The sequence below is a fragment of the Teichococcus aestuarii genome (genome assembly GCF_003116135.1).
Taxonomy (GTDB): Bacteria; Pseudomonadota; Alphaproteobacteria; order Acetobacterales; family Acetobacteraceae; genus Pseudoroseomonas; species Pseudoroseomonas aestuarii.
Window position 1 is genome coordinate 501,137 of the sequence record NZ_PDOA01000002.1, and the last position, 41,090, is coordinate 542,226.

The following is a 41,090-nucleotide window of genomic DNA, read 5'->3' on the forward strand; positions in this document are numbered from 1 at the left end:
GCTTAGAAGGGAAGGGTTCTTTTTTGTAAAAAGAGCCAAAAAACTTTTTCGAGTTGGTGTTGCGCTTTGAGTGAGAGCGCAACGCCAGACTCGAAAAGTCTTTTTGCTTCTTTTTCTTCAGAAAAAGAAGATGGCTTTTACAATCCCAGCTTCCCCGCCAGATCCTCCAGGCTTTCCGCCACCACCTCCCAATCCTGCTCCGGGCGCAGGTCGGTCGTCTGCCCCGGCCCGTGCTCGGTGGGGCGCGGGATGAAGGCGGTGCGCAGCCCGCAGCGCCGGGCGGCGGCGAGATCCCCATTGTGCGCGGCGACGAGCGCGATCTGCGCCGGCCGCAGCCCCAGCACCTCGGCGGTGCGGAGATAGGCCTCGGGCGAGGGCTTGTAGGCCTGCGCCACCTCGGCGCCGAGGATGGCGTCCCAGGGCAGGCCGGCGCGCTTGGCCATGTCCAGCATCAGCGCGATGTTGCCGTTGGAGAGGGGCGCGATGATGTAGCCCGCCTTCAGCCGGGTGAGGCCCGCCACCGAATCCGGCCAGGGGTCCAGCCGGTGCCAGGCGAGGTTGAGTTCGGCCAGCTCCGCTTCCGGCACGCGGGCCGGGTCGATGCCGAATTCCGGCAGCACCTGCTCCAGGTTCTCGCGGTGCAGCACGTCGAGCCGGGTGAAGGGGCGCCGGCCGCTGCGCACCTCCTCCATGGCGGGAGAGTAGCGGCGGCGCCAGGCATCGGCGAAGGCCGCCGGGTCGGCCCCCGCCGCGCCGTGGCGCGCGAGGAAGGGCGCGGCCTCCCGCGCCACGCCCTGGCGCCAGTCCACCACCGTGCCGAACACGTCGAACACCAGGGCGCGCACATCCTGCAGCATCGTCTCTCTCCCTTGTCGTTGGCGGCCGCCGGCTAGGCCGGCATGCCGAGCTCGTCCTGCCGGCGCTTGCCCAGCTCCTCGCTGTAGCGGCGGAGCAGGTAGGAGGCCTTCAGCAGCCCCAGCACGCGGGAGGTGTCCTTCTGCTCCACCACCGCCAGCGCCTCGGCATCGGTGGCGTCGAACAGCGCCATGGCCTGCTTGGCGTTCAGCGCCGGCAGCAGCACCTGGTCCTTCAGGTGCACGAGGCCGGCCACGGTGTCGCTCTCGGCCAGCTCCGGCGCGTGCGCCTCGGCCACCAGGATCAGCCCGGCGTAGCGCTCCGCGCTGTCGAGGGCGACGACATGCGTCACCGAGCCGAGCGGGAATTCGCGGCGGAAGGAGGAGATGCGGGTGTCGTCCCGCACCGTGCGCACCTCGCGCCGCATCAGCTTGCCCACCGTCAGGTCGCGCAGCCAGCCGATGTCATGCGCGCTGCGGATCGCCTCGCCGCGCAGATGGAAGCGCCAGGTGGCGAAGGAGTAGCCGAACAGCCGCCGCACCGTGGTGGCCGAGACGATGACGGCCACCACCACCACCCCCGCCACGGCGAAGCTCTGCGTCGTCTCCAGCGCGATGAAGGTCATGGCGAGCGGCGCGCCGATGACGGCGGCGCCGAAGGCGCTCATGCCGATGATGGCGGCCAGCAGCGGGTCGATGGTGATGCCGAGCCAGGCGGCGGGCACCACCGCCAGCTTGCCCACCAGCGCCCCCAGCAGCAGCGAGGCGAAGAACAGCCCGCCGCGGAAGCCGGCGCCGATGGAGATGGCCGAGGCCAGCGCCTTCAGCAGCAGCAGCACGAGCAGCGGCAGGGCCGAGCCCTCCACCACGAAGGTGAGGTGCAGCGCGCCATGCCCGGCCGAGAGCACCCCCGGTGTGACCTGCGCCAGCCCCCCCACCGCCAGCCCGCCGATGGCCGGCCGCAGCCAGGCCCAGGGCACGGCGCGGCGCAGCCCGCCTTCCACCAGCGTGACGCCGCGCATCAGCGCGATGGCCGCCAGCCCGCAGAGCAGGCCGATGGCCAGCGCGAGGCCGCCATCGCCCCAGTCCGGCGCGCCGAGGCCGGCGGCGGAGAGCACCGGCGTGCCGCCGCCGATCAGCGCCCCCGCCGCCGTGCCGGCCACCGCCGCGCCCAGCACGGGCGCCAGATGCGCGATGGCGTAGCTGCCGATCACCAGCTCGAAGGCATAGAAGGCGCCGGTGAGCGGCGCGTTGAAGGAGGCGGCGATGGCCCCCGCCGCGCCGCAGCCCACCAGCAGCCGCAGATCGCCCCGCCGCAGGCCGAAGGCGCGGCCGAGGCGCGAGGCGACGCCGCCGCCGGCCTGGGTGTAGGCCGCCTCCAGCCCGACCGAGGCGCCGAAGCCGTTGGAGAGCAGGTTCTGCGCCCCCACCACCACCCCGTCCCACAGCGACATGCGGCCGCCATGCAGGGCATTGGCCTCGATCGGGTCGATCGGCTGGCGCGGCCGCCAGCGGGCCAGCCCCAGCCCCAGCAGGCCCAGCAGCAGCCCGCCCGTGGCCGGCGCCAGCAGAAATACGAGAGGCTCGGCGCCCTGCAGCACGCTGAGGCCGTGCGCGCTCTCCGGGCCGAACAGCAGCCAGTGCAGCCCGCGCGCCGCCAGCCCCAGCAGCGCCGCCAGCACGCCGCTGAACAGCCCCGCCAGCACGCCGAGGCCGATGATGCCGATCTCGCTCTGCCGGACGGCGTCGCGCAGGCTGGAGGTGGCGTGGCGGGATTGCAGCCAGCGGCGCAGCGGCATCAGCCGGCGTTGTCCATCTCGGGGGTCCAGCCGCAGGCGGCGAAGGCGGGGCGCAGGGCGGGGGGCACGGGGGCGGTGGCCTCCAGGGGCGGGATGAGGGGCAGGGCAATGGCGCGGGCCAGCAGGTGCAGCCCGCCCGGCGCCGCGGTGCCATAGAAGGGGTCGCCCAGCATCGGCCAGCCCCGGGCGGCGCAATGCACGCGAAGCTGATGGGTGCGGCCGGTCTCGGGGCGCAGCTCCAGCCAGGCGAGGCCGCCTGCTGGACCTGGGGCCCGGCCCTTCACCCGCCAGCGGGTCAGCGCCGGCTGGCCCTCGGGGTGCGGCTCCATCCGCCAGCCGGCGGCGGCGCTGCTCACCTTGCGCAGCGGCAGGTCGATGCGGCCCGATTGCGCCGCCGGGCCGCCCAGCACGATGGCCCAGTAGGTTTTCCGCGCGCGGCCCCCGGCGAAGAGGGCGCCCAGCTCGGCCAAAGCCGGTTTGGTGCGGCCGAGCACGAGGCAGCCGGCGGTGTCGGTGTCCAGGCGGTGCGCGGGCTGGGGGGGGCGCTTCTTGCCCAGCGCCAGGGCGGGCAGGAAATCCTCCAGGCTCGGCCCGCCGCGCGGGCCGGCATGGACGGGCAGGCCGGCGGGCTTGTCGATCACCAGCACCGCATCGGTCTGCGCCAGCAGTCTGAGAGGGGCGCCGCCCCTCTCAGACTCTCCCCGCCAAGAACCTGAGGTTCTTGGATCTCCCATCAGGCGGCGTGGGCGGGAACCCGCTGCGTGCTCTCGGCCCAGGCGAAGTACAGCGCGCGCGCCTTCTGCGCGACGGGGCCGATCGGCAGGGCGCGGCCCTCGAAATTGGTGCAGTACTGCACCTTGCCGAAATTGCCGGTGGCGAAGATCTCGTCCGCCTCGCGCAGCATCTGCGGCGTGATGATGCACTCGCGCGCCTCGATGCCGGCCTCGCGCAGCAGCCCCAGCACGCGGGAGCGGGTGATGCCGGCGAGGTAGGTGCCGTTGGCGATGGCGGTCATCACCACGCCATCCTTCACCATCATCAGGTTGGAGGTGGCGAACTCAGCCACATTGCCCTCGTGGTCGCACACCACGGCGTTCTCGAAGCCCTTCTGGCGCGCGTAGTTCGCGGCGCGGGAGGAGTTCGGGTAGAGGCAGGAGGCCTTGGCGTCGGTCGGCGCCATGTCGGCGGCGGCGCGGCGGAAGGGCGCCATGCAGGCGGAGAAGCCGCGGCTCGCATCCGGCATCGGCGCGTCATAGATCGCCAGTATGAACTCGGTGCTCTCCGGGTCCGGCTGCGCGGCGCCGATGCCGCGGCGGATGAAGAATTGCGGGCGGATGTAGAGCTCCGCGTCGGCCGGCATCATCGCCACGCCCTCGCGGCACAGCGCCTCGATCTGCTGCGCCGTCATGGTCGGCTTCATCAGCATCGCCTCGGCGCTGCGGATGACGCGCTGGCAGTGCAGGTCGAGATCCGGCACCAGGCCGCGAATCGCCCGCGCGCCGTCGAACACCACCGAGCCCAGCCAGAAGGCATGGTCCATCGGGCCGAGCACCTTCGGCTCCTCGGTCATCCACTTGCCGTCGTGCCAAAAGACGCCCGCCATGGAACTGGTCCTTGTTGCTTGCAGGAAGAGGCCGGGAAGACTGCCACGGGCGGCACGCCAGGAGAAGGGCGCCAGAACGCCGGACAAACACCGGAGAAACGCCGGACGGACGCTGGACGGGGCGCGGCCGCCATGCTGCAACCGCGCCCTCACAGCCGAGAACGTTCTCAGATGCCGCGCCTGACCCTCGCCGAAGCCCATGCCCTCGCCACCGCCGCGCTGCGTGGCGCGGGGGCCAGCCCGGGCATGGCCGCCAGCACCGCCCGCGCCCTGGTGGCGGCCGAGGCGGCGGGGCAGGGCGGGCACGGCCTCTCCCGCGTGCCGCACTATGCCGGCTTCCTGCGCCAGGGCCGGGCCGATGGCGCGGCGGAGCCGGTGCTGCGCGCGGCGCGCGGCGGCGCGGCGCTGATCGACGCGCGGGACGGCCTCGCCTTCCCGGCGCTGGAGCTGGCGGTGGCCGAGGGCGCGGCGCGCGCCCGGGCGCAGGGCGTGGCCTGCATCGGCATCACCAACAGCCACCATTCCGGCGCCATGGGGCTGCCGGTGCGGGCGCTGGCGGCGGAAGGGCTGGTGGCGCTGGCCTTCACCAACTCCCCGGCGGCCATGCCGGTGGCGGGCGGGCGCCGCCCGCTGCTCGGCACCAACCCGGTGGCCGCCGCCTTCCCGCGCCGCGGCGCGCCGCCGCTGGTGATCGACCTCGCCCTCTCCGCCGTGGCGCGCGGGCGCATCGCCCAGGCCGCCCAGGCCGGCGCGCCGATCCCCGAGGGCTGGGCGCTGGACGCGGCGGGCCGCCCCACCACCGATGCCCGCGCCGCCCTGGACGGCGCCATGCTGCCCCTGGGCGGCCCCAAGGGCGCGCTGCTGGCGATGGTGGTGGAGCTGCTCTGCGTCGCCCTCACCGGCGCCGCCTTCGGCTTCGAGGCGGACAGCTTCTTCGCGCCCGAGGGCAACCGGCCGCGGCTGGGGCAGGCGCTGCTGGTGGTGGACCCGGGCGCCCTGGCCGGCCAGGCGGCGTTCCTGGAGCGGGTGGAGGCGCTGGTCTCGGCCATGCTGGCCGAGGACGGGGTGCGCCTGCCGGGGGCGCGGCGCGACGACCTGGCGGCGCGCGCCGCGCGGGAGGGGATCGAGCTGCCCGCGGCGCTGCTGGAGGCGCTGCGGGCGCTGGCGGGCGAGCTGCGCGCCGCCGCCTGAGGCAGGGGCGGGGGAGGCGTGCCGGCCTCCCCCGCGATCGGTTGTCAGTCGGCGCTCACGCCGAAGGCGTCGGGGTAGCCGAACAGGCCGACGGCGCCGCCGGTGTGCAGGAACACCACGTTCTCGTCCTTGCCGAAATGGCCCTTGCGGACCAGGTCGATCAGCCCGGCCATGCCCTTCCCGGAATAGACGGGGTCGAGCAGGATGCCCTCCTGCTCGGCCAGCAGCTTCACCGCCGCCACCATGCCCTCGGTGGGGATGCCGTAGCCCTGGCCGACATAGTCGCAATTCGCCACCACGTGCTCGGGCTTGACGATGCCCTCCAGCCCGAGATGCGCGGCGGTGCGCTGGGCCAGCGCCAGCACGTTGGCCTCCTGCTTCTCGCGCGGCGCCCGGACGCCGATGCCGAGCACGGGAATGCCGGCGTTCAGCGCCACCAGCCCGGCCACCAGCCCCGCCTGGGTGCCGGCGCTGCCCGTGGCGTGCACCACATGGTCGATCCGCAGCCCCATCTCGGCCGCCTGGTTCACCAGCTCCAGCGCGGCGTTGACATAGCCCAGCGCCCCCACCGGGTTGGAGCCGCCGCCGGGGATGACATAGGGCTTGCGGCCCTGGGCGCGCAGCTCGGCGGCCAGCGCCTCCATCTCGGCCGCCATGTCCGTGCCGCCGGGGCGGCGGGAGACGGTGGCGCCGTGCAGCTTGTCCATCAGCACGTTGGCCGACTGGGTGTAGGCGGCATCGGTGTAGCCGGTGCGGTCCTCGAGCAGGATGTGGCAGGCGAAGCCGAGCTTGGCCGCCGCCGCCGCCGTCTGCCGCGCGTGGTTGGACTGGGTGGCGCCCTGGGTGATGACCGTGTCGGCGCCCTGGGCGCGCGCCTCGGCCATCAGGAATTCCAGCTTGCGGGTCTTGTTGCCGCCGGTGGAGAGGCCGGTGCAGTCGTCGCGCTTGATCCAGAGCTTCGGGCCGCCCCCGGGGCCGGACAGGTGGCGGGTGAGGTTCTCCATCGGCTCCAGCGGCGTCGGCATGTGGCCGAGGCGGATGCGCGGGAAGCGGGCCAGGTTCATGGGCGGTCTCCTCTGTCGGCCGGATGGCCGGGCTTGATTGGCGCGCAGCCTAGGCCGCTCTGCCGCGCCCTGCCAAACCGGCGCCGCCGGTGCTATGCCCGGCCCGGCCATGAAGCCCCCCCGCCCCCCCTCCTTCCCCGCCCGGCCCCCGCAGCCCCGCCCCGCCGCGCCCCTGCCGCCGGCGGCGCCCGCCCGCCCGCCGCGTCCGGCCCTGCCGGAGCCGGACCGGCTCTGCGGCCCGGTGGCGGTGGCGGCGGCCTTCGCGCACCGGCCCGACGCGGTGCTGCGGCTGTTCTACGCCCCTTCCCGCAGGGCCGAGGCCGGCCCCCTCTGCGCCCGCCTCGCCCGCGCCCGGAAGCCTTATCGCGAGGTGCCGCCGGAGGAACTGGCGAAGATCGCCGGCACCACCCACCATGGCGGCATCGTCGCCATCGCCGCGCCGCGCCCGGTGCCGCCGCTGCCGCACCCCGAGGCGCTGCCGGCGGGGCTGCTGCCGGTGCTCGATGGCGTGGGCAACCCGCACAACCTCGGCGCCATCGCCCGCTCGGCCGCCTTCTTCGGCTGCCGCGCCCTGCTGCTCTCGGGCGATCCGCGCCAGGCCGGGCTGTCGGACGCCGCCTGGCGCACCAGCGAGGGGGGGCTGGAGGCGCTCGCCCTCTACCGCGCGCCGGACCTGCCGGCGGCGCTGCGCGCGCTCGCACCGCGATACCTCACCGTGGCCGCCGTGGCGCGCGGCGGAGTCGCGCCGGCCGATCTGCCACGCGGCCGGCCCGTCGCCCTGGTGCTGGGCAATGAGGAGCAGGGGCTGGCGGAAGAGACCGTCTCCGCCTGCGCCGCCAGGGTGACCCTGCCCGGCTCGGGGCTGGTGGAGAGCCTGAACGTTTCGGTGGCGGCGGCGGTGCTGATGCACGCCCTGGTTGAGGGCGATAACATTCGCGCCATTTAAACCCTTGTCGTCTGGACAGGAAGAAGCCAGAAACCGCCCCCGGAACCATCCGGAGGCTCCCAAGACCATGACCATCCGCCGCCGTGCCCTGCTGGGCGCCGCCGCCACCTTCCCCGCCGCCTCGGCTCTTGTCGCGCCGCATGTGGCGCGGGCCCAGTCGGCCTTCCCCTCGCGCACCATGCGCATCGTGGTGCCCTTCGCCGCCGGCGGCTCGGTCGACATGACCGGGCGCCTGATGGCGCAGATGCTGCAGCCCGTGCTGGGCCAGTCCGTCGTCGTCGACAACCGCGGCGGTGCCGGCGGCAATCTCGGCGCCGCCGAGGTGGCGCGCTCGGAGAAGGACGGGCACACCATGCTGCTCGGCTCCGCCTCCATCCTGGCGGCCAACAAGTTCCTGTATGCCAAGTCCATGCCGATCGACCCGCTGGCCGACCTGGCGCCGGTGACGCGCGTCACCACCGGCACGGTGTACATGACGGTCAACGCCAACAGCCCCTACAAGACCTTCCAGGACGTCATCGCGGCGGCCAAGAAGGACCCGGGCAAGCTGACCATGGGCTCCTCGGGCACCGGCACCATCAGCCACCTGACCATCAGCAAGGTGGCCAAGGCGACCGGCGCCGAGATCACCCACGTGCCCTACCGCGGCGGCGCGCCGGCCCTGCAGGACCTGCTGGCCGGCAACATCGACATGATGTTCGACGTCATCCCGCTCTCCATGGCGCATGTGCGCGAGGGGCGGCTGCGCGTTCTGGCCGCCGCCAGCGCCGAGCGCACCACCTTCTCCGACGACCTGAAGAACGTGCCGTCGATGAAGGAGCTGCTGCCCGGCTCCGGCATCGACATGCAGTCCTGGTACGGCATCAACGTGCCGGCCGGCGTGGCGCCCGACCGCATCGCGGCGCTGCACAAGGCGATCGTCGGCGTGGTGGACACCGCCGAGTTCCGCTCCAAGATGGAGCCGAACGGCTTCACCACCATCGTCGACAAGAGCCCGGCCGAGTACGGCGCCTACATCAAGGCGCAGGAAGCGGTGTGGAAGGGCCTCGTCGAGGAATCGGGCGCCAGCCTCGACTGAGGCGCCAGCCCGGGGGCGCGGCCCCCGGGCGACCGCCGGGGGAACCACGTTCCCCTGGCTCCCCCGCCGGGGTCAGGCCCAGAGAGGGTCGCTCTCCAGGGGTGTCGAGGCTGCCGCCGTCGCCTGGCGCGCGGCGCTCAGCAGGTAGCTGCCGGTGCCGTAGCCATCCGCCCGCGCCACCAGGTAGTGGATGCCGCTGGCCGTGGCCGTGAAGTCGAGATGCGCGTTGTCGTTGGCGCCGTCATCATGCATGCGCAGCAGCGTGCCGCTGGCGTCGCGCAGTTCCAGCAGCGGATCGGCCAGGGTGCCGTGATAGGTGGCGGCGCCGCGCAGGTCGAAGCTGTAGCTGCGCCCGGCGGCGAGCTTCACCGCGAAGACATCCGTATCCCCCGCGCTCTCCACCCGCCCGACGCGGGAAAGCCCCATCGCGATGTCGCCCTGCGGCGCGGTGTTGTCCGCCAGGCTGTCGGGGATGGTGTCGAAGAAGCCGCTGCGCAGCGTGTAGCTGCCGGTGCCGGCGCCATCGGCCATGGCGTGCAGGTGGTAGGTGCCGCCCCGGGTGGCGACGAAGTCGATATGCGCGTCGGCGGTGGTGGCGTCATCGTTGCTGGCGAGCAGGGTGCCGGCGGCGTCGCGCAGCTCCAGCCGCGTATCGGCCAGGGTGCCGCCGCCGCTTGGCGCGCCGCGCAGGTCGAAGCTGTAGCCCTGGCCGGCGCGCAGGGTGATGCCGAACACGTCCACGTCGCCCGCGCTCTCCACCCGCCCGACGCGGGAGAGGCCGGCGGTCAGGCTGGCCGCCGGCGCGGAGGTGTCCGCCAGGCTGTCGGGGATGGTGTCGAAGAAGCCGCTGCGCAGCGTGTAGCTGCCGGTGCCGGAATCGGTGGCGCGGGCGTGCAGGTAGTAGGTGCCGTCGCGCGCCGCGGTGAAGGCGAGGGGCGTGTCCGCGCCGCTGGCCAGCAGCGTGCCGGCCACGTCGCGCAGCTCCAGCTCGGCGTGCGCCAGCGTGCCGCCGCGCAGCGTGAAGCTGTAGCCCTGGCCGGCGCGCAGGCTGACGCTGAACACGTCCACATCGCCCGCGCTCTCCACCAGGCCGGCGCGGGAGAGGCCGGCCGTGAGTCGGCCCAGCGGCGTCGTCACGTCGGTGATGGCGTCGCGGTAGTCGTCGGCCGGCAGCAGGCCGGCGGTGCCGAGCGTCTCGCCGGAACCCAGGAAGCGCACGAACTCGATGCCGCGCAGCGTGTCCGTGGCCCCGAGGCCGGCCGCCTGGAGCAGCCCGGCGGTGCCGCTGAACACGTAATCGGCGCGCAGCCCGGCGAGCACCGCCGTGTCGATGCCCGCGCCGCCGTCGAGCAGGTTGGCGGCGACGTTGCCGAACAGCGTGTCGTCGCCCGTGCCGCCGGTGGCGTTCTCGATCAGCGCGCGGGTGTCGCCCGCGTGCAGCAGGGCGTTGGCCACGTTGCCGCGCGCCCTCTGCCCGTCGCCGAGATAGGCGAGCTGGGCGGTGGCGGTGAGGCTCCATTCCCCCGGCCGCAGGTCGATCCGGACGCCGCCGCCATAGGCGGAGAAATCGTAGGTGTCGATGCCGCCGCCATCCCACACCGTCATGAAGACGCGGTTGCCGCCCGGCGCGCCCTGGCCCCTCCCCTGGCCCGCCTCCTCGACCGACAGCTCGCCGCTCAGCGGGTTCCAGCGATAGGTCGTGTCGCCGGCGCGGGTGGCGTAGTTGGCGCCGTACATGTGCTGCAGCGCGGCGATGTCGCCCATCATCAGCGACTGCGCGTAGCCCCAGCTCTCGTTGGTATAGCCGCCGGGGACGGAGCCGACATGGCTCCGGTAGGTCATCACCGAGTATTCCATCGAGTCGCGCGCCGCCGGCAGAGGGCCGAACGCGTCCGTCTCGTGCCCGTGCTTCAGGCCCAGCGCATGGCCGGTCTCGTGCAGGAAGGTGTGGAAGGCGTAGTTGCCGGGGCGCGGCGCGAGGTAGTAGCCGCTGCCCGTGCCGAACCAGGCATCGCCGCCCTCCGGGGAGGCATGCGGGTAGTAGGCCCAGGCCGTGCCGGGCTGCGCGGACTGGGCGAAGCGCAGATCGGCGCCGCCCGCCGCCGCCCCGCCCGCCGCGGTGAAGCGCAGTCCGCTGACGGCGGCGAACATTGCCAGCGCCGCCTGGACGGCGTCCTGCTGCGCCGCGTTGAGCGGCGCGAAGCCCGCCTGCGGCTCGCCCGAGCCATAGCCGCCGCCATACTGGCCGGCCCCGGTGGGAAAGCCGTAGGTGAGGTCGAGGCTGGCCCACCGCTCCCCGGAGAGGAGGCCGTCGGTGTCCTGGTCCCCGGCGGGGCCGACGCTGATGGTGGTCAAGAGGTTGCGTCCTTCGGTCCGGCGGGAAGGATACGGGCGGGAAGGACAAGGGCAAAGCCGGAGCAGGCCGGGCCCCTGGCTTCCGGCGCGGGCGGCGTCCTGGCGCACCGTCCCGCGCATCGGGTTCTGGGGCATCGGGTTCCCGGGCGTCGGGTTCTTGGGCATCGGGGCGGCCCTTGAGAAAAGATGATCGGGTGCGTCCGCCATCCGCGGGCTTGGGCCGGGCCGCGCCGATTGCCGCCCGGCGCGCCGCGCCCTTATCCTCCGCCGACCCTGGCCCGAGGAAACGCCCGAATGACGCGCCGCACCGCCTCCGCCTCGATTCCGCTGCTCCTCGGCGCCACGCTGCTGGCGCCCGCCGGGCTGCGCGCCGCGCCGCCCGAGCCCGGCCCCGGCTGCCCGGATGCCGCCGCCATGCGCGCCATGGCCGCCTCGCTTCTGGCCAAGGCTCCCGTGCAGCCCTTCGGCCGCAGCCTGACGCTGGAGGACGGGCTCTGCGCCCAGTCCCGCCTGGTGCCCGCCATGCGCGAGCACCTGGGCGAGCCGGTGGGCTGGAAGGTGGGGCTGACCAACGCGGCGGCGCAGAAGCGCTTCGGCGTCTCCCACCCGCTGGCCGGCCCGATCTACGCCGCCACGGTGCGCGCCAGGTCGGGCGACACCCTGCCGGCCGACTTCGCCGCCGTGCCGGTGGTGGAGGCCGACCTGATCGTACGGGTGAAGGACGCCGCCATCGCCGAGGCGGGGGAGGACCATGTCGCCATCCTCCGCCAGATCGACCAGGTCATCCCCTTCATCGAGCTGCCCGACCTGGCGCTGGCCGATCTCGGCAAGATGGACGGGCCGAACCTGCTGGCGATCGGCGTCGGCGCCCGGCTCGGCGTGGTGGGGGAGCCGATCGTGCCGGAGGCGACGGAAGCCTTCGCCGCGCGCCTCGGCAGCATGACCGTGCGCTTCGCCCACGACCAGAAGGAGCTGGCCAGCGCGCCGGGCACGGCGCTGCTCGGCCACCCGCTGAACGTCATCCCCTGGCTGGTGCAGGACCTGAAGGCGCGCGGCATGGCGCTGAAGGCGGGAGACCTGATCTCGCTCGGCGGCTTCTCCCCCGCCATGCCGGCGGAGAAGGGGCGCACCTACACCACCACCTACACCGGCCTCGCGGCCGAGCCGGTCTCGGTGCGCGTCACGCTGGAGTAGCGCCGCCCGGCCCGCGGGCGGCCGCCTCCCCGGAGGCCCCTTCTTTTTTTGCAGCCTGGTCGATCTCGCGCTCCAGGAACAGGTTCAGCACGGTGCGCAACGTGGCGATGGCGGCGAGCTGGCCGATATCGTCCCAGCTCGGCGCCACCACGGTGCGCAGGATGTCGGCGGCCAGGGTGAATTCCAGCGCCACCATCAGCCAGCGCGCCAGGTGCAGCCGCGCCGCCTGCTTGGCGGCGTCGCGCCCCTGGCCGGAGCGCAGCCGCAGCAGCGCCAGCACGCGCCACGCCGCCTCGGCCACGGCGCCGGCGATGATCAGCGCCGCCGCCACCTCCACCGCCAGCACCACCCACCCCACACCGCGCAGCACCATCTCTTCCATGCCGGCGCAACGCGTGCCGGCCGCCCGGGTTCAACAGGGAGGTGCATTTCCATGGACACTCTCTTGGCCCTGGCCCTTGACCCTGGCGCCCGGCCGGCGCATCGCCCTATCTCCGCATCCCCGCCCGGAGGTTCCGCCCCGCCATGCTCGCGCTCCGTGTCATTCCCTGTCTGGACGTGAAGGACGGCCGCGTCGTGAAGGGCGTCAACTTCGTCGCGCTGCGCGATGCCGGGGACCCGGTGGAGCAGGCCCGCGCCTATGACGCCGAGGGCGCGGACGAGATCACCTTCCTCGACATCGGCGCCACGCACGAGAACCGCGACACCATGTACGACGTGGTCTCGCGCACCGCGGCGGAGGTGTTCATCCCGCTCACCGTCGGCGGCGGCGTGCGCTCGGTCGAGGATGTGCGCCGCCTGCTGCTCGCCGGCGCCGACAAGGCCAGCATCAACAGCGCCGCCGTGACCGACCCCGAGCTGGTGCGGCGCGCGGCGGAGGCCTTCGGCAGCCAGGCCATCGTCGTCGCCATCGATGCCCGGAAGGTGGGCGAGGGGCGGTGGGAGGTGTTCACCCATGGCGGCCGCCGCGGCACCGGCATCGACGCGCTGGGCTGGGCGGAACAGGTGGCCTCGCTCGGCGCGGGCGAGCTGCTCGTCACCTCCATGGACCGGGACGGCACCAAGTCCGGCTTCGATCTCGAGCTGCTGCGGGCGCTGCGGGGGCGGGTGCGGCTGCCGCTCGTCGCCTCGGGGGGGGTCGGCACGGTGCGGCATTTCGTCGAGGGCGCGCAGGCCGGGGCCACCGGGCTGCTCGCCGCCAGTGTGTTCCACTATGGGGAGATGCGCATCGGCGAGGCCAAGGCGGCGCTCGCCGCCGCCGGCCTGCCGGTGCGCCCGCTTCCCGCCAGCAAGGTCGCCTGAACCGATGGCCAAGGACATGAAGAAGAAGGCCGTGAAGGCCAAGGTCGCGCCGAAGGCCGCGCTGAAGAAGGCGGTGGCGGAGAAGGCGGTGGCGAAGAAGGTGGCGGTGCAGAAGCCGGCGGCCAAGAAGGGCAAGGCGGCGCTGCCGCTGCCGCCCACCATCCCGGCCGTGGCCAAGCCGCGCAAGGCGGCGCTGAAGGCCGAGGCGCGCCACCTCGAGCCGCTCTCCGTGCCGGTGACGGGCGACATCGAAGTGCTGCGCCGGCTGTGGGAGACGGTGGAGGCACGCCGCCTCTCGGGCGACACCACCCTGTCCCACTCCGCCCGGCTGATGGCGCGCGGCACCGCCAAGGTGGCGCAGAAGCTGGGCGAGGAGGCGGTGGAATGCGTCATCGAGGCGACGCAGGGCAACCGCGAGGCCACCATCCTGGAGAGCGCGGACCTGCTCTACCACCTGATCGTCGTCTGGGTGGATGCCGGCATCCGCCCCGAGGAGGTCTGGGGCGAGCTGGTGCGGCGCGAGGGCATCTCCGGCATCGCCGAGAAGGCCGCCCGCCCGAAGGGCATCGTCCGCGCCGCCGAGACCACCAAGCTGCCCTGACGCCAATTTCCTTGAGGCCAGTTTCCCTGAGGCCTCCTTCGCCCACGAACCGAACCCACAGGAGAGAGGAAGACGCCATGCCCGTGTCCGGAATGCCGCCCTATGACGGGGGCAACATCTTCGCCCGCATCCTGCGCGGCGAGATCCCGGCCAACAAGGTGCATGAGGACGAGCATGCCCTGGCCTTCCACGACATCGCGCCGCAGGCGCCGGTGCATGTGCTGGTGATCCCGAAGGGGCGCTACGTCTCGGTGGCGGATTTCTCCGCCGCCGCCAGCCCGGAGGAGATGGCGGGCTTCTGGCGCGCCGTCGGGCTCGTGGCGCGGCAGCTCGGGCTGGAGGGCCAGGGCTACCGCGTGCTGACCAACATGGGCGAGGATGCCGGCCAGGAAGTGCCGCACTTCCATGTGCACATCCTGGGCGGCAAGCCGCTCGGCGCCATGCTGGTGCGCGGCTGAACAGAAAGGGCGGCCCCTTGACCGGGCCGCCCCCCATAGCCATCCCTCAAGGAATGGCCGATCTCACCGCTGAGGCGGAAGCGCGCGCCGCGCTGGACGCCGCTGGAAAACTGCCGGATGCCGAGCTGGATCTCGGCGCCGTCGCCCTGCAATTCGCCCGCATCGACGCCCCTGAGGCGGATTGGCGGGCTGCCGAGCGGCATCTCTCCGACCTGGCCCGCGCCATGGTCGAGGCCGCCATCGCCACGCCGGACGCCGACCGCGGGGACGCTGGCCGCCGCCTGGCCGTGCTGGCCGAGGTGCTGCATGGCCGCTTCGGCTATGCGGGGGACCAGGAGGGCTACGACGCCCCCGCCAACGCCAACCTGATCCATGTGATCGAGCGCCGGCGGGGCCTGCCCGTGGCCCTCGGCATCCTCTGGCTGCATGCCGCCGAGGCCGCCGGCTGGGGCGCGCACGGGCTGGATTTCCCCGGCCATTTCCTGATCGGGCTGGAAGGCACGCCGGGGCAGGGGGTGCTGGACCCGTTCAACGGCGGCGCGCCGCTGCAGGCGCCCGAGCTGCGCGGCCTGCTGAAGCGCATGCAGGGGCCGCAGGCGGAGCTGCGGCCGGACCTGCTGGCGCCGGTCGGCAAGCGGGACGTGCTGCTGCGGCTGCAGAACAACCTCAAGCTCCGCCGCCTGCAGGCCGGCGACATTCCGTCCGCCATGCGCTGCGTGCAGGACATGCTGCGCGTCGCCCCCGCCGCCGCCATGCTGTGGCGCGAGGCGGCGCTGATGCATCAGCGGCTGGACGAGATCGGCGCCGCGCTGCAATGCCTGGACCGCTTCCTGGCGCTGGTGCCGCCCGGCAGCGAGGCGGCGCAGCGGGCGCGCCTGCTGGCGGTGGAGCTGCGCCAACGCCTGCACTGAGGCGCCTGCGCCGGGCCGCCTGCACCGGGCCGTCTGCATCGGGTGGGGCGGCGCCTGTCCGGCCCGCGCCCCTGCCGCCTCAGTTGACGTCCTCGCCCGGGGCGATGCCCCAGATCTGGCTGCGCTTCAGGTAGCCGCGGTGGCTGCCCACCTGCACCTCGCACCAGGCGCCGTCGGCGCGGCAGCTGCGCAGCCGGCCCACCACGCCCGGCATCAGCCGCGCCACCACCGGGCTGGCCTCCGACTCGCTGCCATGCATCTCGTGCGGGCCCTCGCCGCGCGCCAGGAAAGTGCGGCGGCCGGCCAGGGTGGACTGGTGCACCCAGCCTTCCGTGCCCTCCATGTCGCGGATGCGGCGCCACTGGTTGTATTCGCGCAGGATCTCCACCGGCAGGTCGCGCCGCTGGTAGGTCCATTCGATCGGGTAGCGCGTGTCGGGGCCGATGCGCAGGTTCACCTCGTCGCTGCGCAGCGAGACGAAGCGCGGGATCGGCAGGCCGGTGACGCTGCCCACGCTGGGCTGCTGCAGCTCGGTGGGGGTGGGAGCCGGGCTGGCGGGGGGCGGCGCGGCCTGTCCGGCGGCGGCTGCGGCGGCACCGGCTGCGGCCCCTGCGGCGGCACCGGCGGCCGCGGTGCCGGCGCGGGGCCGCTTCACCGGTGTCTGCGGCGCGCTCTGGGTGGGGGGCGTGCTCCCGGCCGCGGCGGGCGGGGTGGACGCGGAAGGCGGCGCCACGCGGACGGCGCCCGGCGGCGCGGTGAGGCGCTGCGCCGGCGGGGCCGCCATGCGGCCGGAGGCCGGCGGGGTGGCGCGGCTTTCCGCGGCCGGCGCGCGCTGGGGCTGGGCCCGCTGCGCCGCGCCGGGCGGCAGCCGCAGCACCTGCCCGGGCGCGGGGGCCGGCGCGGGTGCCGGCGCCGGTGTCGGGGCGGGCGCCGCGCCGCGCGGCACGGGCTGCGGCACCGCCTGCTGCGGCGCGCCGAGGCTGGACTGGGCAGCCGCCGGCGATGCCGCCAGGGCCAGGAACAGGAAGGGGGATGCAAGACGAAGCCGAGCCATGCCCCGATCACGCACGCAATGCGCCGCCATGGTCAAGCGCCCGCCCTGCATCGCAGCATTCTTTCCAGCCCTCACAGCGCCAGCATCTGCCCCTGGCCGACCGCCGCCAGGAAGGTCACGACCCCCGCCACCTCCACCCCCTCGGCCAGGGCCGTGGCGTCCAGCCCCTCGGCGCGCAGGCCGGCCTCGCAGGCGATGCGCCGCACCCCCAGCTCCACCGCGGCCGCCAGCAGCGGCGCGACGCCGGCGACGCCGCGCCCGGCCAGCAGCGTCTCGCGCGGGTCGTGCGGCAGTGGCGTATCGCGGCGCAGCAGGTGGCAGCCGCCATTGGTGGCGAACAGCACGGCCGGCCGGCCGATGGCGGCGGCGCCGGTGGCCAGCACCAGCGCGTAATGCGCCGCCTCGTGCCCGCCGGAGCGGAGCAGGATGCCGAGCGGCAGGCTCATGCGCCGCTCGTGGCGCTGGCGGGCGCGCTGGCGGGCGCGCAGACGGGCGCCGGGGCGGCGGCGTGGCAGGAGAGGTCGCGGATGGCCGGCGCCGGGCCGCAGAGCGGGCAGGCCGGGTCCCGCCGCAGCCGCACGGTGCGGAAGCGCATGTCCAGCGCGTCCCACAGCAGCAGGCGGCCGGCCAGCCCCTCGCCGATGCCGAGGATCTCCTTTAGCACCTCGGTCGATTGCAGCGTGCCCATCACCCCGGTGACGGCGCCGAGCACGCCTGCCTCCGAGCAGCTGGGCACCAGCCCGGGCGGCGGCGGCTCCGGGTGCAGGCAGCGCTGGCAGGGATGCTCGCCGCCGAGATGCGACTTGTAGACGGTGAGCTGCCCCTCGAAGCGCAGCACCGCGGCCGAGACCAGGGTGCGGCCCAGCAGGTGGCAGGCATCGCCCAGCAGGAAGCGCGTGGCGAAATTGTCGGTGCCGTCGCAGACGATGTCGTAGCGCGGGATCAGCGCCCGCGCCGATTCGGCGTCCAGCCGCAGCGCATGCACCTCCACCGCCACCCCGGGGTTCAGGCGGCGGATGGTCTCGGCCGCGCTCTCGGCCTTGTTGCGGCCGATGCGCGGCGTGTCGTGCGCCACCTGCCGCTGCAGGTTGGACAGCTCCAGCCGGTCGTCGTCGACCAGGCCGATCGTGCCGATCCCGGCGGCCGCCAGGTAGAGCGCCAGCGGCGAGCCGAGGCCGCCCGCGCCCACCACCAGCACCCGCGCGGCGCGCAGCCGCGCCTGCCCCACCGCGCCCACTTCCTGCAGCAGGATGTGGCGCGAGTAGCGGTGCAGCTCGGAATCGGAGAAGTCGAGATCCATGTGCCCCATATGGGCGGGGCGGGCGGGCCGGCGCAATGGGCTCCGGCCCGCCCGGGCCGGCCTTGGCATCCGGCCCGGCGGTGTCCGCCGGGCCGGGCTTTCCTCACACCAGGTCGGGCACCGGCTCGAGCACCGTCACGGGCACGGGCAGGCGGCCCTCGGCGATGCCGAACTGCAGGTAGTGCTGCAGCGGGTTGATCCCGTCGGCCGCCACGTCGGCGTTCGCGGCCAGGTAGCCGCTGGTCGAGAAGGCCGCGCTCGGGTCGCGCTGCTCCCGCGCGCCGAACTCCAGGTAGTGCTGGAGCGGGTCGAGGCCAGCCTCGGCCACGTCGCTGTAGGTGGCGAGGTAGTAGTCCACGTCGAAGAAGGCGTTCGGGTCGCGGCCTTCCTCCCAGCCGAACTCGGCGAAGTGGCGCGACGGGTCGATGCCCGAGGCGGCGACGTCGGGGTTGTTCTCGAAGTAGAACTGGGCGTCGACCAGCGGGTTCTGCGGGCCGGTCACCTCCGGGGTGGACTGGAAGGCGGCCCGCTCCTCGGCCATGCCGAAGTAGAGGTAGTGCACCAGCGGGTTGAGGCCGGCCTCGGCCACGTCGGTGTTGTTCTGCAGGTAGAGGTCGCCGCTGAAGGCGTAGCTGGGCTCGCGCCCCTCGCGCCAGCCGAAATCCGTGTAGTGGGCCAGCGGGTCGATCCCCGCCGCGGCGACGTCCTGGTTCTGGTTCAGGTAGTAGGCGACGTCGAACAGGGCGTTCGGGTCGCGCCCCTCGTGCCAGCCGAATTCCATGTAGTGGGCCAGCGGGTCGGCGCCGGCCGCGGCCACGTCCGGATTCATCGCCAGGTAGTACTGGGCGTCGAAGGCCGGGGCGCTGGACGGGAAGCCCGCGGGGTCACGGAAGGCATTGATGGTCAGCGCCAGCGGGTCGGACAGCTCGGAGATGTTGCCCCCCATGTCGCTGGCGATGGCGGTGAGCTGGTAGGTGCCGGCGGCCAGCGCCTGCTCGGGCGTGATTGCCCAGGTGCCGCCCTCGGCCACGGCCGAGCCCAGCACGGTCTCGCCATTGTAGAGGGTGACGGTCAGCCCGTCGGCGGCGGTGCCGGTGATGGTCGGCGTCGCGTCGGTGGTCATGCCGTTGCCGACGGTGCCGCTGTCGCTGCCCGGGTCCAGCGCCAGGGCCGCCGGAGCCTCCAGGGTGCCGCCGGCGGGCAGGTCGATCTCGACCACCGCGGGGGTCGGGCTGGTGGTGGAGATGTTGCCCGCCGCGTCGGTGGCGGTGGCGGTGAAGCTGTAGCTGGCTTCGGGCAGGGAGGGGGTGGTGAAGGTCCAGTTGCCCTCGGCGTCGGCGGCGACCGGCGTGCCCACCGTCTCGTTGCCGTTGAACACGGTGATGGTGCTGAGCGCCTCGGCGGTGCCGGAGAGCGTCAGCACGGGCAGGGCGGAGACACCGTCCGCGACGGCGCCCTCGCTGTTGGCGATGGCGACGATGACGGGCGCATCCGGCGGGGTGGTGTCGGTCTGATCGGTCGGGGTGACGGTGAAGTCGAAGATCTGCGAGGCGGTCAGCGAGGCGTTGCCGGCCGCATCCGCCGCCACGGCGCCGAACAGGTAGTCGCCGGCGACCAGGCCGGGAACCTCGATCCGCCAGGTGCCGTCATTCGCGGCGACCGCCGTGCCGGCATTCGTGTCCTGCCCGCCGAAATTCTGCCGCAGCGTCACCGTGGCGCCGGGCTCGGCCGTGCCGGTGAAGACCAGCGTGTCGACGGTGACGGTGTCGGCGACCGGATTGTTTTGAAGGTCGGTGATGGCGCCGATCACCGGCGCGTCCGGCGGGGTGACGTCGATCGCCGGGTCGGGCGGCACGGAGGCGAGGGTGAACTCGCCCTCGGTGCCCGGGATGCTGCCCACCTGCAGGTAGTAGGTCTGGTCGGCCCGGGCGAAGAACTGCACGGAGGAGGCGCTGCCGCCATTGTTCGTCACGCCGCCGAGGCTGGCGATGGAAGGCGCCGTGCCCGCGGGCGCGGACCAGATGATGAGGCTCTCGGCGGCCGATCCGGGGCCGAAGCTGAAGGCGACCGCGCCGTTCTCGGCCGGGGTGAAGCTGTACCAGACGCTGCTGGTGCCGCCGAAATAGTTGGATTCGCCTTCCTGCGCCGAGGCCTCGACGGTTGTGCCGACCAGGCTGGCACCCGGGTTGATGGCAATGGCGTTGATAATATCGTTGTTGGCTGGCGCTGCCATTTGCTGCTTCCCCGCTGGATTGAACTGGCAAGGGGATTTAGCTGCCTTCCGGAGATTCGCGTCAATCAAGACAGGACCTGCCGGGCAATGAATGCTTATAACGATCCTGTTATTGATGCCGTTGTTGATATGCGGGAAACTATTATTTCGAAAATTTGTTCTTCTGGGCTTGCAACCGTTTCGTTTTTTCTATGTTCGATTGCTGGCGTGCGTCGCCGGCACCGGGAAACCGGCCCCGGGGAGTCGCCGATAAGGAGTGGAGGGCGGATGTGGAAAAGGGAGCCCGCGGCTCCCTTCCCGTGAATCCCGTGCCTGCCCGCCTGCCGGCGTGGTGGCTAGTGGCCGGTGCTGCCGAAGCCGCCGCCGCCGCGCGCCGTCTCCGGCAGCGCCGCCACCTCGGCCCAGGCGGCACGGGTGACGGGCGCCAGCACGCCCTGGGCGATGCGCATGCCGCGCTCCACCGTGAACGGCTCCGTGCCCGCGTTCATCACGATGACCTGCAATTCGCCCCGGTAGTCCTCGTCGATGGTGCCAGGGCTGTTGGGCAGCACGATGCCGTGCTTCAGCGCCAGGCCGGAGCGCGGGCGGATCTGCAACTCGTGCCCCTCGGGCAGCGCCATCACCAGCCCGGTGGGCACCAGGGCGCGGGCGCCGGGGGCGAGGGTCAGCGGCGCGTCCACGGCGGCCAGCAGGTCGAAGCCCGCGGCGCCCGCCGTGGCGTAGGCCGGCAGCGGCAGCCCCTCGGCATGGGGCAGGCGGCGGACGGCGATGGTGGCGGTGCTCATGCGGGGCGGGTCTCCGGTTCGGCAAGCTGGGCGGCGAGGCGCGCGGCGAGGCGTGCCGCCACCTCGGCCTTGGGCAGGCGCGGCCAGTCCTCGACCCCGGCCTCGGTCACCAGGTGCACGGTGTTCTCGGCGCCGCCCATCACGTCGCCCGAGACGTCGTTGGCCACGATCCAGTCGCAGCCCTTGCGCCGGCGCTTGGCGATGGCGTTGGGCACCACGTTTTCCGTCTCGGCGGCGAAGCCCACCACCAGGCCAGGGCGCCGCGCATGGGCGGCGAGCGTGGCCAGGATGTCCGGGTTCAGCGCCAGCGCCAGCGGCGGCGGCGGCGCGCCCGGCACCTTCTTCAGCTTCTGGGTGGCCTCCCCGGCGCTGCGCCAGTCGGCCACGGCGGCGGCGCAGATGGCGGCGTCGGCGGGGAGGGCGGCCTCGCAGGCGGCCAGCATCTCGCGCGCGCTCTCCACATGCACCACCGAGACCCCCGCCGGGTCCGGCAGCGCCACCGGGCCGGAGACGAGGGTGACGCGCGCCCCCAGCGCCGCCAGCGCGGCGGCGATGGCGTGGCCCTGGCGGCCGCTGCTGCGGTTGGCGATGTAGCGCACCGGGTCGATCGGCTCGTGCGTCGGGCCGCTGGTGACCAGCACATGCCGGCCGGCGAGCGGCCCCGCCGCCTGTGGTATTTGCGGCTCGGCTGCGGGCGGCGCCAGCAGCGCGGCGATGGCCTGGAAGATCTCGGCCGGCTCGGCCAGGCGGCCCGGCCCGCTTTCGGCCTCGGCCATGGCGCCGGTGCCCGGCCCCACCACCCGCACGCCGCGCGCTCGCAGCAGGGCCATGTTGGCCCGCGTCGCGGCGTGGCCCCACATCGCCCAGTTCATCGCCGGCGCCACCAGGACCGGCCGCTCCGTCGCCAGCAGCACGGTGGTGGCGAGGTCGTCGGCCAGACCATGCGCCATCTTCGCCAGCAGGTCGGCCGAGGCGGGCACCACGGCCACCATGTCCGGCATCCGCGCCAGGCGGATATGGCCGACATCCGCCTCCCCCTGGAGCGACCAGAGATCCTGGTGCACCGGCTCCCCGGCGATGGCCTGCAGCGCGTGCGGCGTGACGAAGCGGGCGCCGCCGGCCGTCAGCACGGGCGTGACGCGGGCGCCGGCCTTGCGCAGCAGCCGCGTCAGCTCCAGCGCCTTGTAGGCGGAGACGCTGCCCGAGACGACGAGCAGCACATGCTTCCCCGCCGGCATGAGGGGCCTAAAGCTTCCAGCCGGTATGGATGGCGACGATGCCGCCCGAGAGGTTCTGCCACTTCACCCGCTCGAAGCCGGCGCGCTCCATCATGCCCGCCAGCGTCGGCTGGTCGGGGAACATGCGGATGCTCTCGGCGAGATACTGGTAGCTCTCCGAATCCTGGGCGATGCGGCCGCCGATGGCCGGCAGCGCCTTGAACGACCAGGCATCGTAGAGCGGCCGCAGCGCGTCGATCTCCAGGCGGGAGAATTCCAGCACATGCATCCGCCCGCCGACGCGCAGCACGCGGTGCGCCTCGCGCAGCACCGCGTCCTTGTCGGTGCAGTTGCGCAGGCCGAAGGCCATGGAGACCTTCTCGACGCTGGCATCCGGCAGCGGGATGCGCTCGGCGTCGGAGCAGACATAGGTCAGCCCCTCCGCCAGCCCCTTCTGCAGGGCGCGGTTCTGGCCGACATTCAGCATCGCGGCGTTGATGTCGGAGAGGATGACCCGGCCCGCGCCGCGCTTCTTGGCCAGGAAGGCGACATCGCCCGTGCCGGCGGCGAGGTCGAGCAGCGTCTCGCGCGGGCCGGCGGCGATGGCGGCCACGAAGATCTGCTTCCAGGCCCGGTGCAGGCCGAGCGACATCAGGTCGTTCATCACGTCGTATTTGGGCGCGACGCTGTCGAACACCTCCCGCACCATCGACGCCTTGGCGTCCCTGGGCACTTCGCGGAAGCCGAAATCCGTGGTCTGGGTCATGCCTGCCAAGATAGCGCGATCGGCCGGGGCGGGAAGACGGGCGGCGGATGAATTCTCCCCGCGCCCGTCTCGCCCCGGGCCCCGCCCGCGGCCTCAGGCCTTGCGGCCGCGCCGCAGCACCTCGCGCAGCTGGAGCGCGCCCAGCGCCTGGGTGGCGCCGAAATAGACCCCCGCCCCCACCGCCACCAGGGCGGCGAGGATGGCCAGCCGCACCGGCCCGGTGCCGGTGCCGGGCAGCGGGAAGGTGGCCAGCATCAGCCCCCCCACCACCGCCGCCATCAGCGCCGCCGCCAGCAGCAGGCGCCAGAGGTTGCGGCGCAGCCGGCGGTCGGCGACGAAATGGCCCCGCCGTGCCAGGATGCCGGACAGCAGCCCGGCATTCACCCAGGCCGCCAGCGAGGTGGCGAGCGCGATGCCGACATGGCCGAAGAACTGCGTCAGGGTCAGCGACAGGCTGAGGTTCACCGCCACCACGGCGATGCCGATCTTGACCGGGGTGGCGGTGTCGCCGCGGGCGAAGAAGCCGGGGGCGAAGGCCTTGATCAGCACGAAGGCGGGCAGGCCGAGCGCGTAGGCGCGCAGGGCCTCGCCCACCAGCACCGCCTCCTCCGCGCCCAGCGCGCCGCGCTGGAACAGCACGCGCACGATCGGCTCGGCCAGCGCGATGAGGCCGGCGGCGGCGGGCAGGGTGAGGGCGAGGGACAGCTCCACCGCCCGGTTCATGCTGCGGTGCGCCGAGAGCGGCTTGCCGCCGCGCAACTGGCGCGAGAGCACCGGCAGCAGCGCCGTGCCCACCGCCGCCCCCACCACGCCGAGCGGCAGCTGCGCCACGCGGTCCGCATAGGTGAGGAAGCTGATGGCGCCGACCGGCAGCAGCGAGGCGATGAAGATGTCGATGGCCAGGCTGAGCTGGGTGACGCTGGCGCCCAGCACGCCGGGCACCATCCGCTTCAGCACGGCGCGCGTCTCCGCCGTCAGGCGCGGGAAGGAGAGGATGGGGAAGCCCATTCCCACCTTGTGGCAGGCCACCACCACCAGGATGAGCTGCGCCACGCCGGAGACGGTGACGCCCCAGGCCAGCGCATGCGCCGGGCTGGCCACGAAGGGGGTGAGGGCGAACAGCGCGCCGATGGCGAAGAGGTTGAACAGCAGCGGCGCGCCGGCGGCGAGGGCGAACCTGTCCACCGCGTTCAGCACGCCCGAGACCAGCGCGGTGAGGCAGATGAAGACAAGGTAGGGGAAGGTGATGCGCGACAGCTCCACCACCAGCCCGAAGCGCGAGGGGTCGTCCACCAGGCCCGGGGTGAGCACCCGCATCACCTGCGGCATGAACAGCATGCCGAGCCCCACCAGCAGCGACAGCCACAGCGTCATCAGCGTGGACATGCGGGCGGCCAGCTCGCGCGCGCGCTTCGGCCCCTCCAGCGTCAGCGTGCCGGTGAAGGCGGGCACGAAGGCGGCGTTGAAGGCGCCCTCGCCGAACAGGCGGCGGAACAGGTTGGGCAGGCGCAGCGCGATGAAGAAGGCATCGGCCATCGGCCCGGCGCCGAGGGTCGCGGCGATCAGCATGTCGCGGGCGAAGCCCAGGATTCGGCTGGCGAAGGTCCAGCCGCCGATGGTGAGGATATTGCGCAGCATCCGGGCGGGCCTGGGCGGGGCGGCCGGTGCGGCCGGCGTGACGGGAAAGGCGGGATGGCCGGGGCAGGCTGCCCCGGCCGGCTGCGCGGGGCCACGCGGCCCCGCGCCGGCGCCTCAGGCGCTGGCCACCGGCGGCACAGGGGCGCCGCCCTGGAACTGGGCATCGCCCTGGCCGCGGCGGGACTGCCACAGCGCCACGAAGTCGATCGGCGAGAGCATCACGGGCGGGAAGCCGCCATCGCGCGTCACGTCGGCCAGGATGTTGCGGGCGAAGGGGAAGAGCAGGCGCGGGCACTCGACCAGCAGCAGCGGCTCGACCAGGTTGGGCTCCACGTTCAGCGTGAAGATGCCGCAATAGGACAGCTCGGCGATGAAGGCGGGCTGGGTGGTGCCGTTCGGCGCCGGCGCCTGGGCGTCGGCGCGGATCTGCAGCTCCACCTCATAGACGTTGCCGCCCTGCTGGAGCGGGCGGGCCTGCACGTCCAGCGCCAGGTCGATGCGCGGCTGCTCGCGCAGCGTCGCGAAGATCTCCGGCGCGCCCGGCACCTCGAAGGAGAGGTCCTTGGTGTACTGCAGGTTCAGCAGCAGCGGGCCCGGCGGCACGGCGCCGTTCGGGGCGGTGTTGTTGTCGGGCGGAAGCTGGGTGTCGGACATGCGGGCCCCTGATGCGGTTGCCGGAGGGTCGGTGTTCGTTCGGGTGCGGCGGGCGGGGTGCGGCGCTGGGCCGGGCCGGCGCCGCCGGACTCGCGGCGCGGGGTAGCACGCCCCGCCCGCTCTGTCACAGCGCTTCAGGCCCGGGGGCTTCAGGCACGGAGTTCAGGAGGCACGGAGTTCAGGAGGCACGGCGTTCAGGAGGCACGGCGTTCAGGCACGGGCGGGCTTCGGGCGCGGGCGCTTCAGGCGTGGCGGCTTCGGGCACGCGCCCTGGGCGGCCTCCGGCTTCAGCCGTGCCGCCAGCTGATGGTGGCGGGGGCGGGGGCGGTGGGGTCGCAGCGCAGCCACTGGCCGTTCGCCACCGATTCACCGGTCATCGACATGATGAACCCCCAATGGCTGACGACGAGGGTGTGCGCCCAGTCCGCCAGCGCGCCCATCTCGGCGCGAAACAGGCGGGCGCGGTCCTCCACCTGCCTGGCGGGTTCCTCGGTGGCGGGCCACCACACCTCGTCGATGTGGGAGAAGTCCAGTTCCGGCCACTGCATCGCCAGGGCGGCGCAGGGGGAGCCGATGTCGCAGGTGAAGGCATAGCGCTCGCGCACCAGCGGGTGCACCAGCACCGGCAGGCCGAGGCGGCGGGCCAGCGGCGCCGCCGTCTCCAGCGCCCGGGTGTAGGGGCTGGCGATGATGCGGCGGATATCCTCGCCCGCCAGGGCCTCGGCCGCCTGCTCGGCCTGGTGGCGGCCGAGGATGGTCAGCTTCGGGTCCTTGATGCCCGGATCGCGGCGGGTCGCGCTGAAATGCAGGTTGAACTCGCTCTGGCCGTGACGCAGCAGGATCATCGCGGAACTCCGGAGGGGACGGGCTGGCAGTAACGGCAGGCGGGTGGGGCGGCAAGATGTCGGCTTTATGACGTGCGCCGGGCGGGTTGGGCAGGCGGGGGCCGTTGCGGTGGCGCCGCATGACCCCTAAGTGATGCACATGAGGAGAATGCAATGTCCGGCGGATTTCCGGTCGATCTGATCCTGTTCGCCATGGTGGCGGCCTTCCTGGTGCTGCGGCTGCGCAGCGTCCTGGGCCGCCGGCAAGGCTTCGAGCGGCCGCCGCAGGAGCGTCCCGTCCCCGGCCAGGGCATGCCCGGCCCGGCGGAATCGGACGCGCCGCAGATGCCGCCGCCGCCGGTGGCCGGCGCGCCGCGCCTGGCGATTCCGGATGCGCGCTCGCCCGTCGGGCAGGCGCTGCAGCGGATCCGGCAGGCCGATGCCGGCTTCGACCCGGCCGCCTTCTTGGCCGGGGCGGAGGGCGCCTTCCGCATGATCGTCGCCGCCTTCGCCAAGGGCGACCGCGAGACGCTGCGCAACCTGCTCTCCGCCGACACCTATGCCGGCTTCGAGCAGGCGCTGGTGACGCGCGAGACGGCGGGCGAGCGGCAGCGCACCGAGATCCGCGCCGTGCACGACATGGCCATCGAGGCCGCCGATCTGCGCGGCAGCGTGGCCGACATCACCGTGCGCATCATCTCGGACCAGGTGAACGTCACCACCGGCCCGAATGGCGACATCGTCTCGGGCGCCGAGGCGGTGACCGAGCTGACCGACATCTGGACCTTCCAGCGCGACCTGAGTAGCGCCGACCCGACCTGGAAGCTGGTCGGCACCCACGCCGCCTGAGCCGCGTGGCACGCCCGCCGGCCGGCCGGGGCCTCCGCCCCGGCCGCATCGCCGCCTTCGCCCTGCTCTGCCTGCTGGCCGCCTGCGCCGTGCCGCCCCGCCATGTGGCGGAGCTGCCGGGCTGGGGCGAGGACAGTCTGGCCGAGGCCATCCCCGCCTTCATCGCCGGCTGCCGCCCGCCCGCCCTGCCGGAAGCGCTCTGCGCCGAGGCCGCGGCCTTGCCGCGCGGCGACAACGCCGCCGCCCGCGCCTTCTTCGAGCGCCGCTTCACCCTGCGCGCCGCCGGCGAGGGGCTGATGACCGGCTATTACGAGCCGGAGCTGCGCGGCGCCGCCAGCCGCGGCGGCCCCTACACCATCCCCCTGCACGGCCGCCCGTCCGACCTGGTGGAGGTGGATCTCGGCCGCTTCGCGCCCGACCTGCGCGGCCGCCGCACGGCGGGGCGGGTGGAGGCGGGGCGTCTGGTGCCCTACCCGGACCGCGCCGCCATCGAGGCCGGCGCGGTGGAGGCGCCGGTCCTGCTCTGGGTGGACGACGCGGCGGAGAAATTCTTCCTGCAGATCCAGGGCTCCGGCCGCGTGGTGCTGCCGGACGGCTCCGTCCGCCGCATGGGCTATGCCGCGCAGAACGGCCGCGCCTATGTGCCGATCGGCCGGCTGCTGGCCGAGCGCGGCGAGATCCCGCGCGAGCAGGTGTCGATGCAGAGCATCCTCGCCTGGCTGGAGGCGGCCGGGCCGGAGCGCGCCCGTGCCCTGATGGCGGAGAACCCCTCCTACGTCTTCTTCCGCGAGGCCAGCGCGCGGCCCGAGCAGGGGCCTTCCGGCTCGCTCGGCGTGCCGCTGACGCCGCTGCGCTCGATCGCCGTGGACCGTGGCGAGATCCCGCTCGGCAGCCCCGTCTGGATCGTGGCGAAGCACCCGCTGACAGGCGCGCCGATCCGCCGGCTGGTGCTGGCGCAGGACACCGGCGGCGCCATCAAGGGCCCGGCGCGGGCCGATCTGTTCTGGGGCTGGGGCGAGGCGGCGGCCGAGGCCGCCGGGCGGATGAAGGAGACGGCCACGCTCTACGTGCTGGAGCCCGCCGCGCCCTGAGCGCCGGGCGCTTGCATCCGCCCCCGCCGCGGCTATCGTCCCCGCCCATGTCCGAGCCGAAGCCGCGCGTCGCCCTGTTCGTCACCTGCCTGGTCGATCTCTACCGGCCCTCCGTCGGCTTCGCCGCCATCCGCCTGCTGGAGCAGGCCGGCTGCCAGGTGGAGGTGCCCGCCTTGCAGACCTGCTGCGGCCAGCCCGCCTACAACAGCGGCGACCGCGCCACGGCGCGCGACCTGGCCCGGCCCGTCATCGACGCCTTCCTGCCCTACGACTTCGTCGTCGCCCCCTCCGGCTCCTGCGCCGGTATGATCGCGAAGCACTATCCCGGCCTGTTCGACAACGACCCGCACTATCGCGCCCGCGCCGAGGCGCTGGCGGCGAAGACGCATGAGCTGGTCTCCTTCCTGGTGGATGTGCGCGGCCTGGAGCGCGTCGCCGCCCGCCATGCCGGGGTGGCCGCCTACCACGATGCCTGCTCCGGCCTGCGCGAGCTGGGGGTGAAGGCACAGCCGCGCCGCCTGCTGGCGGGGGTCGAGGGGCTGACGGTGAAGGAGCTGGCCGAGCCCGAGCTGTGCTGCGGCTTCGGCGGCACCTTCTGCGTGAAGTACCCCGACATCTCCACCCGCATGGTGTCCGACAAGGTGAAGGACATCGAGGCGACGGGCGCCGACACGCTGCTGGCCGGCGACATGGGCTGCCTGCTGAACATGGCCGGCCGCCTGCACCGCCAGGGCAGCCCGGTGCAGGTGCGCCACGTGGCCGAGGTGCTGGCCGACATGACGCGGGATGTGCCGCCCATCGCGGGGTGAAGACGAAGGGTTCTTTTTTGGAAAAAAGAACCAAAAAACTTCTGTCAGTTTGGCGGTGCGCCAGCCACCAGCGCGCCGCAAAACTCGAAAAGTCTTTTTGCTTCTTTTTCTTCAGAAAAAGAAGAATCTCATCGAAGACCCATGGCCCTGAGCACCGCCCGCGCGAGTGGCGTGTCGGCGCAGAGCTGGAAGACGATGTCGAAATGGTTGGAGCCGGCCGGCGCCGGCACGGCCGTCACGGCGCAGCCCGCCTCGGCGCAGTATTCGGCCTGCGCCCGGGTCTGCGCCTTGAACTCCCCGGTCTCCGTCTCGGCCACGGAGAAGACCAGCGGCGTGCCCGGCGCGGGAGGCGGCAGCAGGGCCGGCGAGTTGCGCACGGCGGCGGCCTCGTCCAGCCGCATCCACTCGTTCACGTGGCAGAGGCGGAGCGGCTCCAGCTCGTAGAGGCCGGAGAGCAGGGTGGCGCCGGCCACCGGGCGCGGCGGCAGGCCGAGGCGCGACGGCCAGTCGCCCCCCGCCGCCAGCATGGCCGCGAGGTGCCCGCCGGCCGAGCTGCCGGCGACATGGATTCGCGCCGGGTCGCCGCCGAAGCGGCCGATGTTGCCGTGCAGCCAGGCCAGCGCCGCGCGGCATTGCCGCACGATCTCGTCGAGCGTCGCGGCGGGGGCGAGGGCGTAGTTCACCGCCACCACGCAGGCCCCGGCGGCGGTGAGGTAGGGCGCCATGAAGCCGGAATCGGCGGCGTCCAGCAGCCGCCAGTAGCCGCCATGGATGAAGACGAAGACCGGCGCCGGGCCGGGGGTGGCGGCGGGGTAGATGTCCAGCCGCTCGGGCTCCGTGGGGCCGTAGGGCAGGCCGATGCGCGCCCCCGGCAGCGCGGCCTTCGCCGCCTCGGTGCGGGCGCGGTACTCGGCCAGGATCGGCATGATGTCCGGCACGGTGGCGCGGGCGTTGTATTCGCGGTCCAGGGCGGCGCGGCCCATGCCGCGATAGGTGTCGGTCACCGGGGCATCTTCCTTCGTCTTCGTGTCGTTCTGGCGTGCCGTTCTGGACGGCAGGGCCTGATCAACAGGCCAGCCCTTCGAGAAGCCGGCGTGCATTGACCAGCGGGTATATGGTTCATATACGGACCATGGGCTTCGCACAGGCTGGATGACCGATGGGACTCGTCAAGATCGATGACCGGCTCCATGAGCAGGCCCGCCGCGCCAGCACGGTCATGTGCCGGTCGATCAACGCGCAGGCCGAGTTCTGGATGAAGATCGGCATGCTGGCCGAGGCAAACCCGGCCATGACTTTCAACGACATCGTCAGGACGCAGCTGCTGCAGGCGGAACATTGTCCCGTGCAGCCCACCAGGGCCTGAGCCGGCCGAAGGCGGGCCACACCGAATTCCAGCCACGCTGAATTTCCAGCCACGCTGAATTTCCAGCCACAGGGCAGTGTCAGAATGACCATTCAGGACGAGATCGGGGCCTTCTTCGCCGGCTACCTCGATGCCTTCGCCCGCGGCGATGCCGATGCCCTGAGCGCATTGTGGGACCCGGTGGGGCTGTTCCCGGCGCCGGGCGGGAACTTCGCCATGGAGCGGCCGGCCTTCCGCGACCACTGCGTCAGGCTGATGGCGTTCTACCGCCAGCAGGGCGTGGTGCGGCCCGTGGGGCGGCTGCTGGCCTCCGCCGAGCTGTTCCCCGGCGTCGCGGAGGCGCGCATGGCCTACCGCATGCTGGGCGAGGGCGACGCGCTGATCGCCGAGTGGGAGCATGTCTACATCCTCCGCCGCGCGGATCGCTGGCGGGTGTCGCTGACGATCGCCGATGGCGAAATGGCGGCTTGGGCGGCGCGCGGCGCGGGGCTCTGAGGCCGCGCAGCCCTTGCAGGAACGTCCCCTGCCTACAGCCCGATCCACCCGCGCACCCGCGCCGCCTCCCGCGCCAGCGCGGCGCCGTCGCCGGTCCAGACGGTGCGGCCCTTCTCCAGCACGTGGTGCCGGTCTGCCAGCCGCGAGAGGGCGCCGAGATTCTTGTCGATCACCAGGATGGATAGGCCGCGCGCCTTCAGCGCCGCCAGCGTGGCCCAGATCTCGGCGCGGATGACCGGGGCCAGCCCCTCGGTGGCCTCGTCCAGCACCAGCAGGCGGGGGTTGGTCATCAGCGCGCGGCCGATCGCCAGCATCTGCTGCTCGCCGCCCGAGAGGGTGCGGGCATACTGCCCCGCCCGCTCTGCCAGGCGCGGGAACAGCGCGTAGATGCGCGCCAGGTCCCAGGGCTCGGGCAGGCCGAGGCGGTTGGCGGCGGTGGCGACGAGGTTCTCCCGCACGGTGAGGGTGGGGAAGACCTGCCGCCCCTCCGGCACCAGCCCGATGCCGCGCCGCGCGATCGCCTCCGGCGTGGCGCCGGCCAGGCTCTCCCCGCCGAATTCCACCCGCCCGCCGCGCGGCGGGTTCAGCCCGAGCAGGGCGCGCACCGTGGTGGTCTTGCCCATGCCGTTGCGGCCGAGCAGCGTCGCCACCTCGCCCTCCCGCACCAGGAGGTCCACGCCGAACAGCACCTGGCTGTGGCCGTAGCCGGCGGTCAGGCCGGAGATCTCGAGCATCGGCCTCAGCCCTCCTCGTCCTCGGTGAGGTAGGCGGCGCGCACCGCGGGGTCGGCGCGGATCTCCTCCGGCGGGCCGGAGGCGAGGCAGCGCCCGTCCACCAGCACGGAGACGCGGTCGGCGAGCGCGAACACCGCCTCCATGTCGTGCTCCACCAGCAGGATCGCCATGCGGCCCTTCAGGCCGCGCAGCGTCTCGGTCATGGCGCGGGATTCGCTGGGGCCGAGGCCGGCCATCGGCTCGTCCAGCAGCAGCAGGCGCGGCGCGGCGGCCAGGGCGAGCGCCAGCTCCAGCTGCTTGCGCGCCCCGGCCGAGAGGTCGCCCGCCGGGCGCTCCCACAGCGCCGGCTCCACCCCCGCCTGCAGCAGCAGCAGCCGGGCCGGCTGGCGCAGCCGCTCGTCCCGCCGCGCGTCGCGCCAGAAGCGGAAGCTGTGGCCCTGCTGCGCCTGCACGGCCAGCGCCACGTTCTCCAGCGTCGTCGCCTCGTCCAGCAGCTGCACGATCTGGAAGGTGCGGGAGAGGCCGCGCCGCACCCGCCGCGCCGGCGGCAGGCGGGTGATGTCCCGCCCCGCGAACAGGATGCGCCCGGCATCGGGGCGGATCTCGCCGGTGATCTGGCCGATGGCGGTGCTCTTGCCGGCGCCGTTCGGCCCGATCAGCGCGTGCAGCTCGCCCATGCGGACGGCGAGGGAGAGGTCGTCGGTGGCGCGCAGCCCGCCGAAGCGCTTGTGCAGCCCCTCCACCAGCAGCAGCGGCGCGGTCATGCCTGCGCCCGCCCCGGGGCGCCCGGCCGGCGCAGCAGCGCCATCAGCCCGCCGCGCGCGAACAGCACCACCGCGATCAGCAGCGGCCCCAGCACGAACTGCCAGTGCTCGGTGAGCGCGGCCAGCCAGTATTCCAGCCCGACCAGCGCGATGGCGCCCAGCACCGGCCCCATCAGCGTGCCGACGCCGCCCAGGATGACCATGATCATCAGCTCGCCGGACTTGGTCCAGGCGAGCATGTCGGGGCTGACGAAGCGCGCGTAGTTGGCCATCAGCGCGCCCGCCAGCGCCGCGCCCATGCCGGAGAGGATGAAGGCGGCGAGCTTGTAGGGATAGGGCGCGATGCCGAGCGCCTGGAGCCGCCGCTCGCTCTGCCGCGCGCCGGAGAGCACCTGCCCGAAGCGCGAGCGCGTGACGCGCCACAGCAGCAGCAGCCAGGCCACCAGCAGGCTGAGGCAGAGCCAGTAGAGCTGCGCCGCGTCCCGCAGGTTGAGCCCCGGGAACTCGCCCTGGCGGCGCACGCTCAGCCCGTCGTCGCCGCCATAGGCCTTCAGCGAGACGAACAGGAAGAACAGCATCTGCGCGAAGGCCAGGGTGATCATGATGAACTGCACGCCGCGGGTACGCAGCGAGAGCGCGCCGATCAGCGCCGCCCCAGCGCCGCCCACCGCCATGGCGGCCAGCAGCGTGACCGGCAGCGAGGTGGTGCCGGGGATGAAGCCCCAGAGCGGCTCCTGCCACGACCAGTGGGCGTAGAGGATGCCCACCGTGTAGCCGCCGAGGCCGAAGAAGGCGGCATGGCCGAAGCTGACCATGCCGCCATAGCCCAGCACCAGGTTCAGCGCGCTGGCGGCGATGGCGTAGATGGCCATGCGGGTGGCGAGGCCGGTGCTGGCCGGCGTGCCCAGCGCCTCGGCCGCCCAGGGCAGGGCGATGGCGAGCGCCAGCAGTGGCGGCAGCACCAGCCAGCCGGGGGAGGGGCGGCGGGCGCGGCGGAACATCCTACGCATGGGCGGGGAACAGCCCGCGCGGCCGCAGCAGCAGCACCAGCGCCATCAGCAGATAGACCCCCATGGAGGCGAGGCCGGCGGCCAGCGCGTCGGCGTCCGGGCCCTGCATGGCGCCGCGCAGCAGGGCGGGCAGGTAGGCGCGCAGCAGCGTGTCCACCAGCCCCACCAGCAGCGCCCCCGCCAGCGCCCCGCGCACCGAGCCGATGCCGCCGATGACGACGACGACGAAGGTCATGATCAGGATCTGCTCCCCCATGCCGACCTGCACGGAGAAGATCGGCCCCGCCATCAGCCCGGCCAGCCCCGCCAGCAGCGCGCCGAGGCCGAAGACCAGGGTGTAGAGCTTCCGCACATCCACGCCGAGGGCGCGGACCATCTCCCGGTGCGTGGCGCCGGCGCGCACCAGCATGCCGGTGCGGGTGTGCCGGATCAGCCCGTACAGCCCCGCCGCCACCAGCAGCCCCACGGCCAGTATGGCCAGCCGGTAGGCCGGGTAGGGCACGCCGGGGATGATCTCCACCGCGCCGCGCAGCCCCTCGGGGATGTCCACGAAGAGCGGCTGCCGGCCGAACAGCAGGATGGCGCCCTGGTTGAAGAACAGGATCAGCCCGAAGGTGGCCAGCACCTGGTCCAGGTGGTCGCGCGCATAGAGGCGGCGCAGCACCAGCAGCTCCACCGCCATGCCCGCCAGCGCGGCGGCCGCGAGGCCCGCCGGCACCGCCAGCAGCGCCGAGCCGGTCTGTGCCGCCACCCAGGCGGCGGCGAAGGCGCCTACCATGTAGAGCGAGCCATGCGCCAGGTTGATCACGCCCATGATGCCGAACACCAGCGTCAAGCCTGCGGCCAGCAGGAACAGCATGACGCCGAGCTGCAGGCCGTTCAGAAGCTGCTCCAGCAGCAGGACCATCAGACAGACTCCGAAAGCGCCGGGGGAATGAATTCCCCCGGGCCCCCTTCCTTTATTTCCGCAAGCTCCCGGGCGCGCCTGCGGCGACGCCCGGCCCTATCACATCCGGCATTGGCCGGCGTAGGCGTCGGTGTGGTTCTCCAGCACCTTGCCCTTGGTCACCAGGGCGGGCTTGCCGTCGGCGCCGCGCTCCACCTTCAGCAGGAACCAGTCCTGCACCGGGTGCTGGTTGGCGCCGAAGGCGAAGCGGCCGCGCGGGCTCTCGAAGGAAGCCGGCTGCATCGCCTTCCGGAAGGCGGCGAGATCCTCGACGCTGCCGCCCGTGCCCTTCAGCGCGGCGCCGATGGCCAGCGCCGTGTCGTAGCCCTGCTGCGCGTAGTAGGTGGGCGTGCGGTTGTACTTGGCGGTGAAGGCCTCGACGAAGCGGCGGCTGGCCGGGTTGTCGAAGTCGCTGTTCCACTGCGCCGTCACGTTGATGCCGAGCGCCGCCTCGCCCACCGCGGCGAGGGTGGTGCTGTCCATCGAGGGCGAGGCCAGCACCATCGGCGTGGTGGCCGAGAGCCCGGCCTGCACATACTGCTTCAGGAAGGCGATGCCGAGGCCACCGGGGTGGAACTGGTACACCGCGTCCGGCTGCGCGGCGCGGATCTGCGCCATCTCGGCGGCGTAGTCGGTCTGGTCGAGGCGGGTATAGACCTCGCCGGCGATCTGCCCCTTGTAGAAGCGCTTGAAGCCGGTGATGGCGTCCTTCCCCGCCTGGTAGTTGGGGGCGAGGATGAACATGCGCTTGAAGCCGAGATTCATCGCCGCCTGCCCCGCGCTCTCGTGCAGGCTGTCATTCTGCCAGGCGACGGACCAGAAGTTGCGGTGGCACTCCCGCCCGGCGAAGGTGGAGGGGGAGGCGTTGGGGCTGACATAGATGCCGTCGGAATCCAGCACGTCCGGCGCCACGGCGCCGAGCACGTTGGAGAACACCACGCCGGTCATCAGCCGGATCTTCTCGTTCTTCAGGAAGCGCTCGGCGATCTGCTTGCCCTGGCCGGGCTTCAGCGCGTCATCCTCCACCAGCAGCCGCACCGGCGTGCCGCCCAGCCTGCCATCCTCCATCTCCATGGCGAGGGCGAAGGCATCCCGGATGTCCTGCCCGAGGTAGCCGCCCGGGCCGGAGAGGGTGGTGATCATGCCGATCTTGAGTGCCGCGCCCTGTCCGGTGGCCGATTGGGCCAGGGCAGGGCGGGCCAGCAGAGGGGCCATCGCCGTCGCGCCGGCCGCGCGCAGCAGGGTCCGCCTTTCGATCATCCCAGGTCTTCCCGTCCGAAGGTTTCCCTCGTGCTTAAACCGTCTCACGCGGAGGGCGAAGGGCAAACCTGATCGGGGCCGGCAACCATCGGCCGGGGCGGCCCCTCCGGAAGGCAGGCGGGAAAGGGCGCGGGCGGGCCGCCCGCCTGGCGCGCTAGCGGTTGGCGATTCCCCGCATGTAGCGGCGCTCCGGCCGATAGGCGCCTTGCAGCAGCCATTCGCGCAGGAGGCGGATCAGGCGGGCCTGGAAGCGGCGGGAAGAGGCGAAGCGCATATCAAAAACCGTCCCGAAGATCTGATATTTCATGTTTGCCGCAGGATGCGTGAACATTCTGTAAATGCGGAACGTTGCCAGAAGATGCACAGCCAACGCCGGATTTGATTCGCCAGCCCAGGCTGCGGGCGCCACACCCGGCCGATGCCACGACCGCGCCTGATGCCTGCCCTCCTGCCCGCCTTCCTGCTGAGCCTTGCCGCGGCCGCGGTGGCGGCCAACCCGCTGTTGCCCGGCGTGGGCGAGGCGGACCCGCGCCGCGGGGTGGATGTCTCGGCGGCGCCCTGGCGGGCCTTCGGGCGGGTGCAGACGGAGCTGGGCGGCCGCTGCACCGGCGTGCTGGTCGGCCCCCGCCATGTGCTGACGGCGGCGCACTGCCTGGTCGCGCCGCGCGCCGCCGCGCTGGTGCAGCCCGGCTCGGTGCATTTCCTGCGCGGCTACCGGATGGGGGAATGGACCGGCCAGGCGCGCGTCGTCGCCTACCGGACCGGCCCGGGCTTCGAGGCGGCGCGGCGTGGCCCGGCGGGCGCGGACTGGGCGCTGCTGACCCTCGACCGGCCCCTTGGCGAGGCGGATGAGGCGTTGCCGCTGCTGCGCGTGGCCCCGGCGCCGGGCACCGCCCTGCTGCTCGGCGGCTACCAGCAGGACAGGCCGGAGGTGCTGATGGCGGATTCCGGCTGCCGCGTCCTGGCCGCGGCGCCGCTGCTGCTGCACGACTGCGCCGGCACCCGCGGCAGCAGCGGCGCGCCGCTGCTGGTGGCGGAGGGGGCGGGGTGGGCCGTCGCCGGCGTGGCGGTGGGGGTGGCGCGGGACCGGCCGCTCGGCATCGCCGTGCCGGCCGCCGCCCTGCCTGCCCCGCCGCCGCCGCCCTCGGGGCCTAGCGTGCCGCCGTCTCGACCGGCACCGCCGTGACACTGTTGTAGGGCGAGCCGTCCACCAGCTTGGTGCTGGTGATGAGATAGACCAGCACCCGCTTCTCGGCATCCAGGATGCGCGTCACCGTCAGCGCCTTGAACAGCGGCGAGGCGGACTGGCGGAACACGGATTCCGTCTGCGGCAGGCCGGCGGGCAGGCTGACCGGCCCGGTGGCGCGGCAGGCGATGCTGAAGCGCGAGGGGTCTTCCGCCAGCCCCACCCAGCCGGAGAGTCCGCCCGTGTCGGCGCGCGAGACGTAGCAGGAGACATTGGCCACGCGCGGGTCGTCGTAGCGTTCCACCACCACCTTGTCGTTGGGGCCCACCAGGCGGAAGGTGGTGCTGATCTCGCCCACTCGCGTCTGGCCGAGGGCAGGCGCCGCCAGGGCCGGCAGCATGGCGAGGGCGAAGGCCATGAAAGGCCGGAATCGGTTCATGCGCATCCTGTTTCTCCGGGCCATGCCCGGCATGGGAAGTGTGACATGTCATCTGGGATGCGCGGTGGCGGGGGCGAAGGGTGGAGCGCGCCGCTGAGGGATCTTTATCCCGCCCCTGCCTTGCCCCCCTGGTGCGGCTTGCCTATGCAGCCAGCCAAATCCTGGAGGAAGCCCCGAGAATGACCCTCGCCCCCGGCCGCCGCGCCGTTCTGGCCCTGCCTGCCCTGACTCTCCCTGCCCTGACCCTGCCCGCCCTGCTGACCGGCCGCGAGGCCCGCGCCGAGGCCGAATGGCCGTCCCGCCCGGTCCGCCTGCTGATTCCCTTCCCGCCAGGGCAGGCCACGGACACCATGCTGCGCCTGCTGGCCGACGAGCTTTCCCGCCGCTGGCCGCAGCGCGTGGTGGTGGAGAACCGCGCCGGCGGCGCGGGGGTGGTGGGCACCGACGCGGGGGCGCGGGCGGCGCCGGACGGCTACACCCTGCTGGCCTCCACCAGCGGCACACACGGCATCAACCCCAGCGTCATCCCCAACCTGCCCTACGATGCCGAGGCGGATTTCGCCTACATCACCACGGTGTTCACCGTGCCGCTGGTGATCGTGGCGCACCCCTCCTTCGCGCCCCGCACCGTGGCGGAGCTGGTGGCGGCGGCGCGCCAGGCGCCCGGCGCCATCAACTATGGCAGCGGCGGGCCCGGCACCTCGCAGCACATGGCGGCGGAGATGTTCGCCCATCAGGCCGGGGTGCGGCTGACGCATGTGCCCTATCGCGGCAGCGGCCCGGCGGTGGCGGACCTGCTGGCCGGCAACATCCCGATGATGTTCGACAGCGTGGCCAGCGCCCTGCCGCATGTCCAGGCCGGGCGCATCCGGGCGCTGGGCGTCACCTCGGCCGCGCGGGCGCCGCAACTGCCGGAGGTGCCCAGCATCGGCGAGACGCTGTCGGGCTACGTGGCCATCGGCTGGGGCGGGCTGTGCGCGCCGGCCGGCACCCCGGAGCCGATCCTGCGCCGCGTCAATGCGGAGGTGACGTCCCTGCTGCGCGACCCGGCCTTCGCAGCGCGGATGCAGCAGATGGGCGGCACGCCGGCCCCCCAGGAGATGGCGGAGGCCGGCGCCTTCGTCCGCGCGGAGATCGCCAAGTGGCGGGCGGTGGCGCGCACCGCGAATGTGCGGCTGGGAGGCTGAGGCAGCCGGCGCGCGCCTTCGCCTTTCTGCCGCCTTCAGGCGCGCCGCGGCTCCGCCGCCTTCAGGCACGCCGCGGCTGGCTGCTCTCCGGCACCGGGCGGGCCGGCAGCTCCAGCGCGGCGTCCAGCCCGTTGATCATGCGTTGCAGATCCGGCAGGCGGCTGGCGCTGGGCGCCTCGTGAGCGATGCCCAGCGTCTGGGCGATGTGGCTGCGGCGCGCCGCCAGGGCATGTTGCCGCAGCACGCGCAGATTGTCGTTCGGCGTCATAGCGGTTCCTCCTTCGGCTTCTTGCTGAGCCGCTGGAGAGAGTGGGACGGCGCCGGAGCGGCCGCAAGCGTGCGGAACCCGCGAAATTTCTCTCGCTTTTGTTTGAATTTGGGTGGATCAATAACTCGTTAACAGTTTGTCCGCAGGATACTTCCTACCTTCCGCGAGGCACCGCCATGAGCGACACCGTTGCCGATCCCAGCCTGTCCCTCGACCTCGAGCTGCCGGAGGCGCGCCCCTCCCCAGCCAAGGGGCTGATGTGGGGAGGGGTGCTGAGCATTCCGCTCTGGGCGCTCATCGGGCTGGTGGTGGCTCGCGCCTTCTGAAGCGCGGCCTGTCCCTGGCTCCGCGCCAGGGCTGGCTCGTCTTTTCCCCGCCCTGAAATGAAGCGCCGCAGGCCGGACCGGCCTGCGGCGATTTCGTGCGGCAGGCGGAGGCTTCGGCCGGCGGCATCGCTTATCGGCAGGGAGGCTCGCATTCTGCTGGCCGCGGGACGCGCCGGGGCGGCATGGCCCGGCCGGCTGTGGCGGCTGGCAATCCCGCCGCGACGGGCCAGCGCGCCGGAGGTGCCCGAGGGAATGACCGGAACGATCCTGGCCGCCTCCGGGCGCGGGATGTCCGCGGCCCTGCTGCGGATCAGGGGTCGATCGCATCCCCGACGGCATGGATCGGACCGCCGACCGGGCCGCCGACAACAGGCACGACCTTCACCACATCGCCGGCGACACGGAAGGGCAGGGCCACCAGCCCGCAGCCACTCAGGCACAGAAGCGCCGCAAGACAAACGATCAACCGCATCGGGCGATCTCCCTTGATGAGGCGGGCACACCGGTCGGGCGTGGGCCAGCCGGGGTTCCGGGTCCGGAAGCAGGCACCTTGACTGCGGCTTCAATGGGGCACGGAGGGGGGGCAGGGCGGGCATGGCCGCCGGGCCACGGGGAGGGCTGCGATGAAGACGGCGCCAAGCGGCGACCGGCCGGCGGCCCGTTGGACCACAGCGCAGGCATGCCCGAATTTTCTGGAACGAAAGGGTGGCGGACCCGATACGATTCGAACGTACGACCTTTGCCTTCGGAGGGTGGGGCTGGAAAGCTTTCTGCGGTTTTCCGACGTTTTCCCAGATTGGATAAATTGGCTATTTTCAGTTAGATAAGCTGGATCGGGGCTTTCCGATATTTTCCAGCATATTCCCCGGCTTCCCATTTCGTGGTGACTCCCTGGTGACACCAGATGCCCAGGGCAAAGGTCATCATGCCGAAGCTGACCAAGCGAGTTGTGGACGCGGCCGAGCTGCGGGAGAAGCCGTACTTCCTCTGGTGCAGCGACCTGCCGGGCTTTGGGGTGCGGATCTTTCCATCTGGCAAGAGGGTCTACTACGCCGACTACCGGCCTAAGGTTGGGGCGCGCCGACGAATGACGCTCGGGCCCCACGGCAAGCTGACCACCGAGGATGCCCGGAAGCTGGCCCTGGCGACGCTGGGCAGCGTCTTGCAGGGGGAGGACCCCGCCGAGGAGAGAGCGACTCGGCGCAGTTCCCTGACCGTGAAGGAGCTGTGCGAGCGCTACCTGGAGGCGGCCGAGAAGGGGCTGATCCTGGGAAAGCGGGGTGCGCCGAAGAAGGCCAGCACCCTGGTGGCCGACCGCAGCCGGATCAGCGCCCACATTCTCCCCCTCCTGGGCAGCCGGAAGGTCATGGACCTGAGCCGGACAGATGCCACCCGCTTCATGCGCGACGTGGCGGCGGGCAAGGCGGCCAGGACCGCCAAGACTGGCAAGCCGCGGGGCAAGTCGATCGTGGAAGGCGGGAAGGGGGCTGCAACCCGGACCATGGGCCTGCTGGGCGGCATCCTGTCCTTCGCCGTCTCCGAGGGCATCATCCCCACCAACCCGGTGCATGGGGTGAAGCGGCCGGCAGACCAGCGGAAGCGGGCTCGCCTGACGCCGGAGACCTACGCGCGACTCGGCCAGGCGCTGGCGAAGTGGGAGGCGGAGAGCGGCAGCGCCTCGGCCATTTTGGCGATCCGGCTGCTGGCTCTGACCGGCTGCAGGCGGGGCGAGGTCGAGAAGCTGAAGTGGTCAGAGATCGATGCTGCGGGGCACGCTCTGAGGCTGGAGGACAGCAAAGAGGGCGCATCCGTCCGGCCGATCGGGCAGGCAGTGCTGGACCTGCTGGAGAAGGCGCCACGGCAGCCCGGGCAGGTGTACGTCGCGCCGGGCCGGGATCTGAGGAAGCCTTATGGAGGCCTGACAGGCGCTTGGAACCGGCTGGCCAGGGAAGCCGGCCTGGAGGGTGTCACCCTGCACACCTTTGACCTGCCCCCTTAAAAGTGGACCGCCGCTGATGTGAGATTAGCGGGACGCGGAGGGGAGGAGGTTGAGATGGCGAGGAAGCAGCACAAGCCGGAGGAGATCGTGGCCAAACTGCGTCAGGTCGAGGTGTTGGTGGCGCAGGGCAAGACGGTGGCCGAGGGTGCCCGGGTCATTGGGGTGACGGAGGCGACCTACTACCGCTGGCGGTCGGAATACGGTGGCCTGAAGCTGGACCAGGTGAAGCGGCTGAAGCAGTTGGAGCAGGAGAATAGCCGCCTGCGCAAGGCCGTGGCGGATCTGACGCTGGAGAAGCTGGTGCTGAAGGAAGCCGCGTCGGGAAACTTCTGAGCGCCGCGCGTCGCCGGGCGGCGGTGGAGCATGTCAGGGCGTCACTGGGCGTCTCGGAGCGCTTTGCCTGCCGCGTGCTGGGGCAGCATCGCGCGACGCAGCGGCAGGCGCCAGCCCCTCCGGACGATGAAGCGGCGCTGACGGCGGCGATCATTGGCCTGGCCCGGCAATACGGCCGATACGGCTACCGCCGGATCACGG

Annotated in this window: 45 protein-coding genes and 1 pseudogene (1 of these 46 cut by a window edge); 19 read left to right on the forward strand and 27 right to left on the reverse strand. The window is 72.9% G+C overall.

The features are described 5' to 3' along the window. Window positions 1-6, forward strand: partial view of a 2-aminoethylphosphonate--pyruvate transaminase gene (locus tag CR165_RS05255; protein ID WP_109515883.1) — the end only. Its footprint begins 1,113 nt before the window's first position; 6 of the gene's 1,119 nt are visible here — the last part of the coding sequence; its start codon lies off the left edge, out of view; its stop codon occupies window positions 4-6. Window positions 7-137: 131 nt separating this feature from the next. Here the strand turns inward: CR165_RS05255 and CR165_RS05260 are convergent, their stop codons facing one another. From CR165_RS05260 to CR165_RS05275, 4 genes are read right to left on the reverse strand one after another with little or no spacing between them, the layout of a single operon-like run. Further along, window positions 138-857: a haloacid dehalogenase type II gene (locus CR165_RS05260; protein WP_109515884.1), complete on the reverse strand. Its 720-nt coding sequence runs from the start codon at window positions 855-857 to the stop codon at window positions 138-140. 32 nt (window positions 858-889) lie between these two features. Next, window positions 890-2,653, reverse strand: a complete 1,764-nt coding sequence (locus CR165_RS05265; RefSeq protein ID WP_109515885.1) for a chloride channel protein — start codon at window positions 2,651-2,653, stop codon at window positions 890-892. Further along, the gene (locus CR165_RS05270) at window positions 2,653-3,387 is read right to left on the reverse strand and encodes an RluA family pseudouridine synthase (RefSeq protein ID WP_109515886.1); all 735 of its coding nucleotides are present in this window, start codon (window positions 3,385-3,387) and stop codon (window positions 2,653-2,655) included. The genes CR165_RS05265 and CR165_RS05270 overlap by 1 nt, the downstream gene beginning before the upstream one ends. Next, on the reverse strand, window positions 3,387-4,256 hold the full coding sequence (locus tag CR165_RS05275) for a branched-chain amino acid aminotransferase (protein WP_109515887.1): 870 nt from the start codon (window positions 4,254-4,256) through the stop codon (window positions 3,387-3,389). The genes CR165_RS05270 and CR165_RS05275 overlap by 1 nt, the downstream gene beginning before the upstream one ends. Window positions 4,257-4,427: 171 nt before the next feature. Here CR165_RS05275 and CR165_RS05280 point away from each other — a divergent pair, with 171 nt between their 5' ends. After that, complete coding sequence (locus CR165_RS05280) at window positions 4,428-5,447, forward strand: Ldh family oxidoreductase (protein ID WP_109515888.1); 1,020 nt, start codon at window positions 4,428-4,430, stop codon at window positions 5,445-5,447. Window positions 5,448-5,491: 44 nt separating this feature from the next. On the opposite strand, the gene cuyA is transcribed toward CR165_RS05280, so the two are convergent. Beyond that, entirely contained in the window at window positions 5,492-6,511 is a 1,020-nt protein-coding gene (gene cuyA, locus CR165_RS05285; protein WP_109515889.1) for a D-cysteate sulfo-lyase, read from the reverse strand. A gap of 109 nt (window positions 6,512-6,620) precedes the next feature. Between cuyA and CR165_RS05290 the strand changes: the two genes are divergently transcribed. Both CR165_RS05290 and CR165_RS05295 read left to right on the forward strand, forming a co-directional pair. After that, window positions 6,621-7,457 carry a TrmH family RNA methyltransferase gene (locus CR165_RS05290; RefSeq protein ID WP_109515972.1) on the forward strand — a complete coding sequence of 279 codons (837 nt, stop codon included), beginning with the start codon at window positions 6,621-6,623 and terminating at the stop codon, window positions 7,455-7,457. A gap of 67 nt (window positions 7,458-7,524) precedes the next feature. After that, window positions 7,525-8,535, forward strand: coding sequence for a Bug family tripartite tricarboxylate transporter substrate binding protein (locus tag CR165_RS05295; RefSeq protein ID WP_109515890.1), 1,011 nt, complete (start codon window positions 7,525-7,527; stop codon window positions 8,533-8,535). Window positions 8,536-8,607: 72 nt separating this feature from the next. On the opposite strand, the gene CR165_RS05300 is transcribed toward CR165_RS05295, so the two are convergent. Then, on the reverse strand, window positions 8,608-10,890 hold the full coding sequence (locus tag CR165_RS05300; RefSeq protein ID WP_219929687.1) for a M10 family metallopeptidase C-terminal domain-containing protein: 2,283 nt from the start codon (window positions 10,888-10,890) through the stop codon (window positions 8,608-8,610). A 294-nt stretch (window positions 10,891-11,184) separates the two neighbouring features. On the opposite strand from CR165_RS05300, the gene CR165_RS05305 reads away from it, so the two are divergent. Continuing rightward, window positions 11,185-12,084 (forward strand): 2-keto-4-pentenoate hydratase, encoded by a 900-nt coding sequence (locus tag CR165_RS05305; RefSeq protein ID WP_109515892.1) that lies wholly within the window; start codon window positions 11,185-11,187, stop codon window positions 12,082-12,084. On the opposite strand, the gene CR165_RS05310 is transcribed toward CR165_RS05305, so the two are convergent. Beyond that, window positions 12,071-12,457 (reverse strand): DUF1622 domain-containing protein, encoded by a 387-nt coding sequence (locus CR165_RS05310; protein ID WP_245906128.1) that lies wholly within the window; start codon window positions 12,455-12,457, stop codon window positions 12,071-12,073. The two genes, CR165_RS05305 and CR165_RS05310, sit on opposite strands and share 14 nt — an antisense overlap. Window positions 12,458-12,609: 152 nt before the next feature. Here CR165_RS05310 and hisF point away from each other — a divergent pair, with 152 nt between their 5' ends. The 4 genes from hisF to CR165_RS05330 all read left to right on the forward strand — a co-directional run bounded on the left by hisF (window position 12,610) and on the right by CR165_RS05330 (window position 15,356). Continuing rightward, entirely contained in the window at window positions 12,610-13,386 is a 777-nt protein-coding gene (gene hisF, locus CR165_RS05315; RefSeq protein WP_109515894.1) for an imidazole glycerol phosphate synthase subunit HisF, read from the forward strand. Between the two features lie 16 nt (window positions 13,387-13,402). Next, the gene (locus CR165_RS05320; RefSeq protein WP_245906131.1) at window positions 13,403-13,987 is read left to right on the forward strand and encodes a phosphoribosyl-ATP diphosphatase; all 585 of its coding nucleotides are present in this window, start codon (window positions 13,403-13,405) and stop codon (window positions 13,985-13,987) included. A gap of 77 nt (window positions 13,988-14,064) precedes the next feature. After that, window positions 14,065-14,445, forward strand: coding sequence for a histidine triad nucleotide-binding protein (locus CR165_RS05325; RefSeq protein WP_109515896.1), 381 nt, complete (start codon window positions 14,065-14,067; stop codon window positions 14,443-14,445). 53 nt (window positions 14,446-14,498) lie between these two features. Further along, complete coding sequence (locus CR165_RS05330) at window positions 14,499-15,356, forward strand: SirB1 family protein (RefSeq protein ID WP_109515897.1); 858 nt, start codon at window positions 14,499-14,501, stop codon at window positions 15,354-15,356. A 79-nt stretch (window positions 15,357-15,435) separates the two neighbouring features. Here the strand turns inward: CR165_RS05330 and CR165_RS05335 are convergent, their stop codons facing one another. The 10 genes from CR165_RS05335 to CR165_RS05380 all read right to left on the reverse strand — a co-directional run bounded on the left by CR165_RS05335 (window position 15,436) and on the right by CR165_RS05380 (window position 25,848). Continuing rightward, window positions 15,436-16,410, reverse strand: a complete 975-nt coding sequence (locus CR165_RS05335; RefSeq protein ID WP_245906133.1) for an SH3 domain-containing protein — start codon at window positions 16,408-16,410, stop codon at window positions 15,436-15,438. A gap of 71 nt (window positions 16,411-16,481) precedes the next feature. Then, complete coding sequence (locus tag CR165_RS05340; RefSeq protein ID WP_109515898.1) at window positions 16,482-16,856, reverse strand: DsrE family protein; 375 nt, start codon at window positions 16,854-16,856, stop codon at window positions 16,482-16,484. Then, window positions 16,853-17,719 (reverse strand): HesA/MoeB/ThiF family protein, encoded by an 867-nt coding sequence (locus CR165_RS05345; protein ID WP_109515899.1) that lies wholly within the window; start codon window positions 17,717-17,719, stop codon window positions 16,853-16,855. The genes CR165_RS05340 and CR165_RS05345 overlap by 4 nt, the downstream gene beginning before the upstream one ends. Window positions 17,720-17,813: 94 nt before the next feature. Next, window positions 17,814-19,943 carry an Ig-like domain-containing protein gene (locus tag CR165_RS05350; protein WP_109515900.1) on the reverse strand — a complete coding sequence of 710 codons (2,130 nt, stop codon included), beginning with the start codon at window positions 19,941-19,943 and terminating at the stop codon, window positions 17,814-17,816. Between the two features lie 335 nt (window positions 19,944-20,278). Further along, window positions 20,279-20,728 (reverse strand): dUTP diphosphatase, encoded by a 450-nt coding sequence (gene dut, locus CR165_RS05355; RefSeq protein WP_109515901.1) that lies wholly within the window; start codon window positions 20,726-20,728, stop codon window positions 20,279-20,281. Beyond that, a complete protein-coding gene (gene coaBC, locus CR165_RS05360; RefSeq protein ID WP_109515902.1) occupies window positions 20,725-21,966 on the reverse strand; it encodes a bifunctional phosphopantothenoylcysteine decarboxylase/phosphopantothenate--cysteine ligase CoaBC in 1,242 nt (413 codons plus the stop codon). Before coaBC ends, dut begins: the two co-directional genes overlap by 4 nt. Window positions 21,967-21,973: 7 nt before the next feature. Then, window positions 21,974-22,711, reverse strand: a complete 738-nt coding sequence (locus tag CR165_RS05365) for a class I SAM-dependent methyltransferase (protein ID WP_109515903.1) — start codon at window positions 22,709-22,711, stop codon at window positions 21,974-21,976. Between the two features lie 93 nt (window positions 22,712-22,804). Continuing rightward, window positions 22,805-24,349: a murein biosynthesis integral membrane protein MurJ gene (gene murJ / locus CR165_RS05370; protein ID WP_109515904.1), complete on the reverse strand. Its 1,545-nt coding sequence runs from the start codon at window positions 24,347-24,349 to the stop codon at window positions 22,805-22,807. A gap of 114 nt (window positions 24,350-24,463) precedes the next feature. Continuing rightward, a complete protein-coding gene (gene secB, locus CR165_RS05375; RefSeq protein WP_109515905.1) occupies window positions 24,464-25,003 on the reverse strand; it encodes a protein-export chaperone SecB in 540 nt (179 codons plus the stop codon). 287 nt (window positions 25,004-25,290) lie between these two features. Beyond that, window positions 25,291-25,848 (reverse strand): histidine phosphatase family protein, encoded by a 558-nt coding sequence (locus CR165_RS05380; protein WP_109515906.1) that lies wholly within the window; start codon window positions 25,846-25,848, stop codon window positions 25,291-25,293. 153 nt (window positions 25,849-26,001) lie between these two features. Here CR165_RS05380 and CR165_RS05385 point away from each other — a divergent pair, with 153 nt between their 5' ends. From CR165_RS05385 to CR165_RS05395, 3 genes are read left to right on the forward strand one after another with little or no spacing between them, the layout of a single operon-like run. After that, entirely contained in the window at window positions 26,002-26,676 is a 675-nt protein-coding gene (locus CR165_RS05385; protein WP_109515907.1) for a Tim44/TimA family putative adaptor protein, read from the forward strand. Window positions 26,677-26,681: 5 nt separating this feature from the next. Next, on the forward strand, window positions 26,682-27,767 hold the full coding sequence (gene mltA / locus CR165_RS05390; RefSeq protein WP_245906135.1) for a murein transglycosylase A: 1,086 nt from the start codon (window positions 26,682-26,684) through the stop codon (window positions 27,765-27,767). A gap of 47 nt (window positions 27,768-27,814) precedes the next feature. Beyond that, entirely contained in the window at window positions 27,815-28,576 is a 762-nt protein-coding gene (locus CR165_RS05395) for a (Fe-S)-binding protein (RefSeq protein WP_109515909.1), read from the forward strand. Window positions 28,577-28,704: 128 nt separating this feature from the next. Here CR165_RS05395 and CR165_RS05400 read toward each other — a convergent pair whose 3' ends face one another. Further along, window positions 28,705-29,580 (reverse strand): alpha/beta hydrolase, encoded by an 876-nt coding sequence (locus CR165_RS05400; protein ID WP_219929688.1) that lies wholly within the window; start codon window positions 29,578-29,580, stop codon window positions 28,705-28,707. 155 nt (window positions 29,581-29,735) lie between these two features. On the opposite strand from CR165_RS05400, the gene CR165_RS05405 reads away from it, so the two are divergent. Then, window positions 29,736-29,942 carry a ParD-like family protein gene (locus tag CR165_RS05405; RefSeq protein ID WP_109515910.1) on the forward strand — a complete coding sequence of 69 codons (207 nt, stop codon included), beginning with the start codon at window positions 29,736-29,738 and terminating at the stop codon, window positions 29,940-29,942. Window positions 29,943-30,026: 84 nt separating this feature from the next. Further along, on the forward strand, window positions 30,027-30,437 hold the full coding sequence (locus CR165_RS05410) for a nuclear transport factor 2-like protein (RefSeq protein WP_109515911.1): 411 nt from the start codon (window positions 30,027-30,029) through the stop codon (window positions 30,435-30,437). A gap of 32 nt (window positions 30,438-30,469) precedes the next feature. Here CR165_RS05410 and CR165_RS05415 read toward each other — a convergent pair whose 3' ends face one another. From CR165_RS05415 to CR165_RS24890, 6 genes are all read right to left on the reverse strand, one after another. Next, window positions 30,470-31,171 (reverse strand): ABC transporter ATP-binding protein, encoded by a 702-nt coding sequence (locus CR165_RS05415; protein WP_109515912.1) that lies wholly within the window; start codon window positions 31,169-31,171, stop codon window positions 30,470-30,472. A gap of 5 nt (window positions 31,172-31,176) precedes the next feature. Next, window positions 31,177-31,935 (reverse strand): ABC transporter ATP-binding protein, encoded by a 759-nt coding sequence (locus CR165_RS05420; RefSeq protein ID WP_109515913.1) that lies wholly within the window; start codon window positions 31,933-31,935, stop codon window positions 31,177-31,179. After that, a complete protein-coding gene (locus CR165_RS05425; RefSeq protein WP_245906137.1) occupies window positions 31,932-32,945 on the reverse strand; it encodes a branched-chain amino acid ABC transporter permease in 1,014 nt (337 codons plus the stop codon). Before CR165_RS05425 ends, CR165_RS05420 begins: the two co-directional genes overlap by 4 nt. Beyond that, window positions 32,938-33,852 (reverse strand): branched-chain amino acid ABC transporter permease, encoded by a 915-nt coding sequence (locus CR165_RS05430; RefSeq protein WP_109515915.1) that lies wholly within the window; start codon window positions 33,850-33,852, stop codon window positions 32,938-32,940. The genes CR165_RS05425 and CR165_RS05430 overlap by 8 nt, the downstream gene beginning before the upstream one ends. 99 nt (window positions 33,853-33,951) lie before the next feature. Then, window positions 33,952-35,151 (reverse strand): ABC transporter substrate-binding protein, encoded by a 1,200-nt coding sequence (locus tag CR165_RS05435; protein WP_109515916.1) that lies wholly within the window; start codon window positions 35,149-35,151, stop codon window positions 33,952-33,954. 154 nt (window positions 35,152-35,305) lie between these two features. Next, a complete protein-coding gene (locus tag CR165_RS24890; RefSeq protein WP_181378006.1) occupies window positions 35,306-35,482 on the reverse strand; it encodes a hypothetical protein in 177 nt (58 codons plus the stop codon). Between the two features lie 105 nt (window positions 35,483-35,587). Here CR165_RS24890 and CR165_RS05440 point away from each other — a divergent pair, with 105 nt between their 5' ends. Beyond that, on the forward strand, window positions 35,588-36,337 hold the full coding sequence (locus CR165_RS05440) for a trypsin-like serine peptidase (RefSeq protein ID WP_181378007.1): 750 nt from the start codon (window positions 35,588-35,590) through the stop codon (window positions 36,335-36,337). Here the strand turns inward: CR165_RS05440 and CR165_RS05445 are convergent. Continuing rightward, a complete protein-coding gene (locus CR165_RS05445) occupies window positions 36,303-36,776 on the reverse strand; it encodes a CreA family protein (RefSeq protein ID WP_109515975.1) in 474 nt (157 codons plus the stop codon). The two genes, CR165_RS05440 and CR165_RS05445, sit on opposite strands and share 35 nt — an antisense overlap. 179 nt (window positions 36,777-36,955) lie before the next feature. Between CR165_RS05445 and CR165_RS05450 the strand changes: the two genes are divergently transcribed. Further along, entirely contained in the window at window positions 36,956-37,963 is a 1,008-nt protein-coding gene (locus CR165_RS05450) for a Bug family tripartite tricarboxylate transporter substrate binding protein (protein ID WP_109515918.1), read from the forward strand. Window positions 37,964-38,024: 61 nt separating this feature from the next. Here CR165_RS05450 and CR165_RS05455 read toward each other — a convergent pair whose 3' ends face one another. Continuing rightward, on the reverse strand, window positions 38,025-38,231 hold the full coding sequence (locus CR165_RS05455) for a hypothetical protein (protein ID WP_109515919.1): 207 nt from the start codon (window positions 38,229-38,231) through the stop codon (window positions 38,025-38,027). Window positions 38,232-38,407: 176 nt separating this feature from the next. Between CR165_RS05455 and CR165_RS24895 the strand changes: the two genes are divergently transcribed. Continuing rightward, window positions 38,408-38,557 (forward strand): hypothetical protein, encoded by a 150-nt coding sequence (locus tag CR165_RS24895; RefSeq protein WP_181378008.1) that lies wholly within the window; start codon window positions 38,408-38,410, stop codon window positions 38,555-38,557. Between the two features lie 310 nt (window positions 38,558-38,867). Here CR165_RS24895 and CR165_RS05460 read toward each other — a convergent pair whose 3' ends face one another. Further along, complete coding sequence (locus CR165_RS05460; RefSeq protein ID WP_109515920.1) at window positions 38,868-39,029, reverse strand: DUF6726 family protein; 162 nt, start codon at window positions 39,027-39,029, stop codon at window positions 38,868-38,870. Between the two features lie 453 nt (window positions 39,030-39,482). Here CR165_RS05460 and CR165_RS05465 point away from each other — a divergent pair, with 453 nt between their 5' ends. Both CR165_RS05465 and CR165_RS05470 read left to right on the forward strand, forming a co-directional pair. Further along, a complete protein-coding gene (locus tag CR165_RS05465) occupies window positions 39,483-40,556 on the forward strand; it encodes a tyrosine-type recombinase/integrase (protein WP_109515976.1) in 1,074 nt (357 codons plus the stop codon). Between the two features lie 54 nt (window positions 40,557-40,610). Continuing rightward, window positions 40,611-41,090, forward strand: a pseudogene (locus CR165_RS05470) (transposase); the annotation flags it as partial.

Bases quoted from the DNA above. Each gene is read 5' to 3' on its own strand.
- CR165_RS05450 (WP_109515918.1), top strand. From the start codon at position 36,956: ATGACCCTCGCCCCCGGCCGCCGCGCCGTTCTGGCCCTGCCTGCCCTG.
- CR165_RS05330 (WP_109515897.1), top strand. From the start codon at position 14,499: ATGGCCGATCTCACCGCTGAGGCGGAAGCGCGCGCCGCGCTGGACGCC.
- CR165_RS05440 (WP_181378007.1), top strand. From the start codon at position 35,588: ATGCCTGCCCTCCTGCCCGCCTTCCTGCTGAGCCTTGCCGCGGCCGCG.
- CR165_RS05405 (WP_109515910.1), top strand. From the start codon at position 29,736: ATGGGACTCGTCAAGATCGATGACCGGCTCCATGAGCAGGCCCGCCGC.
- CR165_RS05290 (WP_109515972.1), top strand. From the start codon at position 6,621: ATGAAGCCCCCCCGCCCCCCCTCCTTCCCCGCCCGGCCCCCGCAGCCC.
- CR165_RS05415 (WP_109515912.1), bottom strand. From the start codon at position 31,171: ATGCTCGAGATCTCCGGCCTGACCGCCGGCTACGGCCACAGCCAGGTG.
- hisF (WP_109515894.1), top strand. From the start codon at position 12,610: ATGCTCGCGCTCCGTGTCATTCCCTGTCTGGACGTGAAGGACGGCCGC.
- secB (WP_109515905.1), bottom strand. From the start codon at position 25,003: ATGTCCGACACCCAGCTTCCGCCCGACAACAACACCGCCCCGAACGGC.
- CR165_RS05460 (WP_109515920.1), bottom strand. From the start codon at position 39,029: ATGCGGTTGATCGTTTGTCTTGCGGCGCTTCTGTGCCTGAGTGGCTGC.
- CR165_RS05325 (WP_109515896.1), top strand. From the start codon at position 14,065: ATGCCCGTGTCCGGAATGCCGCCCTATGACGGGGGCAACATCTTCGCC.
- CR165_RS24895 (WP_181378008.1), top strand. From the start codon at position 38,408: ATGAGCGACACCGTTGCCGATCCCAGCCTGTCCCTCGACCTCGAGCTG.
- CR165_RS05310 (WP_245906128.1), bottom strand. From the start codon at position 12,457: ATGGTGCTGCGCGGTGTGGGGTGGGTGGTGCTGGCGGTGGAGGTGGCG.
- coaBC (WP_109515902.1), bottom strand. From the start codon at position 21,966: ATGCCGGCGGGGAAGCATGTGCTGCTCGTCGTCTCGGGCAGCGTCTCC.
- CR165_RS05265 (WP_109515885.1), bottom strand. From the start codon at position 2,653: ATGCCGCTGCGCCGCTGGCTGCAATCCCGCCACGCCACCTCCAGCCTG.
- murJ (WP_109515904.1), bottom strand. From the start codon at position 24,349: ATGCTGCGCAATATCCTCACCATCGGCGGCTGGACCTTCGCCAGCCGA.
- CR165_RS05365 (WP_109515903.1), bottom strand. From the start codon at position 22,711: ATGACCCAGACCACGGATTTCGGCTTCCGCGAAGTGCCCAGGGACGCC.
- CR165_RS05335 (WP_245906133.1), bottom strand. From the start codon at position 16,410: ATGGCTCGGCTTCGTCTTGCATCCCCCTTCCTGTTCCTGGCCCTGGCG.
- CR165_RS05410 (WP_109515911.1), top strand. From the start codon at position 30,027: ATGACCATTCAGGACGAGATCGGGGCCTTCTTCGCCGGCTACCTCGAT.
- CR165_RS05275 (WP_109515887.1), bottom strand. From the start codon at position 4,256: ATGGCGGGCGTCTTTTGGCACGACGGCAAGTGGATGACCGAGGAGCCG.
- CR165_RS05260 (WP_109515884.1), bottom strand. From the start codon at position 857: ATGCTGCAGGATGTGCGCGCCCTGGTGTTCGACGTGTTCGGCACGGTG.
- CR165_RS05320 (WP_245906131.1), top strand. From the start codon at position 13,403: ATGAAGAAGAAGGCCGTGAAGGCCAAGGTCGCGCCGAAGGCCGCGCTG.
- CR165_RS05395 (WP_109515909.1), top strand. From the start codon at position 27,815: ATGTCCGAGCCGAAGCCGCGCGTCGCCCTGTTCGTCACCTGCCTGGTC.
- CR165_RS05420 (WP_109515913.1), bottom strand. From the start codon at position 31,935: ATGACCGCGCCGCTGCTGCTGGTGGAGGGGCTGCACAAGCGCTTCGGC.
- CR165_RS05465 (WP_109515976.1), top strand. From the start codon at position 39,483: ATGCCGAAGCTGACCAAGCGAGTTGTGGACGCGGCCGAGCTGCGGGAG.
- CR165_RS05270 (WP_109515886.1), bottom strand. From the start codon at position 3,387: ATGGGAGATCCAAGAACCTCAGGTTCTTGGCGGGGAGAGTCTGAGAGG.
- CR165_RS05350 (WP_109515900.1), bottom strand. From the start codon at position 19,943: ATGGCAGCGCCAGCCAACAACGATATTATCAACGCCATTGCCATCAAC.
- CR165_RS05445 (WP_109515975.1), bottom strand. From the start codon at position 36,776: ATGAACCGATTCCGGCCTTTCATGGCCTTCGCCCTCGCCATGCTGCCG.
- CR165_RS05340 (WP_109515898.1), bottom strand. From the start codon at position 16,856: ATGAGCCTGCCGCTCGGCATCCTGCTCCGCTCCGGCGGGCACGAGGCG.
- CR165_RS05305 (WP_109515892.1), top strand. From the start codon at position 11,185: ATGACGCGCCGCACCGCCTCCGCCTCGATTCCGCTGCTCCTCGGCGCC.
- CR165_RS05280 (WP_109515888.1), top strand. From the start codon at position 4,428: ATGCCGCGCCTGACCCTCGCCGAAGCCCATGCCCTCGCCACCGCCGCG.
- CR165_RS05430 (WP_109515915.1), bottom strand. From the start codon at position 33,852: ATGGTCCTGCTGCTGGAGCAGCTTCTGAACGGCCTGCAGCTCGGCGTC.
- CR165_RS05455 (WP_109515919.1), bottom strand. From the start codon at position 38,231: ATGACGCCGAACGACAATCTGCGCGTGCTGCGGCAACATGCCCTGGCG.
- CR165_RS05435 (WP_109515916.1), bottom strand. From the start codon at position 35,151: ATGATCGAAAGGCGGACCCTGCTGCGCGCGGCCGGCGCGACGGCGATG.
- CR165_RS05425 (WP_245906137.1), bottom strand. From the start codon at position 32,945: ATGCGTAGGATGTTCCGCCGCGCCCGCCGCCCCTCCCCCGGCTGGCTG.
- cuyA (WP_109515889.1), bottom strand. From the start codon at position 6,511: ATGAACCTGGCCCGCTTCCCGCGCATCCGCCTCGGCCACATGCCGACG.
- dut (WP_109515901.1), bottom strand. From the start codon at position 20,728: ATGAGCACCGCCACCATCGCCGTCCGCCGCCTGCCCCATGCCGAGGGG.
- CR165_RS05295 (WP_109515890.1), top strand. From the start codon at position 7,525: ATGACCATCCGCCGCCGTGCCCTGCTGGGCGCCGCCGCCACCTTCCCC.
- CR165_RS05380 (WP_109515906.1), bottom strand. From the start codon at position 25,848: ATGATCCTGCTGCGTCACGGCCAGAGCGAGTTCAACCTGCATTTCAGC.
- CR165_RS05345 (WP_109515899.1), bottom strand. From the start codon at position 17,719: ATGGGGCACATGGATCTCGACTTCTCCGATTCCGAGCTGCACCGCTAC.
- CR165_RS24890 (WP_181378006.1), bottom strand. From the start codon at position 35,482: ATGTTCACGCATCCTGCGGCAAACATGAAATATCAGATCTTCGGGACG.
- CR165_RS05385 (WP_109515907.1), top strand. From the start codon at position 26,002: ATGTCCGGCGGATTTCCGGTCGATCTGATCCTGTTCGCCATGGTGGCG.